The organism is Pseudomonas sp. SCPG-7 (assembly GCF_002156405.1).
Taxonomy (GTDB): Bacteria; Pseudomonadota; Gammaproteobacteria; order Pseudomonadales; family Pseudomonadaceae; genus Aquipseudomonas; species Aquipseudomonas parakoreensis.
The window spans coordinates 856,830-914,500 of sequence record NZ_MVOO01000001.1 but is presented as its reverse complement, the minus strand read 5'-3'; the positions used below and the strand labels follow the sequence as shown (position 1 = coordinate 914,500).

Below are 57,671 nucleotides of genomic sequence, written 5' to 3'. Positions count from 1 at the left end.
GGGAGAAACGCATCGATTCGAGCATCTGCGTCGCCACCACCACCGGTTTGCCGAGTTCGCGGCAGGTGCTGATGATGTTTTTCTGGATCTGCGGCACGCTTTCCGCCGGCACTTCCACGCCGAGGTCGCCGCGAGCGACCATGATCGCGTCGCTCAGTTGGGCGATTTCGCGCAGTTGCTCAACCGCTGACGGCTTCTCGATTTTCGCCATCAGAAAGGCCTTGTCGCCGATCAGTTCGCGGGCTTCGAGAATGTCTTGCGGGCGTTGCACGAACGACAGCGCCACCCAGTCCACACCCAGTTCCAGACCGAAGCTCAGGTCGCGGCGATCCTTGGCCGTCAGTGGGCTGAGGTCGAGCACCGCTTGCGGCACGTTCACCCCTTTGCGGTCCGACAGTTCGCCGCCGGCGAGCACGGTGGTGTCGATCGCGTCGGTGTATTTTGTGACCACGCGCAGGCGCAGCTTGCCGTCATCCAGCAGCAGATCCATGCCCGCTTCGAGCGCGGCGATGATCTCCGGGTGCGGCAGGTTCACGCGGCGCTCATCACCGGGTGTGGCGTCCAGATCGAGGCGGAAGGCCTGACCGCGATGCAGCTGCACCTTGCCGTCGGCGAACTTGCCGACGCGCAGTTTCGGCCCCTGCAAGTCCATCAGGATCCCCAGCGGATAGTTGAGCTGGCGCTCGACCTCGCGGATCCACTGATAGCGCTTGGCGTGGTCGGCGTGATCACCGTGGCTGAAGTTCAGGCGGAAGATGTTGACCCCGGCCTCGACCAGCTCACGGATGTCTTCGATGCCATCGACGGCAGGTCCGAGGGTGGCGAGGATTTTGACCTTTTTATCAGGCGTCATGATTTGCAGTTCTCAAGGATCAGGATGGCGCGGAAGTCGTTGACGTTAGTGCGGGTCGGCTCGGTGACGATCAGCGCATCGAGCGCCTCGAAGTAGCCGTAACCGTTGTTGTTATCCAGCTCGTCGCTGGCGCTCAAACCGAGGGCGGCGGCGCGGGCGTAGCTGTCCGGGGTCATGATTGCGCCGGCGTTGTCTTCCGAGCCGTCGATGCCGTCGGTGTCGCCGGCCAGCGCGTAGACGCCGGGCTGGCCCTTGAGGCTGTCAGTGAGGCTCAAGAGGAATTCGGCGTTGCGTCCGCCGCGACCATTGCCGCGCACGGTCACCGTGGTTTCACCGCCGGAGAGAATCACGCAAGGCGCAGCCAGTGGTTGACCATGGTTGATGATCTGCCGAGCGATGCCAGCATGGACTTTCGCCACTTCGCGGGACTCACCTTCGAGGTCGCCAAGGATCAGCGTGCTGAAACCGGCCTGACGGCATTTCACCGCCGCCGCATCCAGCGATTGCTGCGGGCGCGCGATCAGCTGGAAATGACTGCGGGCCAGGCTCGGGTCGCCGGGTTTGACGGTTTCCGATTCCGCGCTTTGCAGCCAAGTGCGCACGGACGCCGGGACTTCGATGCCGTAGCGCTTGAGGATCGCCAGCGCTTCGGCCGAGGTGCTCGGGTCGGCCACGGTCGGGCCCGAGGCGATGACCGTGGCGAGGTCGCCCGGTACATCGGAAATCGCGTAGGTATACACAGTGGCAGGCCAGCAGGCCTTACCGAGGCGGCCGCCCTTGATCGCCGAGAGGTGCTTGCGCACGCAGTTCATTTCGCCGATGGTCGCGCCGGATTTGAGCAGGGCTTTGTTGATCGACTGCTTGTCCGCCAGGGTGATGCCTTCAGCCGGCAGGGCGAGCAGGGCAGAGCCGCCACCGGACAGCAGGAAGATCACGCGGTCGTCTTCAGTCAGATTGCTGACCAGTTCCAGCACGCGTTTGGCCACGGCCAGGCCGGCAGCGTCCGGTACCGGGTGCGCGGCTTCGACCACTTCGATTTTTTCGCACGGGGCGCCGTGACCGTAACGGGTCACTACCAGGCCCGAGACTTCTCCCTGCCAGCTGCGCTCGACCACTTGTGCCATGGCAGCGGCGGCTTTGCCGGCGCCGATGACGATCACCCGACCCGTGCGATCGGCAGGCAGATGGGCTTCGAGGACCTGGTTCGGATGGGCCGCGTCGATGGCTGTGGCAAACAGCTCACGCAGCAGTTGTTGCGGATCGACCGACATGGCGGGCTCCCGGAATTCTTGTTATTGGGATGGAACGACAACGGTGCAGCGACGCGATCCTTGTGGGAGCTGGCTTGCCAGCGATTCAGGCGCCGCGGTCATTCAGGCAGACCGAGTCGATGCCATCGCGGGCAAGCCCGCTCCCACAGGGAGCGAGCCAGAAGCGCAGATTACTTCTTGTCGCGAATCGAGAAGTTGGCCATGTGTTCCAGACCCTTGATCAGCGCCGAGTGGTCCCAGTTGCTGCCACCGATCGCCGCGCAGGTGCTGAACACTTGCTGGGCGTTGGCGGTGTTCGGCAGGTTGATGTTCAGCTCCTTGGCGCCTTGCAGGGCCAGGTTCAGGTCTTTCTGGTGCAGGCTGATGCGGAAGCCTGGATCGAAAGTGCCCTTGATCATGCGCTCGCCGTGCACTTCGAGGATCTTCGACGAAGCGAAACCGCCCATCAGTGCTTCACGCACCTTGGCTGGATCGGCACCGTTTTTCGAGGCGAACAGCAGGGCTTCAGCGACAGCCTGAATGTTCAGCGCGACGATGATCTGGTTCGCCACTTTGGCGGTCTGACCGTCGCCATTGCCACCGACCAGAGTGATGTTCTTGCCCATGGCCTGAAACAGCGGCAGCGCGCGTTCAAAGGCATCGGCGTCGCCACCGACCATGATGCTCAGGGTCGCGGCCTTGGCGCCGACTTCACCGCCGGATACCGGGGCGTCGAGGTACTGCGCGCCTTTTTCGTTGATCTTCGCGGCGAAGGCCTTGGTGGCGGTCGGCGAGATCGAGCTCATGTCGATCACCACTTTGCCTTTGCCGATACCAGCCGCGACGCCGTCGGCGCGGAACAGCACGTCGTCGACCTGCGGGGTATCCGGCACCATGACGATGATGAATTCAGCTTCCTGCGCGACTTCGCGCGGGTTGGCCAGGGCGACGGCGCCAGCGGCGACCAGATCGGCCGGAGCGGCGTCGTGGTGCGCCGACAGGAACAGGCTGTGACCGGCTTTCTGCAGGTTCGAAGCCATTGGGTGGCCCATGATGCCGGTGCCGATAAATCCGATTTTAGCCATGAGAAAATCCTCTTGTTTTTGTGTAGCCAAATAATGTGCCGAACACACTTTGTGGCGAGGGAGCTTGCTCCCGCTGGGGGGCGAAGCACCCCCAAAACCAGCCACTGTGGTGTGTCAGACAAAATCGGTTTGCAGGATTTACGACTGCTTTGCAGCCGAGCGGGAGCAAGCTCCCTCGCCACAAGGGTTTTGTGGTGTTCTTAGATTGCGTTATGAGTTTTCAGCCAGCCGAGGCCCGCTTCAGTGGTGGTCAGCGGCTTGTACTCGCAACCCACCCAACCCTGATAACCAATCCGATCCAGGTGTTCGAACAGGAAGCGGTAGTTGATCTCGCCGGTGCCCGGCTCGTTGCGCCCCGGGTTGTCCGCGAGCTGCACATGGTTGATCTCGCCCAGGTGCGATTGCAGGGTACGGGCCAGATCGCCTTCCATGATTTGCATGTGATAGATGTCGTATTGCAGGAACAGATTGGCGCTGCCAACTTGCTCGCGAATCGACAGGGCTTGCGCCGTGTTGTTCAGGTAGAAACCCGGGATGTCGCGGGTGTTGATCGCTTCCATCACCAGTTTGATACCCGCCGCCTGCAGCTTGTCGGCGGCGTACTTGAGGTTGGCGACGAAGGTCTTTTCCACAGTGGCATCGTCGACGCCTTGCGGGCGGATACCGGCCAGGCAGTTGACCTGGGTGTTGCCCAGCACTTGCGCGTAGGCAATCGCCAGATCGACCCCGGCACGGAACTCTTCAACCCGATCCGGCAGGCAGGCGATACCGCGCTCGCCCTTGGCCCAGTCACCGGCCGGCAGGTTGAACAGCACTTGGGTCAGCCCGTTGGCCTCGAGCTTTGCCTTGATTTCGGCAGAGCTGAAGTCGTACGGGAACAGGTATTCCACACCACTGAAACCGGCCTTGGCGGCGGCGTCGAAACGGACAAGGAAATCCTGTTCGGTGAACAGCATGGACAGGTTGGCTGCGAAACGCGGCATGGTGGTCTCCCGTAAATCTTGTGAGGTCCCCCTTGTGGGAGCGAGCCTGTGTGGCGAGGGAGCTTGCTCCCGCTGGGGCGCGAAGCGACCCCAAAAGCTTTACGACTGCTTCGCAGCCGAGCGGGAGCAAGCTCCCTCGCCACATGGCTTGCTCCCACAGTGGGAGCGGTCAGCAGTTAGTCGAGCAGCGAAATCGCCGTTGGCGCGTCGTTGCCGACCAGCGCCAGGTCTTCGAATTCGTTGACGGCGTTGATCTCGGTCCCCATGGAGATGTTGGTCACACGCTCCAGGATGATTTCGACGATCACCGGCACCTTGAACTCTTCGATCAGCTCTTCGGCCTTGCGCAGGGCAGGGGCGATGTCCGCCGGTTCGAACACACGCAGCGCTTTACAGCCCAGGCCTTCGGCGACTGCGACGTGGTCGACACCGTAACCGTTGAGTTCCGGCGCGTTCAGGTTATCGAAGGACAGCTGCACGCAGTAGTCCATTTCGAACCCGCGCTGGGCCTGACGGATCAGGCCCAGGTACGAGTTGTTCACCACGACGTGGATGTAAGGCAGTTTGAACTGAGCGCCGACCGCCAGCTCCTCGATCATGAACTGGAAGTCATAGTCCCCCGACAGGGCCACGACTTTACGGTTCGGATCGGCCTTGACCACGCCCAGCGCTGCCGGAATGGTCCAGCCCAACGGCCCGGCCTGGCCGCAGTTGATCCAGTGACGCGGCTTGTAGACGTGCAGGAACTGCACGCCGGCAATCTGCGACAGACCAATGGTGCTGACGTAGCAGGTGTCTTTGCCGAACACCTGGTTCATTTCTTCGTAAACGCGTTGCGGCTTGACCGGCACGTTGTCGAAGTGGGTCTTGCGCTGCAGGCTGGCCTTGCGCTGCTGGCAATCCTGCAGCCAGGCACTGCGGTTTTTCAGCTTGCCGGCGGCTTGCCATTCGCGGGCGACTTCGATGAACACGGTCAGCGCCGCAGCAGCGTCGGACACGATACCCAGGTCCGGGGTGAACACACGGCCGATCTGCGTGCCTTCGATGTCAACGTGAATGAACTTGCGACCTTCGGTGTAGACGTCGACCGAACCGGTGTGACGGTTGGCCCAGCGGTTACCGATGCCCAGCACCACATCGGATTTGAGCATCGTGGCATTGCCGTAACGGTGCGACGTCTGCAGACCAACCATGCCGACCATCAGCGGGTGATCGTCAGGAATGGTGCCCCAGCCCATCAGGGTCGGGATCACCGGAATACCGGTCAGCTCGGCGAACTCCACCAGCAAATCGCTGCCGTCGGCGTTGATGATGCCGCCACCGGCTACCAGCAATGGACGCTCGGCCTGATCCAGCAGCGCCAGAGCCTTTTCGACCTGAACGCGGCTCGCGGTCGGTTTGGCCAGCGGCAGTGGCTGGTAGGCGTCGATGTCGAATTCGATTTCAGCCATCTGCACGTCGAACGGCAGGTCGATCAGCACCGGGCCTGGACGGCCGGAGCGCATTTCGTAGAAGGCTTTCTGGAACGCGTAAGGCACCTGGCCCGGCTCCAGAACGGTGGTCGCCCACTTGGTGACGGGCTTGACGATGCTGGTGATATCGACCGCCTGGAAGTCTTCCTTGTGCATACGGGCGCGGGGTGCCTGGCCGGTGATGCAGAGGATCGGGATCGAGTCGGCCGAGGCGCTGTAGAGCCCGGTGACCATGTCGGTACCGGCCGGGCCGGACGTACCGATGCACACGCCGATGTTGCCGGCCTTGGTGCGGGTGTACCCCTCGGCCATGTGCGACGCGCCTTCGACGTGGCGAGCGAGGACGTGATCGATGCCACCGACTTTTTTCAGTGCGGAGTACAGCGGGTTGATCGCTGCACCCGGAATGCCAAAAGCGGTATCAACCCCTTCACGGCGCATCACCAGAACGGCGGCTTCGATTGCTCTCATTTTGCTCATGGTTTTGTGCCTCTTTACGTTTTGTAATTGTATACAAGTGGCTTTGCGCAGAGTGTATTCACGGCGGACGGCGCAGGTCAATCCATTTTCTCAAGCGCCTGTTTCATTCGTCGGAAGCCATTTTTACTGTGGCTTTTCGTCGCATGTGGCGCTTTTCGAGAATTATTGTATACAAAAAATAACTCATTGTGTTCTATTTGTGGCATCGGGCTGCGGCACAACCGCGCAGCTCCACGACTTTCCCAATAACAAAATGAGGACGGCACCATGAGCGCTTTAACCTTGAAAGTCGCAGTCAACCTGGTCAACGAAGCCATCAGCACCGGGCGCGGGATCAACGCCGCGCCGCTGACCATCGCGGTACTCGATACCGGCGGCCACCTGATCACCCTGCAACGCGAAGACGGCGCCAGCCTGCTGCGCCCGAACATCGCCATCGGCAAAGCCTGGGGCGCCATCGCCCTGGGCAAGGGCTCACGCCTGCTGGCGCTGGACGCCCAACAACGCCCGGCCTTCATCGCCGCACTCAACAGCATGGGCCAGGGCAGCGTCGTCCCGGCCCCGGGCGGCGTGTTGATTCGTGATCAGGCGGGGAATGTGCTGGGCGCGATCGGCATCAGCGGCGATCTGTCGGATATTGATGAGCAGGTGGCGATCAAAGCGGTGGAGGCGCTGGATTTGCGGGCGGATGCGGGGGTGGCGGCTTGATCTTTAGCGGCTGATCGAAAGTCATCGCTGGCAAGCCAGCTCCCACAAGGTTTTGTATTGGGCAACGATTTGTGATCGACACAAAGCTCTGTGGGAGCTGGCTTGCCAGCGATGGCGGCCTGTCTGACACATCAAGAAAAAAGACCACACCAATCAAACAGATCATTGAGGTCTAGCCTTCTGATGAACTCATCATGAAGGGGCAATGGATTGCCTGATCTTCCCGCTTCACATCGTCTGCGAACCGGCCGCTATGCCGAGCCCAATCGCATCTATCTACTGACAACCAATACACTTGATCGCGAGCCGATCTTTGCTGACTTCGCTTTGGGCAGATTGGTCGTTCGTCGATTTCGGCGGGCACAAGAGCTTGGATTGGCAAAGTCACTGGCGTGGGTGGTCATGCCGGATCATTTTCATTGGCTCGTTGTGCTGGAAAACTGTTCGCTCAGAAGGCTGATGGGTGAAACCAAGTCGCTGATAACCAGAGAAGTGAATTTATCCATCGGCCGTAGCGGGCCGCTTTGGCAGCAGGGTTTTCATGACCGTGCATTGAGGCGGGAAGATGATCTGGTGAAGATGGCGCGCTATGTGGTGGCCAATCCATTGCGGGCAGGATTGGTCGAAAGGCTAGGTGATTATCCGCTGTGGGATGCTATCTGGGTTTGAATTGATACCGAGCTGCCGCCATCGCTGGCAAGCCAGCTCCCACAGGTTCTTGTGTTGAACACAAACTTTGCGAACGAAACAGATCCTTGTGGGAGCTGGCTTGCCAGCGATAGGGTCACCGCGGTCTATCAGTCCGGCTCGCACCCTTTCAACACCAACCGGATAATCGTCTGCGCCGCCGCCTCGTAATCCGCCTCGTCCAGCTTGTCCTTGCCGGTAACTGCAGAGATCTGCCAGTCGAAGTCGGCGTAGGTCTGGGTCGCGGCCCAGATGCTGAACATCAGGTGGTTGGGGTCGATCGGGGCGATCTGGCCACGGTCGATCCAGCTCTGGATGCAGTCGATGTTGTGCTTGGCCTGGCTGTTGAGCTGCTCGACCAGGTCGGCGCTCAGGTGCGGGGCGCCGTGCATGATTTCGCTGGCGAACACCTTGGAGGCGAAGGGCAGGTCGCGGGAGATGCGGATCTTCGAGCGGATGTAGCCGCTGAGCACTTCGCTCGGCACGCCGTCCGGGTTGAACGGGGTCGAGGCCTGCAGGATCGGCACGATGATGCTTTCCAGCACCTCGCGGTAGAGGTTTTCCTTGGACTTGAAGTAGTAGTAGACGTTGGGCTTGGGCAATCCTGCCTTGGCGGCGATGTCGCTGGTTTTGGTCGCAGCGAAGCCCTTGTCGGCGAATTCCTCACTGGCGGCACGCAGGATCAGTTCTTTGTTGCGCTCGCGGATTGTGCTCATAAACCCGGTGGTTCCTTGCCTGTTCTGGCGGTTGCGCATGGTAGCACCGGCCTCGCGCATGGCTCAAGAATGCCCCGTGTGGCCCGCAGTCGCGGTATGCTGCGCGGCATTATTCACATAAGGAAACACGATTCATGGCAGGAAGCAGTTTGCTGGTGCTGATCGACGATATTGCCACCGTTCTGGATGATGTGGCGTTGATGAGCAAAATGGCCGCGAAGAAGACCGCCGGGGTACTCGGCGATGATCTGGCGCTCAATGCCCAGCAAGTCTCCGGCGTGCGCGCCGAGCGGGAAATTCCCGTGGTCTGGGCAGTGGCCAAGGGCTCGTTCGTCAATAAACTGATTCTGGTGCCGTCGGCGCTGGCGATCAGCGCATTTGTGCCGTGGCTGGTGACGCCGCTGTTGATGGTCGGCGGCGCGTACCTGTGTTTTGAAGGTTTCGAGAAACTCGCGCACAAGTTCCTGCACAGCAAGGCCGAAGATGATGCCAACCACGCGCAACTGAGCGCGGCGGTGGCCGAGCCGACCACCGATCTGGTGGCCTACGAGAAGGACAAGATCAAAGGCGCAATCCGCACCGACTTTATCCTCTCGGCGGAAATCATCGCCATCACCCTCGGCACCGTGGCCGACGCTTCGCTGACTCAGCAAGTGATCGTGATGTCGGGCATCGCCATCGTCATGACCGTGGGCGTTTATGGTCTGGTGGCCGGCATCGTCAAGCTCGACGACCTGGGCCTGTGGCTGACCCGGAAATCGGGTGCAGCAGCAAAAAGCATTGGCAACGCGATCCTGCGCGCCGCGCCGTACATGATGAAAGGCCTGTCGGTGATCGGCACGGCGGCGATGTTCCTGGTCGGTGGCGGCATCCTCACCCACGGTATTCCGGTGGTGCATCACTGGATTGAAAGTGTCGGTGCAGCGGCTGGCAGTGCCGGGTTTGCCGTGCCTGTGTTGCTCAATGGCGTAGCGGGGATTATCGCGGGCGCGGCAGTGCTGGCGGTGGTGTCGGCGGTTGGCAAGATCTGGCGCGCGATCAAAGGCTGAACACAACAACCCTGTGGGAGCGGGCTTGCCCGCGAATGCGGTGTGCCAGTCGAAGAATATGCTGACTGATTCACCGCATTCGCGAGCAAGCTCGCTCCCACAGTTTGATCCTGGTTGTGCCATGAAAAAGGGCCATTCGACTCGCATCGAATGGCCCTTTTTTCGTTGCCGCTGAAGCTACTCGGCAATCTGCAGCTTGCGCGACTCGGTGTAGACGTAGCGCACTTTCTCGTACTCGAACGGCGAGTTCATCTGGCCGTAGCGGAAGTTGGTCTGGTAGCGCTTGTCGACTGCACGCAGGGCCCAGATTTCCGGGTGGTTTTCGCTGACTTTCGACACGTTCAGGTAGTTGATCGCCGATTCGGCGGTGTAGTCCACGGCCAGGCCGGCGGTGTCGCGGATGTTCGACGGGCCGAGAATCGGCAACACGAAGTAGGCGCCGCCCGGTACGCCGTAGAAACCCAGGGTCTGACCGAAGTCTTCGCTCTGGCGCGGCAGGCCCATGGCGGTCGCCGGGTCCCACAGGCCGGCAATGCCGATGGTGGTGTTGAGCAACAGGCGCGCGGTGGTTTCCATCGAGCGCTTGCCCTTGAACTGCAGCAGGCTGTTGACCAGGTTTGGCACGTCGCCGAGGTTGTTGAAGAAGTTGCTCACTCCGGTGCGCAGGAAGCTTGGCGTCACGTAGCGATAACCGTCGACCACCGGCAGGAACACCCATTGGTCGAAGCGGTAATTGAAGTGGTAGACGCGGCGGTTCCATGACTCAAGCGGGTCATAGACGTTGAGCGCGTTGAGTGTCGAGCGTTCGAACTCACGCTGGTCCAGCCCCGGGTTGAACTTGAGTTTGGACAGCGGCTCCTTGAAGCCGTCGCTGTCGACCACCACTGGCGCGTTGGCTTTGCTGTTGTCGGCCTGGGCCACGCCTGCACTGAGGAGCGCTGCAATCAGCAGGAGATATTTAGCCACGGAAGAACTCCAGCATGGCGTCGCTGTTGACGCGGTAGTTAAGGTTGCCGCAATGGCCGCCCAGTGGGTAAACAGTCAGGCGATCGCCGAAGGTCTTGCGCAGGAAACCCAGGTCGCCAGGGCCGAGAATCACGTCGTCAGCGTTGTGCATGACGGCGATTTTCGGGCTGTCGTGCAGGTAATCCTTGAGCGCGTACAGGCTGACCTGGTCGATCAGTTGCAACAGACTGCCGCCGTCGGTACGGGCGCGCCACATCGGGATCACCTGTTCGGTCAGGTAGCAGTCGAAGTCGCATTGCAGCGCACGCTTGAGAAACGGCGTGAGGCTGGTGCCTTCGGTGATCGGGAATTTCGGCGGGGTGATCAGGCCACGACGGTTGATCAGGTCGGAGGTGAAGGCAATGTCGGCGGCCGAGAAGCGGAACGAGGTGCCGATCAGCATCGCCATCTGCTCGTTGGTCAGGTGCTGTTTGGACTGCTGGAAGTCGTAGAGCAGGGCGTCGTTGAGGTCGATGTAGCCTTTCTGCTGGAAGTAGCGGGTCAGCTTGTTCAGCACCAGTTCATAGAAAGTGGTGCTGTTGTTGATGCCCTTCACCTCGGTCTGCACCAGCTTGTCGAGGTTGCTGATGGACGTGTAGAGGTTGACCGGCGGGTTGAGCAGCAGGACTTTCTTGAAGTTGAAACTGCGTCGGGTCTCGTCCAGGTGGGCGACGAACGCGGCATCCAGCGCGCCGAGGCTGTAGCCGCTGAGGTAGTACTCGGTGACCGGCAGTTTCGGATGTTGCGCGCGCACGGCTTGCATCACCCGGTACATGTCTTCGGCGTCTTCCTTGGTGATGCCCGGGGTGGCAAAGCGTGAAGCGGCGCTGATGAAGTCGAAGCTGGTTGGCGACGACAACTGCACGACGTTGTAGCCGGCCTTGTAATAAAGCTTTTTCAGGTATTCATTGAGCGAACTGTCATAACGCGCACCGGTGCCGGCGATCAGGAAGATCAGCGGCGCCGGTTTGTCCTGCTCGGCGATACGGTAGGTGAGTTTTTTCACCGGCCAGAAGTTGTCCGGGAGGATGAAGGCCCGTTCCGGGCGCAGGGTGATGCTGTGGTCGGACTGATTGATCTCGTCGTTCGACGGCAATTCTGGACGCAGGTCCGGTGGCGTGGTGGCGATGGTCGCCTCGAACGGGTTGGTCAGGGGATAGCCATAACTGGCGGCATCGATATCCACCGCCAGTGCGGACGCACTCAGAATAAGGCCGCTGAAGAGCGCGGCGAAGCGCAAGGAACGGAGCATGACTGGATCCCTTAAAGGAAGGTGCCGAATGAAGTTCGCAGGCTATGACCACCGGGCTTGCGCCAAAGTGCCATGCCTCGGCACCAAACAGGCAGAATTCGGAGTAATAGTAGCTGGACGATACACTCTGCAAGGCGCGGATGACCAGTTAACAGTTGTTAGTGCTTGCCAATGCGTGCGGGCAGATTAAGCTGGCCGCCGATTTCGTTGATTGGAGATATTCATGTCCCGCCGCTTGCCCGTGATTCTGCTGCTCGTGCTGTTGCCGCTGTGGCTGGCCGCCAGTTATGGCGCGCGTTATGGCTTCATGGAGGATGGGCAGTGGGTCGGCATCTGCGTCGATGAGGCGAGCCGCTGGGAATGCACGGTGCGTTCGAACCTGGGGCTGATGATTCACTTCAAGGTGTTGGGCTGGACCGCGCTGGGTGCGGCGCTGCTGGGTTTTGTGCTGCCGGGGCGGGCAGGGTGGTGGCTGGCGGTGCTGGCGCTGGTGTTCGGGTTGCCGGCGCTGGCGTTGTACAACACGACGCTGGCGGTGTTTGCGGTGGTGATTGCCGGATTGCGGCTGGTCCGGGCATCCCGCAGCGCCTGACAGAAAAAGATCGCAGCCTTCGGCAGCTCCTACAAGGGGCAGTGAACCCTGTAGGAGCTGCCGAAGGCTGCGATCTTTTGATCTTGCTGCTAATCAGCGACTGCGAACCCGCAGACAGCGCCACAACGCCGCCACCATTAACCCGCTGACCAGCGCCCAGCCCCACGCCTGCTGATTCAACAAGCCTTCTTCATACAGCTGCGGCGCAATGCCGGCGCCGATGATAAAGGTCAGCAGGGCGATTTCCCGACGCGGCACGCTGACCGGGCGGCACACATACACCAGCGCCGGCAGAATGAACGCCATGCTGGCGAAGCTGCGATAACGCGCATCGAAGACCATCTCCAGCATCATTACCGCTGCCGCAAAACCGGCCACGGCAACCAGCCATCCGGCGCGGCGTTCCAGCAGACTGAACGCGCGTTCACGCCAACCCTGGCGGGCGCTCAGGCTGAGCGCGGCATGTGCCAGCACCAACAGATTCAATGCCGTCAGCATGCCGACCCACAGCCATTCGCTGGCAAACCGCGTGGTTACTCGCGCCAGATCGCCCCAGGCGCCGATCGAGCAGGCGGCCAGCGCACCGAGCAGCGGCAGGATCAATGCCGATCGGGTGGTGCGCACCCGGCCGCCGAGCAGCAGTGTGGCGAGGAAAATCAGGCCGCCGACGCCCAGCCATGCCTTCCAGTAGGGCACATTGGTCACCGGCCCGGCGAGCACGCCCTTGTCCTGGCGATCGGCATCGAACAGGCCCCAGTAACCGCCGACTGCACCTTCGCTGCCACGCTTCCATGGCTGGTCGAAGGCTTCGATCAGGTTGTAATGCCAGCCCTCCTTCTCGGCCATCGCGACAAAACCACGAATGAACTTGGCCTCGTTGACCCGGCTTGGCAGAGCGGTTTCGCGCTGGCGACCCTCGCTGGGCCAGCCGGTCTCGCCGATCATCACGTCTTTGGGCGCGAATTTGTTGCCGAACACCTGGCGTACATCCGCCACATGTTGCAGGGCGACATCGATATTCGACGGATCATCTTCCCAGTACGGCAGCAAATGAATGGTCAAGAAATCCACCGCCGGCGCGACTTCCGGGTGCTTGAGCCAGAACTCCCAGACATCGGCATAAGTGACCGGTTGCTTGATACGGCTTTTGACCTTGTTGATCAGCTTCGCCAGTTGCGCGCCGGTGACTTCCTTGCGCAGCAACGCTTCGTTGCCGACGATCACCGCGCTGACCACATCCGGGTTGGCGTTGGCCGAAGCAATCAGCAGGTCGACTTCTTTCTCGGTGTCCGCCGGGTTGCTGTTGACCCAGGCGCCGATCATCAACTTCAGACCGTGCTTGCGCGCCAGTTGCGGCAGGGCTTCGAGGCCGGTCATCGAGTAGGTGCGGATGCATTCGAAGCGCGTCGCCAGCAGGGCGAGGTCGGCGTCCATGCGTTCCGGGCGCAGTTTGAACGGCACGTCGAACGGCGACTGATCCTTGTCGAACGGCGTGTAGGAGGCGCATTGCAATTTGTGCGTCGGGGTTGCGGCATCCGGCAGAATCACCGGTTTGCCGAGGCCGTACCAGAAGCCACCGAGGGCCAACAGGCCGAGCAGGCAAGCAAAGAGATAAGGAACAAGCGGGAAGCGGGAGGTCGCGGACATGGTCAGGCCGAGTGGCTGCAAAGCGACGCATGTTACCTGCATTTATCCGCGGGTTGGTGGCCTGCATGATTTGCACATGCAAAGTTCGGGCGGATTGTCTGGCGCCAATTATTCAGAGGTGATTAATGGCCTTCTGATGTCGTTTCTCGGTGTATTGAGGTCGCTGACAGAGCAGGTCGCGTTTGGCGTCAGGCCGATGATCGAAAGCGTCAGTACCCTTATAGAAAAGACGACTGATGTTCGGACGAGTTTGCGGTCAGGCGTGATGGGGGCGCTGTGCACCATAACAATACGTTGACGATGCCCGGCATCCGTCGGGCGCAGCATTTCGGGGAAGTAAACGATGAAGATGCGACGACTTTTAGGCGCAGGTGCCGCTCTGGTGCTTGCGATGAGTTCCACATTCGCCAGCGCTGAAAAACAGACCCTGAACATCGGTTACGTTGACGGCTGGTCCGACAGCGTCGCGACCACCCACGTGGCGGCCGAGGTGATCAAGCAAAAACTCGGCTACGACGTGAAGCTGCAAGCCGTCGCCACCGGGATCATGTGGCAGGGCGTGGCCACCGGCAAACTCGATGCGATGCTCTCGGCCTGGTTGCCGGTGACCCATGGCGAATACTGGACGAAGAACAAGGATCTGGTCGTCGATTACGGCCCGAACTTCAAGGATGCGAAAATCGGCCTGATCGTGCCGGAGTACGTCAAGGCGAAATCGATCGAAGACCTCAAGACCGATGACAGCTTCAAGAACCGCATCGTCGGCATCGACGCCGGCTCGGGCGTGATGCTCAAGACCGATCAGGCGATCAAGGATTACGGTCTGGACAAATACACCCTCAAGGCCAGTTCCGGCGCCGGCATGATTGCCGAGCTGACCCGTGCCGAGAAGAAGAACGAATCGATTGCCGTCACCGGTTGGGTGCCGCACTGGATGTTCGCCAAGTGGAAACTGCGCTTCCTTGACGACCCGAAAGGCGTGTATGGCGCGGCTGAAACCGTAAACAGCATCGGTAGCAAAGAACTGGCTACCAAGGCACCGGAAGTGGCCAAGTTCCTGAAAAACTTCCAGTGGGCGTCGAAAGACGAGATCGGCGAAGTCATGCTGGCCATCCAGGACGGCGCCAAGCCTGACGCGGCGGCCAAGGATTGGGTCGCCAAGCACCCGGACCGCGTGGCTGACTGGACCAAATAAAAGTACCAACAACGCCTGACCCCTGTGGGAGCGAGCTTGCTCGCGAAAGCGGTATAACAGTTGACAGAAATGTTGGCTGACACGACGCCTTCGCGAGCAAGCTCGCTCCCACATTTGTTTCCAGCGACAAGTCCCGTCTTGCAGGGTTTACGGCTGTCTCAAAGCCGCTTTCCAATTCTTTCGGCTAATTAGCGTCCGAAAATTGGCGAAAACGTCATGTCGTTCTAATACTAAGGTCGTCTGGAAGCCGTTCCGCAGCCGCATACAGTGGATACGTTCCAACAATAATCTGTGCTGCGAGGATAAAAACAATGAACGACAGCATTTACCTCTCGATTCAAAACAGCCCGCGCTTCAAGGAGCTGGTGAGAAAAAGAGAAAAATTCGCCTGGATACTCTCGGCGATCATGCTCGGGCTGTATTCCGGATTCATCCTGTTGATTGCTTACGGGCCGCAAGTGCTCGGAGCGAAACTCAGCCCCGGGTCTTCGATTACCTGGGGCATTCCGATCGGTGTCGGGCTGATTGTCTCGGCCTTCGTCCTGACCGGTATCTACGTGCGACGCGCCAATGGCGAGTTTGACGACCTGAACAATGCGATTCTCAAGGAGGCTCAGCAATGATCCGGCGTCTACTGGCTCTTTTGAGCATTGCAGCATTCGCTCCGGCTGTCTGGGCTGCTGACGCCTTGACCGGCGAAGTCCACAAACAACCACTCAACGTTTCCGCGATCGCCATGTTCGTGGTGTTCGTCGGTGCGACCTTGTGCATCACCTACTGGGCGTCCAAGCGCAACAAGTCGGCCGCTGACTACTATGCGGCGGGCGGCAAGATCACCGGGTTCCAGAACGGTCTGGCGATTGCCGGCGACTACATGTCGGCGGCGTCCTTCCTGGGGATTTCCGCGCTGGTGTTCACCTCTGGCTACGATGGCCTGATCTACTCGATCGGCTTCCTGGTGGGCTGGCCGATCATTCTGTTCCTGATCGCCGAGCGTCTGCGTAACCTGGGTAAATACACCTTTGCCGACGTGGCGTCCTACCGCCTCGGGCAAACCCAGATCCGCACGCTGTCTGCCTGCGGTTCGCTGGTGGTGGTGGCGTTCTACCTGATCGCGCAAATGGTCGGTGCCGGCAAGCTGATCCAGCTGCTGTTCGGCCTCGACTACTACGTGGCGGTGATTCTGGTCGGTATCCTGATGTGCCTCTACGTGCTGTTCGGCGGCATGCTGGCGACCACTTGGGTGCAGATCATCAAGGCAGTGCTGTTGCTGTCCGGTGCTTCGTTCATGGCGCTGATGGTGATGAAACACGTCAACTTCGACTTCAACATGCTGTTCTCCGAGGCGATCAAGGTTCACCCCAAAGGTGAGGCGATCATGAGCCCCGGCGGTCTGGTGAAAGACCCGATTTCGGCGTTCTCCCTGGGCCTGGCACTGATGTTTGGTACTGCTGGTCTGCCACACATCCTGATGCGCTTCTTCACCGTGAGTGACGCGAAAGAAGCGCGCAAGAGCGTGCTGTATGCCACCGGCTTCATTGGCTACTTCTACATCCTGACCTTCATCATCGGCTTCGGCGCGATCCTGCTGGTTAGCACCAACCCGGCCTTCAAGGATGCAGCGGGCGCTCTGCTCGGCGGCAACAACATGGCGGCGGTGCACCTGGCTGACGCAGTGGGTGGCAGTATCTTCCTCGGCTTCATCTCGGCGGTGGCGTTCGCGACCATTCTGGCGGTGGTGGCCGGTCTGACTCTGGCCGGTGCTTCGGCGGTGTCGCACGACCTGTATGCCAGTGTGATCAAGAAGGGCAAGGCCAACGACAAGGATGAGATTCGCGTGTCGAAGATCACCACCATCGCCCTGGGTGTGCTGGCGATTGGTCTGGGCATCCTGTTCGAAAGCCAGAACATCGCGTTCATGGTCGGCCTGGCGTTCTCGATTGCAGCGAGCTGCAACTTCCCGGTGCTGTTGCTTTCGATGTACTGGAAGAAGCTGACGACCCGCGGCGCGATGGTCGGTGGCTGGTTGGGGCTGGTGAGTGCGGTGGGTCTGATGATCCTCGGCCCGACCATCTGGGTGCAGATTCTGCATCACGAGAAGGCGATCTTCCCTTACGAGTACCCGGCGTTGTTTTCGATGATTATTGCGTTCATCGGTATCTGGTTCTTCTCGATCACCGACAAGTCGGCGGCGGCCGAGAACGAGCGGGCGCTGTTCTTCCCGCAGTTTGTGCGTTCGCAGACGGGGTTGGGGGCGAGTGGGGCGGTTTCGCACTAAGATCTGGTTACATGGTTTGAGTGGAATGCCCTGGTTGAGAGATCGGGGCATTTTCTTTTTGTGGGCGGTTATCGAGCGGGTTGTGTTTTTTTGTGGGGGATGGGGTACATATCCGTTGCTGCGGTAACGGCCTCCTAGGGTTCCGCCCTTACGGCGGGTCACTTTTGGCAAACGCCCCAAAAGTAACCAAAAGGTCTATGCCCTGACGTTCGGCCCTCGCTTAGGCTCGGGTTCCTTCGCTGCGGGATTCATCCGGGGGCAGCGCCTACGGTTTGCTTCGCTGCACCTCCTCTCGCTGTGTTTGGCTGCGCCAAACGGTCGCTGCGCTCCCACCCCCGGATAAATCCCTCCACTCAGCCTGCCGACGGGCCCTCAGATCAAAAGCGGTACTCGAGCTAACGCTCATTGTGTTGAGTGGGGCGGCTTTGCCGCATGGGGTGTGCACGAATTAAGTTGTGGGAGCTGGCTTGCCAGCGAGGCGGCCTTACAGCCGACCAAATTTTTAACTGAATACACCCAATCTCCTGTAGGAACTGCCGAAGGCTGTGATCTCTTGACCTGCTTTGGCTTTGGCTTTGGCTTTGGCTTTTGATGTGGCTTNTTGTGGGAGCTGGCTTGCCAGCGATGGCGGCCTGACAGCCGACCAAATTTCTAACTGAATACACCCAATCCCTGTAGGAACTGCCGAAGGCTGTGATCTTTTGATCTGCTTTGGCTTTGGCTTTTGATGTTGCTTTTGATCTCAAAGCCCCTTCGGCAGGCCGAGCGTAGGTGTCCATCCGGGGGTAGGCGCGCAGCGCCGTGCGGCGAAGCCGCATACATCGAGAGGAGGTGCAGCGAAGCAAACCGTAGGCGATGCCCCCGGATGGACACCGTAGCGAGGGAACACTGAGCCTCAGCGAAGTGCCGTACGCCGGGGCAAAGCCTTTTGGGTTACCTTTTCGGCGTCTGGAAAAGGTGACTCGCTGTAAGAGCGAAACCGCCAGCGGCGACACCCGCAGCAACGGATATGCCCCCAATCCAAAAAAAACCAAAGCATTGACCCATCCTCAACCCATGCGTAGCCTTGCACCTTCGAGGTTCTTCGGCCCACGCCGAAGCTAAGAAGGGAACGCGGTCAAAGCCGCGGCTGCCCCCGCAACTGTGAACGGTGAAGTTCGTTGCCACGCCACTGCCAGCTCAAACCACTGAGCCCGCGGGAAGGCGCAGCGAATGCCAGGCCCATGGCCCGAACACCGTCAGCCAGGAGACCTGCCTCGTGACAGATTTCTCACTACAACCGGGCGGGGTGATCCGGTGGCGAATTCTTCCGCGCGCACGCCCGCAGCGGATCTCGTCCCGCATGCCCGCCACCTTGCCAAAGGGCATCCGATGAAAACACTGGCCAAACTCCCCGTCACCATCGTCACCGGTTTCCTCGGCTCGGGCAAAACCACCTTGCTGCGACACATGCTCGACAACGCTCAGGGCCGCCGCATCGCGGTGATCGTCAACGAGTTCGGCGAGCTGGGCATCGACGGTGAGATCCTCAAGCAATGCACCATCGGCTGCACCGAAGAAGAAGCCACCGGCCGCGTCTACGAACTGGCCAACGGCTGCCTGTGCTGCACGGTGCAGGAAGAGTTCTTCCCGGTGATGCGCGAATTGGTCGCCCGTCGCGGCGATCTCGATCACATTCTGATCGAGACGTCCGGTCTGGCTCTGCCAAAACCATTGGTGCAAGCCTTCCAGTGGCCGGAAATCCGCAACGCCTGCACCGTGGACGCGGTGATCACCGTGGTCGACAGCCCGGCCGTGGCCGCCGGCACCTTCGCCGCGTTCCCGGATCAGGTCGATGCCCAGCGCAAACTCGATCCGAATCTGGATCACGAGTCGCCGCTGCATGAACTGTTCGCCGACCAACTGGCCAGCGCCGATCTGGTGATCCTCAACAAGGCCGATCAGACCAGCGCCGAAGATCTGGCTCGCGTTCGTGCTGAAGTCGCCGAAGAACTGCCACCTGCAGTAAAAATCATCGAAGCCAGCAACGGTCGCCTGCCGCTGGATGTGCTGATTGGCCTCGGTGCCGGTTCCGAAGAACACATCGACAGTCGTCACAGTCATCACGATCACCACCACGACGGTGATGACGACCACGATGACCACGATCACGACGCCTTCGATTCGATCTCCATTGAACTGCCGCAAGCCGACGAAAGCCTGTTGCTCGACGCGCTGACGCAATTGGTGGTCAAGCACGGCATTCTGCGCGTGAAGGGCTTCGCGGCGATTCCGAACAAGCCGATGCGCCTGTTGATTCAAGGCGTGGGCACGCGTTTCGACAAACACTTCGACCGCCAGTGGGGCGCTGATGAGGCGCGTGTCACTCGTCTGGTGCTGATCGGCCAGAAGCTCGACGCCGCGCAACTCGAAGCGCAACTGCGCGCCGCGCTCAGCGTTTAAGCCATGCACCTGCTCAGGACCCAGCCCGGCGGTTTCGTGTCGGATGACAACATTGCCGACCTTGGACAAACCCCCGCCGAGCTGGTGATCCTGTGCAGCGGCGACTCCAGCCTGGCGCTGCTCGCCGAAGCGGCGCAGCAACTGCCCGAGGATTACCCGAGCCTGCGCCTGGCCAATCCGATGCAGGTGCAGAATCACGCCTCGGTCGATCTGTATGTTGATGAGGTGCTGCGGCACGCCAAGGTCATTCTGATTTCGTTGCACGGCGGCATCGCCTATTGGCGTTACGGTGTCGAGCGTCTGGTGGAATTGTCCGAGCGCGGCGTGCAGGTGATTCTGGTACCGGGGGATGACCGTCCCGACCCGGAACTCAGCGACCTGAGCACCGTGCCCGCCGAAGATCGCGATCGTCTCTGGCAGTTTTTGCGTCAAGGCGGCATGGGCAATGCGCTGGGCTTCTTCCATTGTCTGGCCAACCGCTGGCTGGCGCGGGATTACGCCTGGGGCGAGCCGCAAGCGCTGCCGCGTACGGCGATTTACCACCCACAGAAAAACACCGCCGCACTGAGCGACTGGCAAGCCGAATGGCTGCCCGGTCAACCAGTGGCGGCGGTGCTGTTTTATCGCTCGCATTTGCAAGCGGCGAACACCGCGTTCATCGATGTGTTCTGCCAACGCTTGCAGGCGGCGGGGCTCAATCCGTTGCCGATCGCCGTCGCCAGCCTGAAAGAACCCGGCTGCCTGTCGGTGGTCGAGGACTGGCTGGATGAGGTCGAAGCTGCGGTGATCCTCAACACCACCGGCTTCGCGCAATCCAGCCCGGAAGCGCCGCACCTGCGGCCGTTCCGGCGCAATATTCCGGTGATTCAGGCGATCTGCGCCCAAGACAACGAACCGGGCTGGCGTGACAGCGAACAGGGGCTGGGGCCACGGGATCTGGCGATGCACATTGCCTTGCCGGAACTCGACGGGCGCATCATCAGCCGGCCGATCAGCTTCAAGGATCTGGCCTGGCGCAGCGAGCGCAGTCAGTCCGACGTGGTCTGCTACCGGGCGCAACCCGAACGCATGGATTTTGTCGCTGAACTGGCCCGACGCTGGAGCGATCTGGCGCGGCTGCCGAACGCTGAAAAACGTATTGCGCTGATCCTCGCCAACTACCCGACCCGCGATGGTCGGATTGGCAATGGCGTCGGTCTCGACACGCCGGCGGCGGCATTGAATATCCTGCGCGCGTTGCAGACCGAAGGCTTTCCGTTGACGGCTGAGTTGCCGGACAGCGGCACCGCGTTGATCCAGCAATTACTCGGCGGCGTCAGCAACGACCTCGACAGCATCGACCTGCGTCCGTGTCAGCAAAGTCTGGCGATGGACGCCTACCTGGCGATGTTCAATGCGCTGCCCGAGGCCAATCGCGCGGCAGTGCTGGAACGCTGGGGCGCGCCGCAAAACGACCCGATGTGCCGCGACGGGCGAATGATGATCGCCGGGCTGCGTTTTGGCCTGACCTTCGTCGGCATTCAGCCGGCGCGCGGTTATCAGGTCGATCCGAGTGCGGTGTATCACGACCCGGATCTGGTGCCGCCGCACGGCTATCTGGCGTTCTATTTCTGGCTGCGCAACACCTACGGTGCGCACGCGGTGATTCACGTCGGCAAGCACGGCAACCTCGAATGGCTGCCGGGCAAGGGTGTCGGCCTTTCGGAAAGTTGCTGGCCGGACGCGCTGCTCGGGCCGCTGCCGAACATCTATCCGTTTATCGTCAACGACCCGGGCGAGGGCGCGCAAGCCAAACGGCGCACGCAAGCGGTGATCATCGACCACCTGATGCCACCGCTGACCCGTGCCGAAACCTACGGCCCGCTGCGCAATCTGGAACTGTTGGCCGACGAATATTACGAGGCGCAACTGCTCGATCCGCGTCGTGCGCGAGAGCTGCAACGCGACATTCTGCAACTGGTGCGCGAGACGCAGATCGACCGCGAACTGCAACTCGACGCCGGTCTGGACAGTGATGCCGACGCCGCGATCTGGCTGCCGCGGCTGGACACCTACCTGTGTGATCTGAAGGAATCGCAGATTCGCGATGGTCTGCACATCTTTGGCGAATCGCCGACCGGACGTTTGCGCATCGATACCTTGCTGGCTTTGCTGCGCATTCCGCGTGGTGACGGCAAAGGCGCGCAGTCGAGTCTGCTGCGGGCGTTGGCCAAGGCGTTTGAATTGAGCTTTGATCCGCTGGATTGCGCCCTTGCCGACCCGTGGAACGGCCCGCGCCCGCCGGAGCTGCAAAGCGTCAGCGACGAAGTCTGGCGCACTGCCGGCGATACCCGCGAACGCCTGGAGCTATTCGCCACTCAACTGATCTCCCAGGCACTACAAATCCCCTGTGGGAGCGAGCTTGCTCGCGAAAGCGGTGGGTCAGGTACATCAATGTCGACTGACACGACGCTTTCGCGAGCAAGCTCGCTCCCACAGGGGGCAGGATGGGCTGAAGTGAGCGCGATCATTGACAACCTGCGCGAAGTCATCGCCCCACGCCTCGACGCCTGCGGCCCCGCCGAAATGCGCGGTCTGCTCGACGCCCTCAACGGTCGCTTCGTCCCCGCCGGCCCAAGTGGCGCCCCCAGCCGTGGCCGTCTCGACGTGCTGCCCACCGGGCGCAACTTCTACTCGGTGGACGTGCGCAACCTGCCGACCACCACCGCGTGGCGCATCGGCTTCCAGTCCGCCACGTTGATTCTCGAGCGGCATTTGCAGGATCACGGCGATCACCTGCGTCAGCTCGGCCTGTCCGTGTGGGGCACCGCGACCATGCGCACTGGCGGCGACGACATCGCTCAGGCCATGGCGCTGATGGGCGTGCGCCCGGTGTGGGCCACCGGCAGTCAGCGCGTCGATGATTTCGAGATTCTGCCGCTGAGCCTGCTCGACCGGCCACGGGTCGACGTCACGCTGCGGGTCTCGGGTTTTTTCCGCGATGCTTTTGCCAACCTGATTCGTCTGTTCGACGCTGCCGTGCAAGCGGTGGCGGCGCTGGACGAACCGGATGACCTCAACCCGCTGGCAGCGAAGGTGCGTGCCGAGCGCGAGGCGCTGTTGCAATCGGGGCTGGATGCCGACGCGGCGCGGCGTCAGGCCGGCTGGCGGATCTTCGGCGCCAAACCCGGTGCCTATGGCGCAGGCGTGCAGGGAGCCATCGACGGTCGCTTGTGGCAGAGTCGTGAGGATCTGGCCGAGGTCTACCTGAACTGGGGCGCTTACGCTTATGGTGGGGCGGATGAGGGCACCGCTGCGCGCGAACAGTTCGTCCAGCGCCTGAGCCAGGTGCAGGCGGTGTTGCAGAACCAGGACAATCGCGAGCACGACTTGCTCGATTCCAACGACTATTACCAGTTTCAGGGCGGCATGCTCGCGGCGGTGGAAACCCTGCGCGGGGAAGCGGCGGCGAGTTATCACGGCGATCACAGCCAGCCGGATCTGCCGAAAGTCCGCACCCTGAAAGAAGAACTCAATCGGGTGATCCGCTCGCGGGCGGCCAATCCGAAGTGGATCGACGGGGTCAAACGTCACGGCTATAAAGGCGCGTTTGAACTGGCGGCGACGGTCGATAACCTGTTCGCCTTCGACGCCACCACGCAACTGATTGACGATCATCAGTATGCGTTGCTGGCCGATGCCTATTTGCTCGACCCGACGACCCGCGATTTTGTTCGTGAACACAATCCGCATGCCCTGCGCGACATGACCGAACGCATGCTGGAAGCGCAACAACGTGGAATGTGGCAGGAACCCGGCGTGTATAAAGAAGCACTGGAAAACCTGCTGCTGGATATAGAAGAAGACACCTGACATACCGCCTCACTCTGTGGGAGCGAGCCTGCTCGCGAAGACGTCGTGTCAGACAGTATTTTTTTAGCTGGCACACCGCTTTCGCGAGCAGGCTCGCTCCCACAGGGATCAACGTGGCTCCCAGCGATTTTCGAAAGATCACTGACCATGACCGAGTATTGAAGATGACCGACACCCCGCATTTCCCGCTCTCCGCCGTGGTCGGCGCCGATGACTTGAAACTTGCGCTGTACCTCACTGCCATCGACCCGAAAATCGGTGGCGTGCTGATCGAAGGCCCACGCGGAATGGCTAAATCGACTCTGGCCCGTGGCCTCGCCGATCTGCTGGCCAGTGGTCAGTTTGTCACGTTGCCACTGGGCGCCACTGAAGAGCGTCTGGTTGGCACCCTTGATCTCGACGCGGCACTGAGTGAAGGGCGGGCGCAGTTTTCTCCCGGCGTGCTGGCCAAGGCCGACGGCGGTGTGCTGTATGTCGATGAAGTGAACCTGCTGCCCGATCATCTGGTGGATCTGCTGTTGGATGTGGCGGCCAGCGGCACCAACCTGGTCGAGCGTGATGGCATCTCGCATCGGCATTCGGCACGGTTTGTGTTGATCGGCACAATGAACCCGGAAGAGGGCGAGTTGCGCCCGCAGCTGTTGGACCGTTTTGGCCTGAACGTCGCCCTCAGCGGTCACACCGCGCCGACCGAGCGCGGGCAGATCATCCGCCGCCGACTGGATTTCGACAACGACCCGCAGGCGTTCTGCGCGCAGTGGGAAGCCGGGCAGCAAGCGCTGCGCGAACGCTGCGAACAGGCGCGCTGCGCCTTGACGCGCATTGCGCTGGATGACGAGGCTTTGGCAAGCATCACCGAGCGCTGCTTTGCCGCCGGCGTCGATGGCTTGCGGGCCGATCTGGTCTGGCTGCGTGCGGCCCGAGCCCACGCGGCATGGCGCGGAGCCGAAGCCATTGCCGAGCAAGACATCGATGCGGTAGCGGAATTCGCCCTGCGTCATCGCCGTCGTGAGTCCACTTCGCCCAGCCTTCAAACACCTGCGCAGAACCAGACCAGCACCCAGGCTGAACCAAGCGAGGGGCAGGGGCAGTGGGGCGACATGCCTGCTCCGGCGCTGACGACTGGCGCACGCCGCGAAGTGCCGAGCTGGCCAAAAAAGTAACCGGCATTCGTCCCCGATCCGACGCGGGGGCGAATGCCAGACCCCGCGCCGGACGACTCGACCGCGGACGCCAGGGCAAGCGCCACGCTGCGCGCGGCGGTCTGGTGAACTGGCCGGGGACGCTGCTCAACGGCCGGCCGCAAACCCGTGAGGACTTGCAGTTCCAGCTGCGCACTCGTGCTCCCCATGAGTTATGGCTGGTGATCGTCGATGCGTCGGCTTCGACGCGTCGGCATCAGGCACTGAGCGATGCCAAGGGTTTGCTCGCGCAATTGTTTGATGACGCTTACAGACAACGGGCACGACTGGCACTGCTGACCGCCAGTGGCAGCGCGCCGCAATGGCAGGTGCAAGGATTGAAGGCCTCAAGTGGCTTGCGCACCTGGCTGGAGACACTGGGCGCGGGCGGCGGCACGCCATTGGTGGCGGCGTTGACGCAGGCGCAGCAATGGCTGATGCAGCGACAAAAGCGTTTTCCGGCCGAGCAGCAACGCTTGTTGCTGGTCACGGACGGACGTTTGAAAACCTTGCCACCGCTGTTGCCGCTGGAGTGTCCGGGGTTGCTGATCGACATCGAGCGGGGACCGATCCGTCTGGCGCGGGCGCGGGAATTGGCGGCGGTGCTGAATGCGGAATATCGGCATATCGATGATCTGTGAAGTCTGAGCGGGCCTCTTCGCGAGCAAGCTCGCTCCCACAGGATTGGTGAACACCGCTTGCTCTGTGGGAGCGAGCCTGCTCGCGAAGGCATCGCCTCGGATCGTGCGGGATCACCAAAAACCGCAGGGCTGCTCTATGCTCCACCCCAGCCCAATCACAAGGAGTGAATCATGCGGGTACTGGTCGCCAATCCTCAGGACGATTTTCGCGTCAAAGCCTACGCCGGCACCAACGGCGTGCTGCTCGCCATGGACCTGTCCGAACCCCGACGCAAAGGCTTGCTCGGGTTTGCCATCGAAAAGCAACAGGGCGACAAACCGTGGTTGTTCCTGTTCAACAGCCTGACGTTTCCCGGCAAGGCTCACACTTTTCCCCAATATCACGCCACGCCCAGCGATAAGGCACCGCTGCAAAAATTCCGCTGGGCCGATTACGCCGTCAACCCGGGCACGACCCTGCACTATCGCGTGCATCTGGCCTACGGCACAGCGGACGCGCCGCTACTGGGCGAATCGCTGGAGCTGAGCATCACCAGTGACGACGGCCACCCGGCCAATCAGAGCGTGATCTTCAATCGCGCCGTGGCTGCCAGTCAGGCGTTTCAGCGCAAATTTCCCGACCTCGACGCACAGATCAGCGCCAACAAGAACCTGCCCATCGAAGCCTGGCCCGGCGCGGCGCGCCTGTGGCTGGAGAACGGACTGCTGGAGCGATTGCTGGGCTTCATCGAGCGGGCTGTGGACACGCAGTGGGCGTTGGACATTGCAATCTACGAGTATCAGTTGCAGGCGATCATCGATGCCGTAAACGCGGCGTTCGCGCGAGGGGTGCAAGTGCGCGTGCTGTACCACGCCCAGCCTGATGATCCCGATACGACCCTGAACGAAGCGAACCTTACCCAATTACCAGCGGCGAACAAGCGGGGCCGGGTCACTCACAACATTTTCCACGACAAATTCATCGTCCTCAGCCGGGTCGATGGCGTCGGTCAGCGTCAACCGCAAGCGGTGCTGTGCGGCAGCACCAATTTCACCGCCAATGGCGTGTATCGCCAGGCCAATGTGGTGCATACGCTTGATGACGTGACCATTGCCACGCGCTATTTGCAAACGTTCGAAGAGGTCTGGGCCAACCCCGCCGATGTCGCTGCGACGCGCAACTGGATCACCGAGCACAACCCGATGGACCCGACGCAGCCGCTGTTCGCCGGGTTCTCGCCACGCAGCGGTGGGGGCGATTTGCGTGAGTTTGTCGAGATCATCGAGGCGGCCAGCAAGGACGTGCTGTTTGTCACGGCGTTCACCTTGCCGGACGCGATCCTCAATGCGCTGCTCGGCAAATCCCATGACGACACCTTGCGTTACGGTCTGCAAAACACCGCGAGCCGCATCACCGGGTTTCATGCCGACCGCACCGCCGAATTCGCCGCCACCGCCTTGCTCAACACCGGGCTGGAAGGCTGGCTGAAAGAAAACATGAAAGGTCAGAAGGGCAACCTGCTGGTGCACACCAAAGCGGTGGTCGTCGACTTCACCAGCGACAGGCCGACGATTATCAGCGGCAGCCACAACCTCAGCACTTCGGCCAGTAACGGCAATGATGAAAACTACCTGATCATTCGCGGCGACACCGATCTGGCTGATCGCTATGGTCTGGAATTGCTGCGGTTTTATGAGCATTACCGCTTCCGCTATTTCGCGAAAAAACTCGAGCTGAAGCAGGTGAGTCCGTTGGAGCTGGATGACAGCTGGACCAACGATTACTACGTGGAGGGGGATTTGCGGCAGTTGTCGCGGTTGCGCTTTGCCGGACGATGACAGCCAACTGTAGGAGCTGCCGAAGGCTGCGATCTTTTGACTTTGTTCTTCAAGATCAAAAGATCGCAGCCTTCAGCAGCTCCTACAGGGGGGCAGTGGTCGTTGATACAGATTTTGAAATGATTTCGCTCTGTAGGAATTGTCGTCAGAGCCTGTACGCTCCAAAGCCATTTTTCATTCAGGATTTGCATGAACACCCTCTTGGAGCCTCCCAGTCGTACCTTTTCCTCGCGCCATGGCGCGGTCTTGACGCACTCGCAGCATCCGGTTTTCCGACTCCCGACTATCGTTGACAACGCGGCCTCAGAGCCTTCGCGTTGCACTTTGCCGTGCCCGGCAGCCTGAATTCACTGAAGAGAGATCGAGACATTTTATGGAATGGTTAGCGGATCCCACGGCCTGGTTAGGCTTGTTGACTCTGATCGTGCTGGAACTGGTGCTGGGTATCGACAACCTGGTATTCATCGCGATTCTGGCGGACAAACTGCCGCCACATCAGCGCGATCGTGCGCGGATCATCGGCCTTTCGCTGGCACTGATCATGCGCCTGGGCCTGTTGGCGAGCATTTCCTGGCTGGTCACCCTCACGCAGCCGTTGTTCGAGGTGTTCGACAAGAGCTTCTCCGGCCGTGACCTGATCATGCTGTTCGGTGGTGTGTTCCTGCTGTTCAAGGCGACGATGGAGCTGCACGAACGGCTCGAAGGGCATGTCGGCCAGCGCTCGTCCAACGCGGCTTACGCAATGTTCTGGCCGATCGTGGCGCAGATCGTGGTGCTCGATGCGGTGTTCTCGCTGGACGCGGTCATTACCGCCGTCGGCATGGTCGATGAACTGGCGGTGATGATGATCGCGGTGATCATTTCCATTGGTTTGATGATCGTTGCGAGCAAGCCGCTGACCCGCTTCGTCAATGCGCACCCGACGGTGATCATGCTGTGTCTGGGCTTTCTGATGATGATCGGTTTCGCCCTGACGGCGGAAGGCCTGGGCTTCCACATCCCGAAAGGCTATCTATACGCGGCCATCGGCTTCTCGATCCTGATCGAGGTGTTCAACCAGATCGCCCGGGCCCGCCGCAAACGCTCGATGCAAGGCCTGCGCCCCCTACGTGAGCGCACGGCCCATGCGGTGATGCGCTTGCTGGGCGGGCGCAAGCTGGAAGTGGAGGAGGTCGGCGAGGAAATTTCCGACCTGCTGGATGACGGCGAAGCCCCGAGTGCAGAACTGTTCGACCGTCGCGAGCGGGTGATGATCAGTGGTGTGCTGCAACTGGCCGAACGCCCGATTCGCAACCTGATGACCGTGCGTGCCGACGTCGACACCATCGACCTGGCTGACGACGCCGAAACGATCCGGACAAAACTGATGCATTCGTCCTATTCGCGTCTGCCGCTGATCCGCAACGGTGCCGTGGATGAACCGTTGGGCTTCGTGCACAAGAAGGAATTGCTCAAGGAGTACCTGAACGGCACTGAGCCGAACCTTGAGCATCTGGCGCGCAAGACCATCAATCTGCTCGACAGCTATTCGATCCTCAATGCGCTGGAGCAGATGCGCGCAGCGTCGACCCACATTGCTTTTGTGGTCAACGAGTTCGGCGACTTCGTCGGCGTGTTGACCATGACCGACATCCTCGAATCGATTGCCGGCGAACTGCCCGATGCCAGCGAAATAGAAGGCCCGGACGTGATCGAAGAGCAGGGCGGGTTTGTGGTCAGTGGCGCGTTGAACCTGACTCGCGTTCGCCAGCACACCGGGTTTGGCGCCGAACCGACCGAGGACTATCAGACCTTGGCCGGACTGGTGATGAGTCTGCTGGATCGTTTGCCGATGATTGGTGATCGGCTGCAGTACGCAGGCTGGCAAATGACCGTCAAAGCCGTTGAGGAACGACGGGTGACGCAGGTGTTGCTGGTGCGCGATTCTGCGTAAGGCAGCAGCCTTGCGCTGACGGTGCCGGTTCCTTCGCGGGCAAGCCCGCTCCCACAGTGCACGCGTCGTACACGAAATGTGTGAACAACGTTGACCCCTGTGGGAGCGGGCTTGCCCGCGAAAGCGATGTGTCAGACGCCGTAACGATTACGGGAAATGCACTGCCTCAAATCACCCGCCGATGCGCACGCGTGATTGTGCAGAGCCTGCTCAATGTGCGGCGCAACCACGGCAGGTCATGTCGTGGTTTCTGCTGCACCACCGGTGCCCTGGTCATGCCAATATGCCGGGCAAAGTCCGCCGCCAGTGTTTCCTCTGTGCCGATGCCCTTGAGCTTCTTCAGCAACTTGCCGTTCTTGTAGAACAGCACCGTCGGCGTGCCGGTGACCAACGGATGGCGCGGCGACTCACGGGTGTTAAGCATGTAGATATTGGCGCGATGCCGGTACGGCTCGGCAATCTGACGAAAAATCGGCCCGGCGAACTCGCAGGCAGGACAGTGTTCATTGGCGAAGTACAGGATCACCGGGCGCCAGGTTTTCAGGGCTTTGCGGTAGGTAGCAGGCAGGTCTGGAAAGCGAGTCGTCGAACTCATGGGAACCTCCTTGAAGACGCATTCTCAACGTTGCTGACGCTAATCCCATGGGCAGCTTTCCTCTACTGTCAGAGTTGACAGTAGACCGTGCGCGTTTTCGGTGAGTGCGCACTCAAATGTGGCCCGAGTACCCGAGCGATGTGGCCCACGGTAGCGCCTGAGAAATCCACAGCGAGTAACACCTTCCTGATGCTATTCGCATCCCTTTGATTCCAAAAACATTTCAATCCACTACAGATTCCCCGCCATTCCTATGGCACACTTTCTGCTGTCTATTCCGTAGTAACAAACCGTATTCCGGTATAGCGGAATAAACATCATCCTGGAGTGCTTGCCATGCATCGCCGTCCTTCGTTGTTCAAAGCGTGTGTTTTTGTTCTTGCGGCTTCGTCCGCTGCCATGGGCATGGCCCAGGCAGCCGACAGCAAACTCGACAGTGTTCTGGCCCGGGGCAAGCTGATTGTCGGCACCGGCAGCACCAATGCGCCGTGGCACTTTCAGGGTGCGGACGGCAAGTTGCAGGGCTTTGATATCGACATCGCCAGGATGGTGGCCAAGGGTTTGTTCAATGACCCGAACAAGGTCGAGTTCGTCGTGCAGTCGTCCGATGCGCGGATTCCCAATCTGCTGACCGACAAGGTCGACATGAGCTGCCAGTTCATCACCGTTACCGCCAGCCGTGCGCAGCAAGTGGCGTTCACTTTGCCGTACTACCGCGAAGGCGTCGGCCTGCTGCTGCCGGCCAACAGCAAGTACAAGGAAATCGAAGACCTGCAGGCTGCCGGTGACAGCGTCACGGTGGCCGTGCTGCAAAACGTCTACGCCGAAGAACTGGTGCACCAGGCGCTGCCCAAGGCCAAGGTCGATCAGTACGACAGTGTCGATCTGATGTATCAGGCGGTGAATTCCGGTCGCGCCGATGCCGCTGCTACCGATCAGTCGTCGGTCAAGTACCTGATGGTGCAGAACCCTGGCCGCTACCGCAGCCCGACCTACGCGTGGAGCCCGCAGACCTACGCCTGCGCAGTCAAACGCGGCGATCAGGATTGGCTGAACTTCGTCAACACCGCTCTGCATGAAGCCATGACCGGCGTTGAGTTCCCGACTTACGCGGCATCCTTCAAGCAATGGTTCGGTGTCGACCTGCCGTCGCCGGCGATCGGTTTCCCTGTCGAATTCAAATGATCCCGTGAGAGTGGGGCGATACAAATCGCCCCGCTCAAGGTACTGCTGACCATGAACTATCAGTTGAACTTTGCTGCCGTGTGGCGCGATTTCGACACCTTGCTGGCGGGGCTCGGTCTGGGTCTTGAACTGGCGTTGGTGTCGATTGCCATCGGCTGCGTGATCGGCCTGCTGATGGCGTTTGCCTTGCTCTCGAAGCATCGCGCCTTGCGGGTGCTGGCCTCGGTGTACGTCACGGTGGTGCGTAATACACCGATTCTGGTGTTGATTCTGTTGATCTACTTTGCCTTGCCGAGCCTGGGGATCCGTCTGGACAAGATCCCGTCGTTCATCATCACGTTGTCGCTGTATGCCGGTGCCTATCTGACCGAGGTGTTCCGTGGCGGTTTGCTGAGCATCCCCAAAGGCCAGCGCGAAGCGGGGCTGGCAATCGGTCTCGGTGAGTGGCAGGTCAAGGCTTACGTGACCGTGCCGGTCATGCTGCGCAACGTGTTGCCGGCGCTGTCGAACAACTTCATTTCGCTGTTCAAGGACACCTCGCTGGCCGCCGCGATTGCAGTGCCGGAGCTGACCTACTACGCGCGCAAGATCAACGTCGAAAGCTACCGGGTGATCGAAACCTGGCTGGTGACCACGGCGTTGTATGTCGCGGCCTGTTACCTCATTGCCATGCTGCTGCGTTACCTCGAGCAGCGTCTGGCAATCCGCCGATAGGAGGCTGCGATGTACGAATCCCCCAGTTGGTTGCATGAGTTGTGGGTCGCTCGCGAGACCTTGTTGCAAGGGTTTCTGACCAGTGTGCAGGTGTCGGCGCTGGCGATTCTGTTCGGCACGCTGCTCGGCGTCGTCGCCGGTCTGGTGCTGACTTACGGCAAGTTCTGGATGCGCGCGCCGTTTCGTTTTTACGTTGACCTGATTCGCGGTACGCCGGTGTTTGTGTTGGTACTGGCCTGCTTCTACATGGCGCCGGCGCTCGGTTGGCAGATCAGCGCGTTTCAGGCCGGTGCGCTGGGCCTCACGCTGTTTTGCGGCTCGCACGTTGCTGAGATCGTGCGCGGTGCCTTGCAGGCCTTGCCGCGTGGGCAGATGGAAGCGAGCAAAGCGATTGGCCTGACGTTCTATCAGTCCCTCGGTTATGTGTTGCTGCCACAAGCGCTGCGGCAGATCCTGCCTACCTGGGTCAACTCGTCCACCGAAATCGTCAAGGCTTCGACCTTGCTCTCGGTGATCGGCGTCGCCGAACTGCTGCTCAGCACCCAACAGATCATCGCCCGGACCTTCATGACTCTGGAGTTCTACCTGTTCGCCGGTTTTCTGTTCTTCGTCATCAACTACGGCATCGAATTACTCGGCCGGCACATTGAAAAGCGGGTGGCCCTGCCATGACTCAAGCTCAAGTTTCCAACGTTTCAAATGGCCAGCCGCTGCTGGACATCCGTGGCCTGCACAAGCAGTACGGTGCGGTCGAAGTGCTCAAAGGCGTCGACCTGAGCATGCAGCGCGGCAACGTCGTGACCCTGATCGGCTCCAGCGGTTCGGGCAAGACCACCTTGCTGCGCTGCGTGAACATGCTCGAAGAGTTCCAGGGCGGGCAGATCCTGCTCGACGGCGAATCCATTGGCTATGACGAGGTCGGCGGTAAACGTGTGCGTCACGCCGAAAAAGTTATCGCCCGTCATCGCGCCATGACCGGCATGGCCTTCCAGCAATTCAATCTGTTCCCGCATCTGACCGCCTTGCAGAACGTTACCCTCGGTCTGCTCAAGGTGAAGAAGATGCACAAGGACCAAGCCGTCGCGCTGGCCGAGAAATGGCTGGAGCGGGTCGGCCTGCTGGAGCGGCGCAATCACTTTCCCGGGCAGTTGTCCGGCGGTCAGCAACAGCGCGTGGCGATTGCCCGGGCGATTGCGATGAACCCGAGCCTGATGCTGTTCGACGAAGTCACCTCGGCCCTTGACCCGGAGCTGGTCGGTGAAGTGCTGAACGTGATCAAGGGGCTGGCCGAAGACGGCATGACCATGCTGCTGGTGACCCACGAAATGCGTTTCGCCTTCGAGGTCTCGGACAAGATCGTTTTCATGAATCAGGGGCGGATCGAAGAGCAGGGGCCTCCCAAGGAGCTGTTCGAACGCCCGCAATCACCGCGTCTGGCTGAGTTTCTCAAGAGCACGCGGTTCTAATTTTTGCTTTGTAATCAGGAGAAGTACCCATGAGCATTACTCGATACGGCACCGGCAGCACGGCCGCTGGCGGTCAGCCACGTCCTTTCGCGCGCGCCGTTGAAGCGGACGGCTGGCTGCACGTGTCCGGCCAAGTGCCAGCAGTGGATGGCGAGATCATCGTTGGGGGCATCGTCGAGCAGACCCACCAGACCATGAAGAACCTGATCGCGATTCTCGAAGAGGCCGGTTATGGCCTGGAGGATGTGGTGCGGGCCGGGGTGTGGCTGGACGATCCCCGGGATTTCAGCAGTTTCAACAAGGTTTTCGGCGAGTACTTCAAGCCTGAACATGCCCCGGCGCGGGCCTGTGTGCAGGCGAGCATGATGGTCGATTGCAAGGTCGAGATCGATTGCATCGCGTACAAGAAAAAGGCCTGAACCGAGTCGCACCCATCGCGGGCAAGCCACGCTCCCACAGGGTTCTGTGTTTTGCCAAAAATGCATGCACGCCATCAGTCCTGTGGGAGCGTGGCTTGCCCGCGATGGCGGCCTAACGGTCGCCGCCGTACTCTCGGTAAACTCCCGGCACTTTCATTGGGAACCACTGACATGACCGAAGACACGATCAAACGCCGGGCCCGTGGTCTGGACCGGGCGTTCGATATCCTCGATTTCCTCAAGGAGATCGGCCAGCCGCTGCGTCCGAATGACATCGCCAACGGTATCGGCAGCCCGAAATCCACGGTTTACGAACTGGTGGCGTCGCTGCTGGAACGACGGATTCTGGAGCCGGTGGGCAAGGACGGGCACGTCTATCTCGGTCGCCAGTTGTACTTCCTCGGGCAGGCGCACCTGCGCCATTTCGACCTCAGCCGCGAGGCCGATCATGCCTTGCAGGATATCGTCAGCCAGACCCGGGAAACCGCGCAGATGTGCCTGCTCAACGGGCGCAAATACACGGTGGCGTTGATGAAGGAGGGCGAGCGGCATTTCCGCATTTCGTCCGACATCGGCGAAAACGCGCCGATCCCGTGGACTGCATCCGGACGCCTGCTGCTGGCGCATTTGAGCGACCAGCAGATCATCGACCTGATCGACGAGGACGACTACATCCTGCCCGACGGCGAACGCCTGCCGCTGGAGCGCTTTCTGGCGGAAATTCGGCAGGCCGGGATCGACGGTTTCTTCTCCTTCGACAGCGTGGCCGACACCTTCACCCATTGCTTCGCCGCGCCGGTCAAAGACCCCAATGGTGTGGCCATCTGCACCCTGTGCATCGTCGCCCCACGGGCCGATGCGAAAAACAATTACGACGACTATCGCCGGGTGCTGATCGAGAGCGCCAACAGCCTCGCCCGGCGTATCAACGAATAACCGCGGCTGCCTGCGGCCGCGACTGAATGCGAGGAGTTTGACCATGACGACTGCCATCAATACCGCTGTGGAAAAGGGCGCCGCTGCCATTGGCGCGCACCTTGTGCGTGACGTCAGCCTGCCGGCGCTGGTGCTGCACCGCGAGGCGCTGGAGCACAACATTCGCTGGATGCAGAAGTTCGTCAGCGACAGCGGCGCCGAGCTCGCGCCCCACGGCAAAACCAGCATGACCCCGGCGCTGTTCCAGCGTCAGCTCGACGCCGGCGCGTGGGGTATCACCCTCGCCAGCGCGACCCAAACCCGCGCCGCGTATGCCCACGGCGTGCGGCGGGTGTTGATGGCCAACCAACTGGTCGGCACGCCGAACATGGCGCTGATTGCCGATCTGCTGGCAGACCCGGATTTCGATTTCTACTGCATGGTCGATCACCCGGACAACGTCGCCGATCTGGGCGCCTACTTCGCTTCGCGCGGCGTGAAGTTGAACGTGATGATCGAGTACGGCGTGGTCGGTGGCCGCTGCGGTTGCCGCAGCGAACAGGAAGTCATCGAACTGGCCCAGGCGATCAACGCGCAACCGGCGCTGGCCCTGACCGGCATCGAAGGTTACGAAGGGGTGATCCACGGCGATCACGCGGTCAGCGGCATTCGCGAATTTGCTGCGTCGCTGGTGCGGCTGGCGGTGCAGTTGCAGGACAGCGGCGCGTTTGCCATTGCCAAGCCGATCATCACCGCCTCGGGTTCGGCGTGGTACGACCTGATCGCCGAGTCGTTCGAAGCGCAGAATGCGGGCGGCCGCTTCCTCAGCGTGCTGCGCCCGGGCAGTTATGTCGCCCACGACCATGGTATCTACAAGGAAGCGCAGTGCTGCGTGCTGGATCGTCGTAGCGATCTGCACGAAGGATTGCGTCCGGCGCTGGAAGTCTGGGCCCACGTGCAATCGGTGCCGGAACCGGGTTTTGCGGTGATCGCCCTCGGCAAGCGCGACGTGGCATTCGATGCCGGTTTGCCGGTGCCGTTGCTGCGTTACAAGGCCGGCGTTGTGCCGGCGGTCGGCGACGATGTCGGCGCGTGCAAGGTGACGGCGGTGATGGACCAGCATGCGTTCATGAGCGTGGCGCCGGGGGTTGAGTTGCGGGTCGGCGATATCATTTCCTTCGGCACCTCGCACCCGTGCCTGACCTTCGACAAGTGGCGGGTGGGGTTGTTGGTGGATGAGCAGTTGGCGGTGGTCGAGAACATGGAGACTTGTTTCTAAGGCTTGAGACCGCGTTGCGGCGATTCGCTGGCAAGCCAGCTCCCACAGGGATCTCATGAGCTGTGAAGATTGTGTGGGAGCTGGCTTGCCAGCGATGAGGCCGGATCAAACACCACCGAATCAGCAGAGACGCCACCCGATGACCACCCTCAGCCCCCTGGGCCCGAACACCCCGCGCATCGCCCTGATCGGCGAATGCATGATTGAACTCCAGCACCGCGCCGACGGCAGCCTGCAGCAAAGCTTCGGCGGCGATACCTTGAACACGGCGGTGTATCTGTCCCGCGCCCTCGGCGACAAAGCCCAGGTCGATTACGTCACCGCGCTCGGCGATGACAGCTTCAGCGATGCCATGTGCCAAAGCTGGGCTGACGAAGGCATTGGCCTGGATCTCGTGCAGCGTCTGCCCGGTCGTTTGCCGGGCCTGTACTGCATTCAGACCGACGCCAACGGCGAGCGGCGTTTCCTCTACTGGCGCAATGAGGCGGCGGTGCGCGATTGCTTCACCACCCCGGCGGCGGAGCCGATTCTGGCGGCGCTGCCGGACTACGACGTGCTGTATTTCAGCGGCATCACCCTCGCAGTGTTAGGTGCGAAGGGCCGCGAACGCTTGATCCAGACCCTGATCGAAGCCCGCCAGCGCGATGCGCGGATCGTCTTCGACAACAACTATCGGCCACGTTTGTGGGCGTCACAGGAAGAGGCGCGGGCGGCCTATCGCAGTGTGTTGCCGCATGTCGATCTGGCATTGCTGACCGTCGATGACGAGCAGGCACTGTTCCATTTTTCCGACTGCGATGCGGTGTTCGAGGCGTACGCGCAGATCGGCACTTCGGAAGTGGTGCTCAAGCGCGGCGCCGAGGCATGTCTGATTCGTTGTGATGGCGAGGCGTTCGAAGTGCCGGCGCAGCAGGTCGATAAGGTTGTGGACACGACAGCGGCGGGGGATTCGTTCAGTGCGGTGTATCTGGCCAGGCGGTTGTCGGGTGGCAGTCCGGTGGAAGCGGCGCAGGCTGGGCATTTACTGGCGAGTCGGGTCATCCAGTTCCCGGGAGCGTTAATCTCTAAGGACTGACAACTATCCCTGTAGGAGCTGCCGAAGGCGGCGATCTTTTGATTTTGCTTTTTTAAGATCAAAAGATCGCAGCCTTCGGCAGCTCCTACAGGGAAACAGGGCAATCAGGTCAATCGCGGAAAAACACCTGCACCAGGTGATAGCCAAACTTGCTCTTGATCGGTCCGTGCACCGTGCGCAACGGTTTCTTGAAGATCACCGCATCAATCGCGCCGACCATCTGCCCCGGCCGCACTTCACCCAGATCGCCGCCGCGCTTGCCGGACGGGCAGGTCGAGTATTTCTTCGCCAGCACATCAAACGCTTCGCCCTTGGCAATGCGTTGTTTGAGCTGTTCGGCCTCTTCGGCGGTTTTCACCAGAATGTGGCGGGCTTGGGCTTTCATCGTGCGATACCTGTAACGGGGTGACGGCGGGGCGCGGGATTATGCCTCAAGTGACGGCGTTTGGTTGATCATCTCGCGGATCTTGTTCGCCAGCACTTCAATCGAAAACGGCTTGGCCACCATGTCCATGCCGTCCTCGAGAAAACCCTGACGCTCCGCAGCTTTCTGCGCATAACCGGTCATGAACAGCACCTTCAGTCCCGGGCGATGCTGGCGGGCGATTTCCGCCAGTTGCCGGCCATTCATCCCCGGCAGGCCGACGTCGGTCACCAGCAGATCCACACGCAACTCCGATTCCAGCAGCGGCAGGGCAGCGCTGGCGTCGGCAGCTTCGTGGGCGAGGTAACCCAGCTCCTTGAGCAGGTCGAGCACCAGCATGCGCACCGCCGGGTCATCTTCGACCACGACCACGGTTTCGCCGCAAGTGGCCGTCGGCGCTGCACTGAGGGTTTCCACGACTGGCCGTTCGGGCTCCAGCAGGTTCAGGCGCGGCAAGTACAGGCGCACACAGGTGCCCTGGTTCGGCAGGCTGTCGAGGCTGACATGGCCGCCCGACTGCTGGGCGAAACCATAAATCATCGACAGTCCGAGCCCGGTGCCCTGACCAATCGGTTTGGTGGTGAAGAACGGATCGAAGGCCTTGGCGCGCACTGATGGCGTCATGCCGGTGCCGTTGTCGCTGACCGCCAGCATCAGGTAGTCGCCGGCCTTGACCGGTTCGAGGGTGGTGATGTCGTTGCCGTCGAGATAGACGTTGGCGGTTTCGATCAGTAACTCGCCACCGTCGGGCATGGCGTCGCGGGCGTTGATCACCAGGTTGAGCAGGGCGTTTTCCAGTTGGCTGACGTCGGTGCTGATCGGCCACACATCGTCGGCCAGGCGCAGCGTGAGTTCGATCGGGTCGCCCTTGGTGCGGCGGATCAAATCTTCCAGCGAATGAATCAGTTCGTTGACGTTGAGGGTCTTGCGGTCCAGCGACTGCCGACGAGAGAACGCCAGCAGGCGATGAGTCAGCGCCGCTGCACGGTTGGCCGACGACACCGCCGCTTCGGTGAAGCGCCCGATTTCATCGGCGCGACCGTCGGCGATGTAGCGTTGCATCAGGTCGAGGCTGCCGATGATCCCGGTGAGCATGTTGTTGAAGTCATGGGCGATACCGCCGGTGAGCTGGCCGACCGCTTCCATTTTCTGCGCATGGCGCAACGCATCTTCGGCGCGCTCGCGTTCGAACATCTCGTTCTGCAGGCGCTGATTGGCCTGGGCCAGTTGTTCGGTACGGGCGCTGACCCGTTCCTCAAGGGTTTCATTGAGGTTGCGCAGCGCTTCTTCGGTCTTTTTCCGTTCACTCTCGTCGATCACGAAAATATAGAAACCGTTGACTGAGCCATCGGCGCCGTGGCGCGGCAGGTAATTCATCAACGCATGACGGCTGCTGCCGTCGCGGTGCGGGGTGTACAGGCTGAACGAGCAGGGACGCCCGGCCAGCGCCTCGGCGATGTACGGCGCGCGCAGGAAGTAGGCTTCTTCGCCGATCACTTCGCGAATGGTGCGGCCATACAATTCCTGAGGCGTGAGGCCGTACCAGTCCAGATACGCGGCGTTGTTCAAGCGGAAGCGCTCTTCGTGGTCGACGTAACTGATGAGGATCGGCATCGCGTTGATGATCAGCTGCAATTCGGTCTGGCTCTGACGCAGCGCCTGCTCGGTGTGCTTGCGCTCGGTCAGGTCCAGCGCGGCGCCGAGGAAACGCACGGGTCGCCCGTGGTGATCCTTGTAACAGCGGCCACGGGCAAACACCCAGCGCAGTTCGCCGTCGGCTTTGAGCAGCCTGTATTCCTCGGCGTATTCGGTACCGTGGGTGATGCAATGCTTGATGCTGCGGGCGATCAACGCGCGGTCTTCGGGGTGCACCCCTTGCAGGTAATCGCTGATCGGCAGCTGACTGGCCAGCGCCGGATCGATGCCATGCAGTTGGGCGAAGTGGGCATCGGCGATGAAGCGGTCTTCACCGATGTCCCAGTCCCAGGTGCCGACTGCATCGGTAGCGGCCAGCGCCAGTTGCAGGCGCTCCTCGGTGTCGCGCTGGGCCTTGAGGCTTTCTTCGGAACGACGTTGCAGTTCAAGGGCAATGCGCCGGCGCTCGTTGGTTTCGATGGCCGTGACCAGAATTCCGGCCACTTGCGCATCTTCATCGCGGATGGGGCTGTAAGTCAGGTCCAGCCAGAAGTCGGACTCCTTGCCTTCGCGTTGCAGGGTAAATCGCCGTTCGCTGTAGGTGCGCACCTGGCCTTGTAGGACGGCTCGATAAATCGGGTCGGTAAAGTCCTGAAGTTCTGGCCATATCAGGTGCGCCGGCTGTCCGAAAGCGTGCGGATGCTTGCTGCCGGCGAGCATCGCGAAGCCATTGTTGTAGATCTGCGTGAGCTGCGGCCCCCACAACAGCAGCATCGGCATCGGCGAGTGAATCACTATATCCACCGCGGTGCGCAGGCTTTGCGGCCAGGTGCCGGCGGCGCCCAGCGGAGTGCGGCTCCAGTCGATCCGGGCGATCAGGGCTTGGGCGTCATCGGGGGTGGGTGCTGCGTTCATCACATCTATCCTGAGCGTCGGTCAGTGCGTTGGCATCTACTATTCTTGCACTTGCGGTAGACGCTGTATGACCCGTTACGTCACGACAGCGGGTCATTTCTGTTCATTGAATGCTTCGCGGGTGCTTATTGCCATGGAAATCGATGCACTGTTGCTCCGTCTGTCGAGCCAGCACGGCTCGGATCTGTTTCTGTCCACGGGAGCGCCACCCAGTGCGCGTATCGATGGCGTGCTGACGCCGTTCAGCGAGCGGCCATTCAAACCCGGTGAGGTCGAGGCCATCGCCAACTCCCTGATGGACGCCGAGCAGCGGCGTGAGTTCGATCGGGAACTGGAAATGAACCTGGCAATTTCCCGCACCGGTGTCGGACGTTTTCGCCTGAACATCTTCAAGCAACGCAACGATGTGTCAATCGTGATCCGCAACGTCAAACTCGATATCCCGCGCTTCGAAGACCTCAAACTGCCGCCGGTGCTGCTGGATGCAGTGATGCTCAAACAAGGGCTGATCCTGTTCATTGGCGCCACCGACTCCGGCAAGTCGACCTCGCTGGCCGCACTGATCGACCATCGCAATCGCCATAGCAGCGGGCACATCATCACCATTGAAGACCCGGTGGAGTATATCCATCGACACAAGCGCTCGATCATCAATCAACGCGAAGTCGGCGTCGATACCCGCAGTTTCCATGCGGCGCTGAAAAACACCCTGCGCCAGGCCCCGGACGTGGTGCTGATCGGTGAAATCCGTGACCGCGAAACCATGGAACATGCGCTGACGTTCGCCGATACCGGGCATCTGGTGCTGTCGACGCTGCATGCGCACAACGCCAATCAGGCGCTGGACCGCATCGTCAATCTGTTCCCCGAAGAGCGCCGCCCTCAGTTGCTGCATGCGCTGGGCAACAATCTCAAGGCGTTCGTCTCGCAACGGCTGGTGCGTACGCTGGACGGTCAGCGGCGGGCGGCGGTCGAGGTGATGCTCGGCACCCCGACCATCGCCGACCTGATCCGCCGCAACGAGTTGGGCGAACTCAAAGGCATCATGGAGAAGTCCGGCGAGGTCGGCATGCAGACCTTCGACGCGGCGCTGTATGCGCTGGTGGTGGAGGGCGTGATCAGTGAAGACGAAGCGCTCAAGCATGCCGATTCACAAAACAATCTGCGCCTGCGTTTGAAACTGCATGCCGAAGCGGGCCCGGCGCCCGCGCCTTCATCATCAGGCGATTGGGGCTTGATGGATTAACACCTCACCCCTGTGGGAGCGTTTAGTCCGACAGCTCCGGGCGATTGCGAAACTGCTCCAGCGCTTCAGGATTGGCCAGCGCATCAGTGTTCTTCACCGGTTCGCCATGCACCACATTGCGTACGGCAAGCTCGACCACTTTGCCACTGATGGTGCGCGGAATATCGCTCACAGCAACGATCTTCGCCGGCACGTGGCGCGGCGTGGTGTTGGCGCGGATCACCTGGCGGATCTGCTGTTGCAGATGGTCATCCAGCGTCACTCCGTCCTGCAGGCGCACGAACAGCACCACGCGCACGTCGTCCTGCCATTGCTGCCCGATCGCCACGCTGTCCAGCACCTGCGGGACCTTCTCGACCTGACGATAGATTTCCGCCGTGCCGATGCGCACGCCGCCGGGGTTGAGCACGGCGTCGGAGCGGCCATGGATCAGCATCCCGCCGTGGGGCAATTGTTCGGCGTAATCGCCCTGGGCCCAGACGCCGGGGAACAGGCTGAAATAGGATTTGCGCAGCTTTTCGCCGTCTGGGTCGTGCCACAGGCCGACGGGCATCGCCGGGAAGTGCCGAGTGCAGACCAGCTCGCCTTTTTCGCCGATCACGGCAACGCCGGCGTCGTTCCACACTTCAACCGCCATGCCCAGGCTCTTGCCCATGATTTCGCCGCGGCGCACGGGCGACAGCGGGTTGCCGTTGACGAAGCACGAGACCACATCGGTGCCGCCGGACATCGATGCCAGGCACACGTCGCGCTTGAAGTCGCGGTAGACGAAATCGTAGCTTTGCGGCGACAGCGCGGAGCCGGTGCAGAGCAGCGTTTTGAGACTGCTCAGATCATGGCTGTGCGCAGGCTTGATGCCGCTGCTTTCCAGTGTCGCGAGAAACTTGGGGCTGGTGCCGAACACGCTGATGCGCTCATCGTCGATCAGATCCAGCAGTCGCTCATGGCCGGGGTGAAACGGCGAGCCGTCATACAGCACCACCGCGCTGCCGACCGCGAGGGCCGAGACCAGCCAGTTCCACATCATCCAGCCGCAAGTGGTGTAGTAGAACAAGCGGTCACCGGGGCCGAGATCGACGTGCAGCCCATGCTCCTTGGCATGTTGTAGCAGCACGCCGCCGGTGCTGTGCACGATGCATTTGGGGACGCCGGTGGTGCCGCTGGAATACAGCACGTACAACGGATGATTGAACGGCACCGGGACAAACCGCGGGTCGCCGCCGGGTTGGTAGAAATCGTTCCACAACGTCACGTTGGCACGGGTGTGGAAATCCTCGGCACGGGCCTGCGCGCGAGCGTAGGGCACGATGATCAATTGCTGCAGCGATGGCAGTTGCGCGAGGATTTCGTTGACCTTGGTGGTTTGATCAATGTTTTTGCCGGCGTAACGGTAGCCTGCGCATGTGATCAACACTTTGGGTTCGATCTGGCCGAAACGGTCGATCACGCCGTGGGTGCCGAAGTCTGGCGACGAGCACGACCAGATCGCCCCGAGGCTGGTGGTCGCGAGCATCGCTACCAGGGTCTGCCAGGTGTTGGGCATGCACGCGGCCACCCGGTCGCCGAGGCCAACACCGGCGGCTTGCAGGCTGGCCTGAAAACCGGCGACGTGTTCGGCCAGTTCGGCCCAGGTCAATTGCTCGCGCTGACCGTTTTCCGCCACGGCGATCACCGCGACCGCATCGTCACGACGGCGCAGCAAGTGTTCGGCAAAGTTCAGGGTCGCGCCGGGAAACCATTCGGCACTGGGCATTTGCGCGCCTTCACGCAGGACGGCGTCGGGTTGGGTGTGAAAGCGAATATCGAAGAAGTCGACGATCGCCTGCCAGAACGCTTCGCGCTGATCCACGCTCCAGCGGTGCAGGTCGGTGTAGCTGCTCAGTGCCAGGCCATGACGCTGATTGATATCGCGGCGGAACTGATCCATGCGCGATTGGGCGATACGCTCGGCATCGGGTTGCCAGAGGAGGTCGGACATTGGTTTGCCTCTTGTTTTGTTGTTCAAGCACACAGGTCAGCGTGCAGCACTTAATTCTGTGGCGAGGGAGCTTGCTCCCGATCGGCTGCGCAGCAGTCGTAAATTCTCGGGGGCGGCTTCGCCACCCAGCGGGAGCAAGCTCCCTCGCCACAGGCGGCTTGCGTCGTTTACTGCGCCAACCACCCCCCATCAATATTCCACGCAGCTCCCCGCACCTGGCTGCCAGCCTCGCTGCACAGAAACAACACCAGTTCCCCCAGATGCTGCGGTGTGACGAACTCCAGCGACGGCTGTTTCTCCGCCAGCAAATCATGCTGCGCCTGCTGCGGATCGACCCCTTTGGCAGCGCGATCATCGATCTGCTTCTGCACCAGCGGCGTCAACACCCAGCCGGGGCAGATCGCGTTGCAGGTGACGTTGCTGGTGGCTGTCTCGAGGCCAACCACTTTGGTCAAACCAATCACCCCATGCTTGGCCGCCACATACGCAGCCTTGCCGGTCGAGCCGACCTGACCGTGTACCGAGGCAATGTTGACGATCCGCCCCCAACCCTTGGTGCGCATGCTCGGCAGGCTGAGGCGGGTGCTGTGAAACACCGAGGACAAGTTGATCGCGATGATTGAATCCCAGCGCTCCACCGGAAACTCCTCCACGGCCGCCACGTGCTGAATCCCGGCGTTGTTGACCAGAATGTCGACGCCGCCGAATTCGCGTTCGGCGTAAGCGATCATGTCGGCAATCTGCGCCGGATCGCTGACGTCCGCCGGGTGGTGACCGACCTTGCCGCCGAACTGGCCGACCTCGGCGATCACGCTCGACGCATCACCGAAACCGTTGAGAATCAGGTTGGCGCCGGCCTTGGCCAGGCTCAGGGCGATGCCCAGACCGATGCCGCTGGTGGAACCGGTAACCAGTGCAGTCTTGCCCGAAAGAGTCGTCATGAATACCTCACACAATGCCAGTGGCGTAGAAAGTACCGATCACTACGAAGACCGCCAGGGTCTTGATCAGCGTAATACAGAAAATGTCTTTGTAGGCTTCGCGGTGGGTCAGGCCAGTGACCGCCAGCAAGGTGATCACCGCGCCGTTGTGCGGCAGGGTGTCCATGCCGCCGCTGGCCATCGCGGCCACGCGGTGCAGCACTTCCAGCGGAATGTTCGCCGCGTGCGCCGCGGCGATGAACTGCTCGGACATCGCCGCCAGCGCGATACTCATGCCACCCGACGCCGACCCGGTGATGCCCGCCAACAGGGTCACGGTGATCGCTTCGTTGACCAGTGGATTGGGGATTTGCTTGAGCCAGTCGGCCAGCACCAGAAAGCCCGGCAACGAGGCGATTACCGCACCGAAACCGTATTCCGAGGCGGTGTTCATCGCTGCCAGCAACGCGCCGCTGACCGCACTTTTGCTGCCTTCGGCGAGTTTGCTGCGGATCGCCTTGAAGCCGAACACCAGCACCATCAGGATGCCGATCAGCAATGCCGCCTGCACCGCCCAGATTGCGGTGAGCTTGGCGATTTCCGTGGTTACCGGTGTGGCCATGCCGGGCAGCGCGAGGCTGTGGGTCTTGCCGTACCACTGCGGAATCCACTGGGTGAACAGCAGGTTCATGATGCCCACCGCCAGCAGCGGTGAGAGGGCGATCCAAGGGTTCGGCAGTTTCAGGTCTTCGGCGGTTTCCGGTTCGTTACGCAGTTCGGTGCCATAGCCTTCACCGGCGCGCTGGGCCTTGTTGCGTTGGCGCTGCAGGAACAGCATGCCGGCGCAGAACACGAAAATCGTGCCGATCACTCCCAGCCACGGCGCGGCCCATGCGGTGGTGTTGAAGAACGTGCTGGGAATGATGTTCTGAATCTGCGGCGTACCGGGCAGGGCGTCCATGGTGAACGAGAACGCGCCAAGGGCGATGGTCGCCGGGATCAGGCGCTTGGGGATGTTGCTCTGACGGAACATCTCGGCGGCAAACGGATACACCGCAAACACCACCACGAACAACGACACGCCGCCGTAGGTGAGCAGGGCGCAGACCAGCACGATCACCAGCATCGCCTGACGGGTGCCGAGCAAGCGAATCGCTGCGGCCACGATCGAACGCGAGAACCCCGACAACTCGATCAACTTGCCGAACACGGCGCCGAGCAGGAATACCGGGAAATACAGTTTGATGAAACCGACCATTTTCTCCATGAATACCCCGGTGAAGGCAGGGGCGACGGCGGAGGGGTCGGTGAGCAGGACAGCGCCGAGGGCGGCAATCGGGGCGAAGAGGATGACGCTGTAGCCACGGTACGCGGCGAGCATCAGCAGCGCGAGGGCTGCCAAGGCAATGATCACACTCATGGAGTGTCTCCAGGGATTGTTATTTTTGTGGGTGTTGCGGGTGCAGGAGAGGCTTTAGCGAGATCTGTGCCAGATATTCAACTTGTTGAAATATAAGGGTTTTATCGGGTTTTGCGATCAGCTGTTAGAGACGAAGTCTCGATAGTGAGACTTTTTAGAGGCGAAAAGATCGCAGCCTTCGGCAGCTCCTACATGGGATTTCCGTATCAACCCTGTAGGAGCTGCCGAAGGCTGCGATCTTTTGATCTTGAAGTAAATGTCTCGCTAGCGAGACTAAATCTCTTTATTGAGACTCGGCGATGCCCAAGGCCAGCATCTTCTTATACAGCGTCGACCGCCCCAACCCCAGCCGAGCCGCCGCCTCCGGCACCTTGCCCGCACATTGCGCGAGTGCCGACTGGATCAACTGCCGGTCAAACCGCTGCCGCGCCTGGGCAAAAGTCTCTTCCGCCAACGGCTCCAACGTCGGCACCGATGGGCGCTCAACCGGAGTAAAGGCGCCAATGGCCGCGCGAATATCCTGTTCGGTGAGGATCAGGTCATCGCTGAGCAGCGCCGCGCGTTCCAGCACGTTGCGCAACTCGCGGATGTTGCCCGGCCACGCATGTTGCCCGAGCAGATCCAGCGCTGTACGGCTTAGCTCGTGCTGGCTGCGCAACTCTTCAAGGATCGCTTCGCTGAGCGCCGGCAAGTCATCGAGACGCTCGCGCAGCGGCGGAACCTGGATCGGCAGCACGTTGAGGCGGTAATACAGGTCGGCGCGGAACTCACCGCGCTTGATCGCCGCTTGCAGATCGGTCGACGTCGCCGCGATCACCCGTACATCGCTCTGGATCACGTCGTTGGAGCCAACCGGTTCGAATTCCTTTTCCTGCAACACCCGCAGCAGTTTGCTTTGCAGCGGCAACGGCATGTCGCCAATCTCGTCGAGAAACAGCGTCCCGCCCTGAGCAATCTGCAACTTGCCGGTACGCCCCTTGCGATCAGCGCCGGTAAACGCGCCAGGCGCAGTGCCGAAGAACTCGGCTTCCAGCAGCGCTTCGGGAATCGCCGCGCTGTTGATGCTGACGAACGCCTTGTGCGCCCGGGGCGAAGCGCTGTGAATCGCTTGAGCCAGCAACTCCTTGCCGGTGCCGGTCTCACCGAGCAGCAACACCGGGGATTCGGTGCTGGCACTGCGGCGGGCGCGGCGTTTGACGTCGAGGCTGGCGCTGCTGGTGCCGATGAAATGGGCGAAGTTGTATTTGGTCTGCCGGGCCCGCAGCAGCGAGCGGGTCGAGGCCAGCTCTTCCTGCATGCTCAGGTAGCGCTTGAGCATCGGCGACAGCGTGCGCAACTCATCGAACAGGGCAAAACCGATAGCGCCAATCACCGCGCCGGCGTCGTCGTGGATCGGCAGGCGCATCACCACCAACGGCTCTTTTGGCGTGTCCTGCATGTCCAGCAGAATGGGGCGGCCGGTACGCACCACTTCACGCAGCAGGCTGCCGGGGATCACGCTTTCGCAGGGTTTGCCGATGGCTTTTTTTGCCGACTCCAGCCCAAAACGCCGGGCATAGCGCTCGTTCATCCAGACGATGTTGGCATCGCGATCGACAATCACCGTGCCCTCGCTGGACTGCTCGATGATCTCGAACAGCGAGCGGATCGCCAGCGTGCGCACGCGTTGGTAGTCCTTGAGGCTTTCGGTGGTGTTCATGGGTTGGCGGATCCGGAATTTGGGTTGTCTGTTCGGGCCTCTTCGCTGGCAAGCCAGCTCCCACAGGTTTCTCTGGGGTACCCCATATTTGGGTACAACCCGAATCCCTGTGGGAGCTGGCTTGCCAGCGAATGTTGCGACCCGGTATCAAGGCAAGCGCCGATTATGCCTACCCCGGATGCGCCGCTGCCAACAGCTCTTTGGTGTAAGGATGCTGCGGCGAGTCGAACAATTCATGGCTGGCGCCGCGCTCAACCACTTTGCCGTCCTTGATCACGATCATGTCATGCGCCAGCGCCCGCACCACCGCCAGGTCGTGGCTGATGAACAGGTAGGTCAAACCGTGTTTTTCCTGAAGGTCGCGGAGCAGGGCGACCACTTGTTTCTGCACGGTACGATCAAGGGCCGAGGTCGGTTCGTCGAGCAGGATCAGTGCCGGTTTCAGCACCAGCGCCCGGGCGATGGCGATGCGCTGGCGCTGACCGCCGGAAAACTCGTGCGGATAGCGATGACGGCTTTCCGGATCGAGACCTACTTCCTTGAGCACGCGGATCACCTGGGTATCGCACTCTTCAGCGCTGGACTGGCAATGCACCTCCAGCCCTTCGCTGATGATTTGCGCCACCGACATCCGTGGGCTGAGGCTGCCGAACGGGTCCTGGAACACCACCTGCATTTGCCGGCGCCACGGCCGCAACTGCTTCTGATCGAGGCCATCAAGGGCGGTGCCCTGAAAGCGAATGCTGCCCTCGGAATCGAGCAGCCGCAGAATCGCCTGGCCCAGGGTCGATTTCCCTGACCCGGATTCGCCGACAATGCCCAGGGTCTTGCCGCGCTGGATATTCAGGCTGATGCCGTCCACTGCACGCAGGTATTGCTTACGCTGGAACAGCCCGCCACCGACGATGAACTCAACCCGCAGATCATCGACTTCCAGCACGTTCTCGCGCTCGTCCCGGGGCAGGGCTTCGCCTTCCGGTTCGGCGTTGAGCAACACACAGCTATAAGGATGCTTTGGCTCGGTAAACAGGGTTTCGCACGGGGCTTGCTCTACGATTTCGCCAGCCTTCATCACACACACCCGTTGCGCGATGCTGCGCACCAGATTCAGGTCGTGACTGATCAACAGCAGCGACATGCCCAGACGTTGTTGCAAGGATTTGAGCAGCAGCAGGATCTTGCGCTGCACCGTCACATCCAGCGCGGTGGTTGGCTCGTCGGCAATCAGCAGTTCCGGCTCGCAGGCCAGGGCCATGGCGATCATCACCCGTTGCCGCTGGCCGCCGGACAGTTGATGCGGATAGGCCTTGAGGCGCTCTTTGGGCTTTTGAATGCCCACCAGTTCCAGCAGTTCAAGGATGCGCTGTTGCGCCGCTTTACCGCCCAGACCGCGATGCACCAGCAGCGTTTCGCCGATCTGCTTTTCAATGGTGTGCAGCGGGTTGAGCGAGGTCATCGGTTCCTGGAAGATCATTGCGATGCGGTTGCCGCGCAGTTCCCGCAGCACCTTCGGATCGGCACCGAGCAGTTCCTGGCCGCGATAGCGAATGCTGCCTGTGGTTTGCGCATCACTTTCGGGGAGCAATTGCAGAATCGAATGTGCGGTCACCGACTTGCCAGAACCCGACTCCCCGACCAGCGCCAGACATTCACCGGGACGGATGTCCAGGCACAGGTTGCGCACCGCCGGCTGGCCATGGAAGGCGACATTGAGGTCACGGATTTCGATCAGGTTATCAGTCATGGTCACACTTCAGGATCGAGGGTCGAACGCGTCACGTAACGCTTCGCCGATGAACACCAGTAAAGAAAGAATCAGCGCCAGCGTGAAAAACGCGGTCAGCCCGAGCCACGGTGCTTGCAGGTTCTGTTTGCCCTGACCGATCAGTTCGCCCAGCGAAGCGCTGCCGGCGGGCATGCCGAAACCGAGGAAGTCGAGGGCGGTGAGGGTGGAAATCGCTCCGGTCAGAATGAACGGCAGGTAACTCAGCGTTGCGTTCATCGCATTGGGCAGGATGTGCCGGACAATCACCTTGCGGTCGCTCAGGCCCAGGGCACGAGCGGCTTTGACGTATTCCAGGTTGCGCCCGCGAAGGAACTCGGCGCGCACCACATCCACCAGCGCCAGCCAGGAAAACAACGCCATGATCCCCAGCAGCCACCAGAAATTCGGCTCGACGAAACCCGACAGGATAATCAGCAGGTACAACACCGGTAACCCGGTCCAGACTTCCAGCAGGCGTTGCCCGAGCAAATCGACCCAGCCGCCGTAATAGCCTTGCAGGGCGCCGGCGGCAATCCCGATGAGTGCACTGATGGCGGTCAGCATCAAGGCAAACAGGATCGATACCCGGGCACCGAAAATCACCCGCGCCAACACATCGCGCGCCTGATCGTCAGTGCCCAGCCAGTTGACCTTCGAGGGTGGGCTCGGTGCCGGTTGGTTGAGGTCGTAATTGGGCGTGTCGTCGCTGAACGGAATCGGCGGAAACAGCAGCCAGCCACCGTCCTTGCGGATCAGGTTCTGCACATAGTCACTGCGATAATCGGCCTGGAACGGCAGCTGGCCGCCAAATTCCTGCTCGGTGTAACGCTTGAACACCGGGAAGTAGAGCAGGCCCTGATAGCTGACCACCAACGGTTTGTCGTTGGCGATCAGTTCACCGCCCAGCGTTACCACGAACAGTCCGATGAACAGCCACAGCGACCACCAGCCTCGGCGGTTTTTCTTGAAACGTGCGAAACGGCGTCGGCCCAGGGGCGAGAGCTTGAACATCAAGCGTTCCTCGCGGCGAAGTCGATACGCGGATCGACCAGGGTGTAGCACAGGTCGCCGATCAGTTTTATCAAGAGTCCGAACAGGGTGAAGATGAACAGCGAACCGAATACGACCGGGTAGTCCCGGGAAACCGCCGCTTCGTAACTCATGCGGCCGAGGCCGTCGAGGGAAAAGATCACTTCGATCAGCAGCGAGCCGGCAAAGAACACACTGATGAATGCCTGCGGGATCCCCGAGACCACCAGCAGCATCGCGTTGCGAAACACGTGACCGTAGAGCACGCGGCGCTCGCTCAGGCCTTTGGCGCGGGCGGTGACCACATACTGGCGGGTGATTTCATTGAGGAACGAGTTCTTGGTGAGGATCGTCAGCGTGGCGAAGCCGCCGATCACCAGCGCCGTCACCGGCAACACCAGGTGCCAGAAGTAATCGGCAATCTTGCCCAGGGTCGACAGCGATTCGAAGTTGTCCGAGACCAGTCCGCGCACCGGAAACCAGTTCAGCGAGGTGCCGCCGGCAAACACCACGATCAGAAACATCGCAAACAGAAACGCCGGCATCGCATAGCCGATGATGATCGCGGTGCTGCTCCAGATATCGAAGTGGCTGCCGTGATGCACGGCCTTGCGAATGCCCAGCGGGATCGACACCAGATAGGTGATCAGCGTCGCCCACAGGCCGAGGGAAATGGTCACCGGCATTTTTTCCAGAATCAGATCGGTGACGGTGGCGCCGCGGAAAAAGCTTTTGCCGAAGTCCAGCTGCGCGTAATTTTTGAGCATCAGCCACAGACGTTCATGCGCCGGCTTGTCGAAACCGTACTGTTTTTCGATGTCCTTGATCAGTTGCGGGTCGAGGCCACGGCTGGCACGCGAAGTGCTGCTCATGGTTTCGCTGGAACTGCCACCGACACTCGCTCCGCCGATGCCTTGCAGATGGGCGATGGCTTGTTCGACCGGGCCGCCGGGTGCCGCCTGGATGATCACGAAATTCACCAGCAGGATGATCACCAAGGTCGGAATGATCAGCAGCAGACGCCGCAGAATGTAAGCCCACATCAGTGCGGTCCTCCGGGTCTGCCACGACCGATTTTTTCGGCGGTCATCTGCTGGTTGGTCAGCGGCGTGCTGCTGATTTCCCACCAGCTCTCGATGGCTTCGTCATTGCTGGCTTGTGTTGCCGGCATGCCGAACCGATTCCACCAGACGGTGGAGGTGCCCGGCGGGTAATAGTTGGGAATCCAGTAGTAGTTCCATTGCAACACCCGATCCAGCGCGTGGGCGTAGTGCAGCATGTCACTCTGGGTCGAGGCGCGGATCAGGCCGTTGATCAAGGTGTCGACCGCGGGATTCTTCAGCACCATGTAGTTGTTGGCGCCGGGGTCGTTGGCCGAAATCGAGCCGAAGTAGTTGAGCAACTCGCCACCCGGAGATGTGCTGACCGGGTAGCCGGTGACGATCATGTCGTAGTCGCGGCTCATCAGGCGATTGACGTATTGCGAGGAATCGATGCGGCGGATATTCAGCTCGATGCCGATCTGTTTCAGCGTGCGTTTGTAAGGCAAGAGCAGGCGGTCCATGCCGTTCTGGCTGACCAGAAAGGTGAAACTCAGCGGTTCGCCCTCGGTGTTGACCAGTTGGTCGCCATCGGGTTTCCAACCTGCCTGTTCGAGCAGTTGCAGGGCTTGCAGTTGCTTGTCGCGGATCAGTCCGCTGCCATCGGTTTTCGGCGCCTCGAAGACCTGAGTGAAGACCTCGTCGGGAACCTGCCCGCGCAACGGTTCAAGGATTTTCAGTTCGGCGGCATCCGGCAGCTCGCGGGCGGCCAGGGCGGTGTTGGAGAAATAGCTCTGCTGGCGGATGTACATGTTGCGCATCATCTGCCGGTTGCTCCACTCGAAATCCCAGAGCATCGCCAGTGCCTGACGCACCCGACGATCCTGGAACATCGGTTTCTGCAGGTTGAACACGAAGCCCTGTGCCGATTGCGGGGCCTCGGTGGCCAGGTGGGCTTTCTGCAGGCGGCCGTCACTCAGCGCCGGGCTGTCGTAACCGATCGAATAGCCGGTGGCGGAAAACTCGCGGTTGTAATCATAGGCGCCGCCGCGCAGCACCTGACGTGCGACATCGGTGTCGCCGAAATACTCGATGCTGAAGTGATCGAAGTTGTACAGGCCGCGACTGACCGGCAGGTCCTTGCCCCACCAGTCGGGGTTGCGCTCGAATGTGATGCTGCGCCCGGAGTCGACCTTGCCCACCCGATACGGGCCGCTGCCCAGCGGCGGTTCATAGCCGCCGCCACCGGCGAAGTCGTGGGTTTTCCACCAATGCTCGGGAAACACCGGCAGGGTGGCGATGTCCAGCGGCAAGGTGCGATTCTCGTTGCTCTTGAAGTCGAAGCGCACGGTCAGCGGCGCTTCCACTTCGATACCTTTGACATCGGCGAACTGCGTGCGATAGCGCAGGCTGCCCTGGGTCATCAGCAAGTCATAGGTGTAGCGCACGTCTTCGGCTGTGATCTGCTTCCCGTCGGCGAAACGCGCCTGGGGGTTGATGAAGAAACGCAGGGACAGGCCGTCCTCCGCGCGTTCCATTTTTTGTGCCACCAGGCCATAGACGGTGTAAGGCTCGTCCATCGAACGCTGGGCCAGCGGCGAATAGAGCATGCCGTCAATCTGGGTGACGCCGATGCCCTTATCGATATAAGGCAGGATGTGATCGAAATGCCCGATCTCTATCGCCGAGCGGCGCATGGTGCCGCCCTTGGGCGCCTGCGGGTTGGTGTAGTCGAAGTGGCTGAAGCCGGCCGGGTATTTGGCCGGTTCGCCATAGACGGTCAACGCGTGTTGCGGGGTGGCGTCCACACCGGCGGCGCCTAAAAGCAAGGCCACGGCAGTGAACAGCAGATAAGGGAAAGCCAGTCGCATTGTCAGCCTTAAAGCCGGGTGATCGATAAGCGCAATTTGTACGCGAGCGGCGCGTCAGTCGCCAGCCGCATCCTGTAACCAAAACACAACGGCCCACCAGAAGGCGGGCCGTTGGGGCAGCAATCAGGCGACGGATCAGTCCTGGCGGCTGGTGACTTCGAGCAAGTGATAACCGAACTGGGTCTTCACCGGGCCTTGCACGACGTTGATCGGCGCGCTGAAGACCACAGTGTCGAATTCCTTGACCATCTGGCCAGGACCGAACGAACCCAGGTCGCCGCCCTGACGGCTGGACGGGCAGGTGGAGTTGGCCTTGGCGACTTCGGCGAAATCAGCACCGCCTTCGATCTGGGCCTTGAGTTCGTTGCACTTGTCTTCGCTGGAAACCAGGATGTGGCGGGCAGTGGCTTTAGCCATGGGGAAATTCTCCAATCTATTTCAGTAAAGTGTGGAGCCTACCGGAATCAGTAAGCGATTTCTCGGCAAAGTTCCGCTCGGCGCATTGGCGCACGTTTACAGGTGCGCAGCCCGCAAGCGTGCAGCGTGCTCGACATAGAGAGCGACGGGATCCTGGCCGGTTTTTTTCACTCCGTCAGGGCGACGCAGACTGCCCAGGTGGCTGAAAGGATAATCGGAACGGATGACCCGGCCCAGATGGGAACTGAAGCGTCCCACGAAACCATCGTTTTGTCCGGTCTCTGCGACAAAATGCTCTGATAATCCCCGGCAGACGATATGCACCGGATCAAGTGCCTGCAATAAGTTGTCCTGCAGCGTGCCGCTCCAGGAATAGTAGTGAACGTTATTGACCCGCTCCGCACCCTGGCCGCCCCAGCTGGAAGGCAGACCTTGCGGGTACTTTCTGTTGAATTGCCCAACACCTGCGGTCGTCAGGGCACTGAGTGCGGCGACAGCATTCTGCGGCAGTCCCGGTTGCCCGCTGAGCAGCGAGAGGAGGCGGGCAAACTGTGTTGCAGCGTGCTCCGCCACGTGCTCCGGCAGGCCACCCGGTATCAGGGCCAGGCGTAAGGCGTCAGCCAGTTCCGAACCGTGATTGGGGCCACTTACCGACGTGACCGAGGCGACTTTCTCTGGCGCCAGCGCAGCGGCGTAACGGCACGCCAGCGCGCCCTGGCTATGCCCGATCAGGTTGACCTTGCCGGCTCCGGTTCCTCGCAGAACGCTTTCGATCTGAAACATCAATTGCTGGCCGCGTACTTCGTTGTCATGGGTCGCAGACAGCTGCGGCACAAACACTTGGCCGCCTGCTTCCCTCAGCGCTTGCTTGACATCATGAAAAAGCTCGAAATGGCCGATACGGTCAAACCCGAACAGGCCATGGACCAATAGGATGGGGTAGCGGGTTGTCGCATTCCGTTGCATGTTTCTGCCTCTTTCTGCAGATGCTTGTCAGTGGTTGGTGCGTGCCACTGTAAAACAGGCCTGCGGGTCGGCGATGTCTGAAAGCTCCTCGGTACTGAAAGGAAACTGGAATAAAAGCGGTACGAATATTCGCTTCTGCTTGAGGGGGTAGTCGGAACATCTGGCAATCTTTTGAGCGGTATCGCTTGATTCTGCTTCGTATGCCTACGTCATGCGGTGCACTTACCCCGCCGATGGAAGGCATTGTGCTGACTTCTGGCGATGGCTGGATGGTGTTCAATGGAGTTCGTTCGACGTTGTCTTCATGGCGGCGTTTTATCCAAGGAATGGAGCTACTGAATGTCTATATACGAAGTCAATGGCGACACCTCTGTGGCGACCGGGTCAATTACGTCTCCTGTAGCGGATGACTCCGGTGGACGCGGTTTTCTGAGTTTGAAGGTGGACGGCGAGAACTTCGAGTTCTGCTATCGACCTGCGTCTGCACCGGTACCCGCTCCAGTCTCGTCGCTGCCTGCACCGATGCTTGAGGTTATGGAGGGCGGAATGCTTGATCCCTCACTGAACCAGGCATTCGTCAGGGTTGCGCCTTACCCGAACATGGTGTGCGGCGACAAACTTGTGCTGCACTGGCAAGGGCTGGATGACGAAGGTTTGTCCTACATCCACGAAATCACTCGCACGGTCAGTGAAGGCCAGGTGGGGCAGGAACTTGTCTTTGTCGTGAAGGGATTGCACATAGCAGCGCTGGAGCGTGGCTCACTGGAGGTTTTCTGGACGCTGTACAGCGTCGCGCTGCCGGAGCCGCTGTCATCCAGGCGCTTGCAACTGGATGTGGGCGATCCGGAACCCGATCTGCTGGCGCCAATCCTTGAAGAGACGGTGGGTGGGACGCTTGACCCGGACCGTGTTCCGCAAGGGACTGGCGTGATCGTGCGACCTTACGCCCGGATGGCTGTCGGGGACCGGGTCATCCTGTCCTGGCAAGGTGATGACGGACTGCCGGTCATCAATGATGTATTGCACGTGGAACAGTTTGCTGTGGGCGAAGCGCTGTCTTTCTGGATACCCGCGCATTGCATCGCCCCACATCGCATGCACGAGGTGAGCGTCAGCTACCGGGTGGAGTCAGGCTCGGCTCAGGTAAGGCAGTCTGCAAACCTGCGCGTTCTGATCGCACCATTGATGCGAGGTGATCTTGCAGCTCCGCAGGTACTGGAGGCGCAAGACGGCGAGCTGGAGGTAGTGGATTCCGAGGATGGCATTACCGTAGTGATCGACAATGCCCAGGCTGAGGAGGGGGAGCTGGTTTACTTGAAATGTGATGGTGAGTATTTCAGTCATCGCGATGATCGGGATATCACCCGGGAAACCGCAGGTCAGCCCGTGGTATTCACTGTGCCTCACCGTTTCTGGCGAGAGCATCGGGAAACTGTGGTGCAGGTGTCGTATTCGGTGGAACGGCTGGATGATGTCAGCCAGGCCTCTGAGGTGACCCGTATTCGGGTGCGGGCATAACCTGTGGTGAAAGCTGAACGACGATCCAGCCTTTGCGGGATTTTGACAATTCCGCAAAGGCTGTTCCGATCAACAGGCTCGAAGACGTTCGGCTGCGCTCGACAGCAACAGCTCTGTCGCATTGAACCCAAGGCAACCATCGGTCACCGACACGCCGTAACGCAGGGCGGGGCCTAAAGGCTGGCAGCCTTCGAACAGGTGGGACTCAATCATCATCCCGATCAAGGAACGATCCCCCAGCAGTCGTTGTTCGAGCACTGCATTGAACACCTCGGGCTGGCGCAGAGGATCCTTGCCGCTGTTGGCGTGACTGCAGTCAACCATGATCCGCGCCGGAATCTTCAGGCGTTTCAAGTCGGCACGGACCCGGGCAATGCTTTCGTGATCGTAGTTCGGGCCGTGATGGCCACCACGCAGCACCATATGCGTGTCGGGGTTGCCCGGGGTCTGAATGATCGCCGGGTGCCCCTGGCTGTCGACACCAAAGTGTCGATGCGGGTGGGCTGCTGAGCGCATGGCATCGACGGCTACAGAGACGCCGCCGTCAGTGCCGTTCTTGAAGCCGACGGGCATGTTCAGACCGCTGGCCATTTCCCGGTGGATCTGCGATTCGGTGGTGCGTGCACCGATGGCAACCCAACTGAGCAGATCGTCGAAGTAACCGGCAGCCATGGGCTGCAGGAGTTCGGTCGCGACAGGCAAGCCCAGGCGGATCATCTCGATCATCAATTCGCGCGACAGGGTCAGGCCGGCAGCCATGTCGTCGCTGCCATCCAGGTGCGGGTCGTAGGCCAGACCTTTCCAGCCGACGGTGGTGCGTGGTTTTTCGACGTAGGCGCGCATCACCAGCAGCATCTCGTCGCTGACTTGATGTGCGAGGCGGGAAAGCTTTTCGGCGTATTCGAGTGCGGAACGCGGGTCATGAATCGAGCAAGGGCCGACGACGACCAGCAGGCGATGGTCTTCGCCATTGAGAATCGCGCGGACCGCCTGGCGGTGGGCTGCGACTTGCTGGGCGAGGGCATTGCTCAGGGGCAATTGCTGTTTGAGTTGCAACGAGCTGGGCAGACGCAGGGTCAGCGCTTCGTTGGCAGAATCGAGGGTGGACAGTGGCAGAGCAGAAACAGACGAGTTCATATTCAGGATTCCTGGGCTGGTGGCGGGTGCTTCCCGCTCACTCGGCCCTACTGGGGTGTTCGACAATTGGCCGTATTGGCTGCGTGTGTGTGCTTGCCACCTGTGGGTGACCGATCGGAGGCGGCAGGCTGTCCCGAGCGGAGGCTGCTAAATCGCCAGGCGCTAAAAGTGTCGTAACGGTAATAAGTGGCGTAGTTCATGTCGTGATTCCTCAAAGTGTCTGGTGTGTTGCTGAAAAAGTTGGGGCCTGAAAAAACAAAACCCCCGGTCGGGAGGCCGACCGGGGGTGAGAATTCTCTGGTAGGCGACCCGTTTTCATGGGCGCCGTTTGGGTATCAGGCGCGCCAGTGGCTAAACCAATACCCAAAATAAAAGCTGGCAGGAGCACAAGCGTCATTCGCCCGGGCAGCCGCAACCGAGCGCAAGGCGCTGGCGGAACGAAGCTGTGAGAGGGCGTTGAACATGGTTTGTCTCCAATAAGTGCGCCGAGCTTACTAGAGGCCCATGCGCCTGAGCAATCAGAAATTGCTATCGCGCTTACATGACATTTCCTATTGCTTGAGTGCCGCAGGCGTTGTGACACACTGCGTATTTGGCAAAATCCCAAGGATGAATAATGTCAACGTTCACCATCGCTGCAGCTCAATCGTTCTCCGTTGCCGGTGATCTGGCGGCGAACATCGCCCGTCATTTGCGCTTCATGGCCGTGGCGGCGGAGCAGGGCGTCGAACTGCTGGTGTTTCCGGAGCTGTCGCTGACTGGTTATGAAGGCCAGATGGCTGCAGACATGGCAATCGATCCGCAGGATTCGGTGCTGCAACCCTTGCGTGATTGCGCGCGCGAGCTGGGTCTCATTGCGGTGGTCGGGATGCCGATTCGCCATAAGGACAGTTCGAAGGTATTGATCGGCGCGCTGACGTTAGG

At 60.8% G+C, this 57,671-nt stretch carries 47 protein-coding genes and 1 riboswitch (2 of these 48 cut by a window edge); of the genes, 24 read left to right on the top strand and 23 right to left on the bottom strand.

What is annotated here, in order from left to right; all coding sequences use genetic code 11:
• From pyk to gcl, 5 genes are all read right to left on the bottom strand, one after another.
• A protein-coding gene (pyk, locus tag B1722_RS04150; protein ID WP_086791476.1) for a pyruvate kinase crosses the window boundary here: on the bottom strand, nt 1-853 show its 5' portion. The gene continues 563 nt to the left of window position 1, outside the view; the window shows 853 of its 1,416 coding nt (coding positions 1-853); the start codon lies at nt 851-853; its stop codon lies beyond the left edge, outside the window.
• Nucleotides 850-2,124, bottom strand: a complete 1,275-nt coding sequence (locus tag B1722_RS04145) for a glycerate kinase (RefSeq protein WP_086791474.1) — start codon at nt 2,122-2,124, stop codon at nt 850-852. The genes pyk and B1722_RS04145 overlap by 4 nt, the downstream gene beginning before the upstream one ends.
• A 170-nt stretch (nt 2,125-2,294) precedes the next feature.
• Nucleotides 2,295-3,188, bottom strand: coding sequence for a 2-hydroxy-3-oxopropionate reductase (locus B1722_RS04140; protein ID WP_047292610.1), 894 nt, complete (start codon nt 3,186-3,188; stop codon nt 2,295-2,297).
• A gap of 200 nt (nt 3,189-3,388) precedes the next feature.
• Complete coding sequence (hyi, locus tag B1722_RS04135) at nt 3,389-4,171, bottom strand: hydroxypyruvate isomerase (RefSeq protein ID WP_086791472.1); 783 nt, start codon at nt 4,169-4,171, stop codon at nt 3,389-3,391.
• Nucleotides 4,172-4,347: 176 nt separating this feature from the next.
• The gene (gene gcl, locus B1722_RS04130; protein WP_086791470.1) at nt 4,348-6,123 is read right to left on the bottom strand and encodes a glyoxylate carboligase; all 1,776 of its coding nucleotides are present in this window, start codon (nt 6,121-6,123) and stop codon (nt 4,348-4,350) included.
• A 267-nt stretch (nt 6,124-6,390) separates the two neighbouring features.
• Here gcl and B1722_RS04125 point away from each other — a divergent pair, with 267 nt between their 5' ends.
• On the top strand, nt 6,391-6,831 hold the full coding sequence (locus B1722_RS04125) for a heme-binding protein (RefSeq protein WP_027613943.1): 441 nt from the start codon (nt 6,391-6,393) through the stop codon (nt 6,829-6,831).
• A gap of 210 nt (nt 6,832-7,041) precedes the next feature.
• A complete protein-coding gene (locus B1722_RS04120) occupies nt 7,042-7,500 on the top strand; it encodes a transposase (protein WP_041072899.1) in 459 nt (152 codons plus the stop codon).
• Between the two features lie 128 nt (nt 7,501-7,628).
• Here the strand turns inward: B1722_RS04120 and B1722_RS04115 are convergent, their stop codons facing one another.
• A complete protein-coding gene (locus B1722_RS04115; RefSeq protein WP_007969638.1) occupies nt 7,629-8,234 on the bottom strand; it encodes a TetR/AcrR family transcriptional regulator in 606 nt (201 codons plus the stop codon).
• Nucleotides 8,235-8,368: 134 nt separating this feature from the next.
• Here B1722_RS04115 and B1722_RS04110 point away from each other — a divergent pair, with 134 nt between their 5' ends.
• On the top strand, nt 8,369-9,283 hold the full coding sequence (locus B1722_RS04110) for a DUF808 domain-containing protein (protein WP_086791468.1): 915 nt from the start codon (nt 8,369-8,371) through the stop codon (nt 9,281-9,283).
• Nucleotides 9,284-9,460: 177 nt separating this feature from the next.
• Here B1722_RS04110 and B1722_RS04105 read toward each other — a convergent pair whose 3' ends face one another.
• Nucleotides 9,461-10,249 carry a VacJ family lipoprotein gene (locus B1722_RS04105; protein ID WP_041072896.1) on the bottom strand — a complete coding sequence of 263 codons (789 nt, stop codon included), beginning with the start codon at nt 10,247-10,249 and terminating at the stop codon, nt 9,461-9,463.
• Entirely contained in the window at nt 10,242-11,540 is a 1,299-nt protein-coding gene (locus B1722_RS04100) for a serine/threonine protein kinase (RefSeq protein WP_041072894.1), read from the bottom strand. The genes B1722_RS04105 and B1722_RS04100 overlap by 8 nt, the downstream gene beginning before the upstream one ends.
• A gap of 223 nt (nt 11,541-11,763) precedes the next feature.
• On the opposite strand from B1722_RS04100, the gene B1722_RS04095 reads away from it, so the two are divergent.
• Entirely contained in the window at nt 11,764-12,132 is a 369-nt protein-coding gene (locus B1722_RS04095; RefSeq protein WP_041072892.1) for a hypothetical protein, read from the top strand.
• A 93-nt stretch (nt 12,133-12,225) separates the two neighbouring features.
• Here the strand turns inward: B1722_RS04095 and B1722_RS04090 are convergent, their stop codons facing one another.
• Nucleotides 12,226-13,821, bottom strand: a complete 1,596-nt coding sequence (locus B1722_RS04090) for a beta-1,6-glucan synthase (protein WP_041072891.1) — start codon at nt 13,819-13,821, stop codon at nt 12,226-12,228.
• Between the two features lie 301 nt (nt 13,822-14,122).
• Between B1722_RS04090 and B1722_RS04080 the strand changes: the two genes are divergently transcribed.
• The 9 genes from B1722_RS04080 to B1722_RS04040 all read left to right on the top strand — a co-directional run bounded on the left by B1722_RS04080 (nt 14,123) and on the right by B1722_RS04040 (nt 29,119).
• Nucleotides 14,123-14,974: a glycine betaine ABC transporter substrate-binding protein gene (locus B1722_RS04080; RefSeq protein ID WP_041072889.1), complete on the top strand. Its 852-nt coding sequence runs from the start codon at nt 14,123-14,125 to the stop codon at nt 14,972-14,974.
• Between the two features lie 311 nt (nt 14,975-15,285).
• Complete coding sequence (locus B1722_RS04075; RefSeq protein WP_041072887.1) at nt 15,286-15,597, top strand: DUF485 domain-containing protein; 312 nt, start codon at nt 15,286-15,288, stop codon at nt 15,595-15,597.
• Complete coding sequence (locus B1722_RS04070; protein ID WP_041072885.1) at nt 15,594-17,252, top strand: cation acetate symporter; 1,659 nt, start codon at nt 15,594-15,596, stop codon at nt 17,250-17,252. Before B1722_RS04075 ends, B1722_RS04070 begins: the two co-directional genes overlap by 4 nt.
• Before the next feature lie 1,060 nt (nt 17,253-18,312).
• Nucleotides 18,313-18,526: riboswitch (cobalamin riboswitch) on the top strand.
• 97 nt (nt 18,527-18,623) lie between these two features.
• Nucleotides 18,624-19,694, top strand: coding sequence for a cobalamin biosynthesis protein CobW (cobW, locus tag B1722_RS04065; protein WP_041064617.1), 1,071 nt, complete (start codon nt 18,624-18,626; stop codon nt 19,692-19,694).
• A gap of 3 nt (nt 19,695-19,697) precedes the next feature.
• Nucleotides 19,698-23,546, top strand: a complete 3,849-nt coding sequence (gene cobN, locus B1722_RS04060; protein WP_086791467.1) for a cobaltochelatase subunit CobN — start codon at nt 19,698-19,700, stop codon at nt 23,544-23,546.
• Between the two features lie 164 nt (nt 23,547-23,710).
• On the top strand, nt 23,711-24,709 hold the full coding sequence (locus B1722_RS04055; protein ID WP_086791466.1) for an ATP-binding protein: 999 nt from the start codon (nt 23,711-23,713) through the stop codon (nt 24,707-24,709).
• Nucleotides 24,637-25,368 carry a VWA domain-containing protein gene (locus B1722_RS04050; protein WP_256578837.1) on the top strand — a complete coding sequence of 244 codons (732 nt, stop codon included), beginning with the start codon at nt 24,637-24,639 and terminating at the stop codon, nt 25,366-25,368. The genes B1722_RS04055 and B1722_RS04050 overlap by 73 nt, the downstream gene beginning before the upstream one ends.
• A 171-nt stretch (nt 25,369-25,539) precedes the next feature.
• The gene (locus B1722_RS04045) at nt 25,540-27,186 is read left to right on the top strand and encodes a phospholipase D-like domain-containing protein (RefSeq protein ID WP_086791464.1); all 1,647 of its coding nucleotides are present in this window, start codon (nt 25,540-25,542) and stop codon (nt 27,184-27,186) included.
• Between the two features lie 373 nt (nt 27,187-27,559).
• Nucleotides 27,560-29,119, top strand: a complete 1,560-nt coding sequence (locus B1722_RS04040) for a TerC family protein (RefSeq protein WP_086791463.1) — start codon at nt 27,560-27,562, stop codon at nt 29,117-29,119.
• A 166-nt stretch (nt 29,120-29,285) separates the two neighbouring features.
• Here the strand turns inward: B1722_RS04040 and B1722_RS04035 are convergent, their stop codons facing one another.
• Nucleotides 29,286-29,714, bottom strand: a complete 429-nt coding sequence (locus B1722_RS04035) for a co-chaperone YbbN (protein WP_041064602.1) — start codon at nt 29,712-29,714, stop codon at nt 29,286-29,288.
• 336 nt (nt 29,715-30,050) lie between these two features.
• Between B1722_RS04035 and B1722_RS04030 the strand changes: the two genes are divergently transcribed.
• From B1722_RS04030 to B1722_RS03995, 8 genes are all read left to right on the top strand, one after another.
• Complete coding sequence (locus tag B1722_RS04030; RefSeq protein ID WP_086791461.1) at nt 30,051-30,899, top strand: transporter substrate-binding domain-containing protein; 849 nt, start codon at nt 30,051-30,053, stop codon at nt 30,897-30,899.
• A gap of 51 nt (nt 30,900-30,950) precedes the next feature.
• The gene (locus B1722_RS04025; protein WP_003225455.1) at nt 30,951-31,613 is read left to right on the top strand and encodes an amino acid ABC transporter permease; all 663 of its coding nucleotides are present in this window, start codon (nt 30,951-30,953) and stop codon (nt 31,611-31,613) included.
• A gap of 9 nt (nt 31,614-31,622) precedes the next feature.
• Nucleotides 31,623-32,285, top strand: a complete 663-nt coding sequence (locus B1722_RS04020; RefSeq protein ID WP_041064595.1) for an amino acid ABC transporter permease — start codon at nt 31,623-31,625, stop codon at nt 32,283-32,285.
• Nucleotides 32,282-33,079, top strand: a complete 798-nt coding sequence (locus B1722_RS04015) for an amino acid ABC transporter ATP-binding protein (RefSeq protein ID WP_041064592.1) — start codon at nt 32,282-32,284, stop codon at nt 33,077-33,079. Before B1722_RS04020 ends, B1722_RS04015 begins: the two co-directional genes overlap by 4 nt.
• A 29-nt stretch (nt 33,080-33,108) precedes the next feature.
• Nucleotides 33,109-33,498 (top strand): RidA family protein, encoded by a 390-nt coding sequence (locus B1722_RS04010; protein ID WP_007912330.1) that lies wholly within the window; start codon nt 33,109-33,111, stop codon nt 33,496-33,498.
• A gap of 171 nt (nt 33,499-33,669) precedes the next feature.
• Nucleotides 33,670-34,434, top strand: a complete 765-nt coding sequence (locus tag B1722_RS04005) for an IclR family transcriptional regulator (RefSeq protein ID WP_041064579.1) — start codon at nt 33,670-33,672, stop codon at nt 34,432-34,434.
• 43 nt (nt 34,435-34,477) lie between these two features.
• Nucleotides 34,478-35,692, top strand: coding sequence for an amino acid deaminase (locus B1722_RS04000; protein ID WP_086791459.1), 1,215 nt, complete (start codon nt 34,478-34,480; stop codon nt 35,690-35,692).
• Nucleotides 35,693-35,831: 139 nt separating this feature from the next.
• Nucleotides 35,832-36,767: a sugar kinase gene (locus tag B1722_RS03995; protein WP_086791457.1), complete on the top strand. Its 936-nt coding sequence runs from the start codon at nt 35,832-35,834 to the stop codon at nt 36,765-36,767.
• A 109-nt stretch (nt 36,768-36,876) separates the two neighbouring features.
• Here the strand turns inward: B1722_RS03995 and B1722_RS03990 are convergent, their stop codons facing one another.
• Entirely contained in the window at nt 36,877-37,152 is a 276-nt protein-coding gene (locus B1722_RS03990) for a peptidylprolyl isomerase (protein WP_003225447.1), read from the bottom strand.
• Nucleotides 37,153-37,191: 39 nt separating this feature from the next.
• Entirely contained in the window at nt 37,192-39,741 is a 2,550-nt protein-coding gene (locus B1722_RS03985) for a PAS domain-containing sensor histidine kinase (protein WP_086791455.1), read from the bottom strand.
• 133 nt (nt 39,742-39,874) lie between these two features.
• Between B1722_RS03985 and B1722_RS03980 the strand changes: the two genes are divergently transcribed.
• Nucleotides 39,875-40,987 carry a PilT/PilU family type 4a pilus ATPase gene (locus B1722_RS03980; RefSeq protein ID WP_086791453.1) on the top strand — a complete coding sequence of 371 codons (1,113 nt, stop codon included), beginning with the start codon at nt 39,875-39,877 and terminating at the stop codon, nt 40,985-40,987.
• A 22-nt stretch (nt 40,988-41,009) separates the two neighbouring features.
• Here the strand turns inward: B1722_RS03980 and B1722_RS03975 are convergent, their stop codons facing one another.
• The 10 genes from B1722_RS03975 to B1722_RS03930 all read right to left on the bottom strand — a co-directional run bounded on the left by B1722_RS03975 (nt 41,010) and on the right by B1722_RS03930 (nt 54,092).
• The gene (locus B1722_RS03975) at nt 41,010-42,965 is read right to left on the bottom strand and encodes an acetoacetate--CoA ligase (protein ID WP_086791451.1); all 1,956 of its coding nucleotides are present in this window, start codon (nt 42,963-42,965) and stop codon (nt 41,010-41,012) included.
• 167 nt (nt 42,966-43,132) lie between these two features.
• Nucleotides 43,133-43,906, bottom strand: a complete 774-nt coding sequence (hbdH, locus tag B1722_RS03970) for a 3-hydroxybutyrate dehydrogenase (RefSeq protein WP_086791449.1) — start codon at nt 43,904-43,906, stop codon at nt 43,133-43,135.
• 7 nt (nt 43,907-43,913) lie between these two features.
• Nucleotides 43,914-45,305, bottom strand: a complete 1,392-nt coding sequence (locus tag B1722_RS03965; RefSeq protein WP_027612663.1) for a GntP family permease — start codon at nt 45,303-45,305, stop codon at nt 43,914-43,916.
• A gap of 283 nt (nt 45,306-45,588) precedes the next feature.
• Nucleotides 45,589-47,004: a sigma-54-dependent Fis family transcriptional regulator gene (locus tag B1722_RS03960; protein WP_041064559.1), complete on the bottom strand. Its 1,416-nt coding sequence runs from the start codon at nt 47,002-47,004 to the stop codon at nt 45,589-45,591.
• 169 nt (nt 47,005-47,173) lie between these two features.
• Entirely contained in the window at nt 47,174-48,748 is a 1,575-nt protein-coding gene (locus B1722_RS03955; RefSeq protein WP_086791447.1) for an ABC transporter ATP-binding protein, read from the bottom strand.
• Between the two features lie 9 nt (nt 48,749-48,757).
• Nucleotides 48,758-49,780 carry an ABC transporter permease gene (locus B1722_RS03950; protein WP_086791445.1) on the bottom strand — a complete coding sequence of 341 codons (1,023 nt, stop codon included), beginning with the start codon at nt 49,778-49,780 and terminating at the stop codon, nt 48,758-48,760.
• On the bottom strand, nt 49,780-50,841 hold the full coding sequence (locus tag B1722_RS03945) for a microcin C ABC transporter permease YejB (RefSeq protein ID WP_003225430.1): 1,062 nt from the start codon (nt 50,839-50,841) through the stop codon (nt 49,780-49,782). The genes B1722_RS03950 and B1722_RS03945 overlap by 1 nt, the downstream gene beginning before the upstream one ends.
• Nucleotides 50,841-52,709, bottom strand: a complete 1,869-nt coding sequence (locus B1722_RS03940; protein WP_086791443.1) for an extracellular solute-binding protein — start codon at nt 52,707-52,709, stop codon at nt 50,841-50,843. Before B1722_RS03940 ends, B1722_RS03945 begins: the two co-directional genes overlap by 1 nt.
• Nucleotides 52,710-52,844: 135 nt before the next feature.
• Nucleotides 52,845-53,126 (bottom strand): peptidylprolyl isomerase, encoded by a 282-nt coding sequence (locus B1722_RS03935; protein WP_007912303.1) that lies wholly within the window; start codon nt 53,124-53,126, stop codon nt 52,845-52,847.
• Nucleotides 53,127-53,222: 96 nt separating this feature from the next.
• Nucleotides 53,223-54,092 (bottom strand): triacylglycerol lipase, encoded by an 870-nt coding sequence (locus tag B1722_RS03930; protein WP_041064542.1) that lies wholly within the window; start codon nt 54,090-54,092, stop codon nt 53,223-53,225.
• Between the two features lie 339 nt (nt 54,093-54,431).
• Between B1722_RS03930 and B1722_RS03925 the strand changes: the two genes are divergently transcribed.
• Nucleotides 54,432-55,610, top strand: coding sequence for a hypothetical protein (locus B1722_RS03925; RefSeq protein ID WP_086791441.1), 1,179 nt, complete (start codon nt 54,432-54,434; stop codon nt 55,608-55,610).
• A 69-nt stretch (nt 55,611-55,679) separates the two neighbouring features.
• Here the strand turns inward: B1722_RS03925 and B1722_RS03920 are convergent, their stop codons facing one another.
• On the bottom strand, nt 55,680-56,747 hold the full coding sequence (locus B1722_RS03920) for a 3-deoxy-7-phosphoheptulonate synthase (protein ID WP_041064536.1): 1,068 nt from the start codon (nt 56,745-56,747) through the stop codon (nt 55,680-55,682).
• A 616-nt stretch (nt 56,748-57,363) separates the two neighbouring features.
• On the opposite strand from B1722_RS03920, the gene B1722_RS03915 reads away from it, so the two are divergent.
• Nucleotides 57,364-57,671: the start of a carbon-nitrogen hydrolase family protein gene (locus B1722_RS03915; protein WP_086791439.1), read on the top strand. Its footprint extends 454 nt past the window's final position; only the first 308 of its 762 coding nucleotides appear in the window; its start codon is at nt 57,364-57,366; the stop codon falls past the right edge of the window.

What these genes read in the sequence shown, in the direction of transcription:
- B1722_RS04145 (WP_086791474.1), bottom strand. Translation starts at nt 2,124, where the DNA reads ATGTCGGTCGATCCGCAACAACTGCTGCGTGAGCTGTTTGCCACAGCC.
- B1722_RS04140 (WP_047292610.1), bottom strand. Translation starts at nt 3,188, where the DNA reads ATGGCTAAAATCGGATTTATCGGCACCGGCATCATGGGCCACCCAATG.
- hyi (WP_086791472.1), bottom strand. Translation starts at nt 4,171, where the DNA reads ATGCCGCGTTTCGCAGCCAACCTGTCCATGCTGTTCACCGAACAGGAT.
- gcl (WP_086791470.1), bottom strand. Translation starts at nt 6,123, where the DNA reads ATGAGCAAAATGAGAGCAATCGAAGCCGCCGTTCTGGTGATGCGCCGT.
- B1722_RS04125 (WP_027613943.1), top strand. Translation starts at nt 6,391, where the DNA reads ATGAGCGCTTTAACCTTGAAAGTCGCAGTCAACCTGGTCAACGAAGCC.
- B1722_RS04115 (WP_007969638.1), bottom strand. Translation starts at nt 8,234, where the DNA reads ATGAGCACAATCCGCGAGCGCAACAAAGAACTGATCCTGCGTGCCGCC.
- B1722_RS04110 (WP_086791468.1), top strand. Translation starts at nt 8,369, where the DNA reads ATGGCAGGAAGCAGTTTGCTGGTGCTGATCGACGATATTGCCACCGTT.
- B1722_RS04100 (WP_041072894.1), bottom strand. Translation starts at nt 11,540, where the DNA reads ATGCTCCGTTCCTTGCGCTTCGCCGCGCTCTTCAGCGGCCTTATTCTG.
- B1722_RS04095 (WP_041072892.1), top strand. Translation starts at nt 11,764, where the DNA reads ATGTCCCGCCGCTTGCCCGTGATTCTGCTGCTCGTGCTGTTGCCGCTG.
- B1722_RS04090 (WP_041072891.1), bottom strand. Translation starts at nt 13,821, where the DNA reads ATGCAGGTAACATGCGTCGCTTTGCAGCCACTCGGCCTGACCATGTCC.
- B1722_RS04080 (WP_041072889.1), top strand. Translation starts at nt 14,123, where the DNA reads ATGAAGATGCGACGACTTTTAGGCGCAGGTGCCGCTCTGGTGCTTGCG.
- B1722_RS04075 (WP_041072887.1), top strand. Translation starts at nt 15,286, where the DNA reads ATGAACGACAGCATTTACCTCTCGATTCAAAACAGCCCGCGCTTCAAG.
- B1722_RS04070 (WP_041072885.1), top strand. Translation starts at nt 15,594, where the DNA reads ATGATCCGGCGTCTACTGGCTCTTTTGAGCATTGCAGCATTCGCTCCG.
- cobW (WP_041064617.1), top strand. Translation starts at nt 18,624, where the DNA reads ATGAAAACACTGGCCAAACTCCCCGTCACCATCGTCACCGGTTTCCTC.
- cobN (WP_086791467.1), top strand. Translation starts at nt 19,698, where the DNA reads ATGCACCTGCTCAGGACCCAGCCCGGCGGTTTCGTGTCGGATGACAAC.
- B1722_RS04055 (WP_086791466.1), top strand. Translation starts at nt 23,711, where the DNA reads ATGACCGACACCCCGCATTTCCCGCTCTCCGCCGTGGTCGGCGCCGAT.
- B1722_RS04045 (WP_086791464.1), top strand. Translation starts at nt 25,540, where the DNA reads ATGCGGGTACTGGTCGCCAATCCTCAGGACGATTTTCGCGTCAAAGCC.
- B1722_RS04040 (WP_086791463.1), top strand. Translation starts at nt 27,560, where the DNA reads ATGGAATGGTTAGCGGATCCCACGGCCTGGTTAGGCTTGTTGACTCTG.
- B1722_RS04035 (WP_041064602.1), bottom strand. Translation starts at nt 29,714, where the DNA reads ATGAGTTCGACGACTCGCTTTCCAGACCTGCCTGCTACCTACCGCAAA.
- B1722_RS04030 (WP_086791461.1), top strand. Translation starts at nt 30,051, where the DNA reads ATGCATCGCCGTCCTTCGTTGTTCAAAGCGTGTGTTTTTGTTCTTGCG.
- B1722_RS04025 (WP_003225455.1), top strand. Translation starts at nt 30,951, where the DNA reads ATGAACTATCAGTTGAACTTTGCTGCCGTGTGGCGCGATTTCGACACC.
- B1722_RS04020 (WP_041064595.1), top strand. Translation starts at nt 31,623, where the DNA reads ATGTACGAATCCCCCAGTTGGTTGCATGAGTTGTGGGTCGCTCGCGAG.
- B1722_RS04015 (WP_041064592.1), top strand. Translation starts at nt 32,282, where the DNA reads ATGACTCAAGCTCAAGTTTCCAACGTTTCAAATGGCCAGCCGCTGCTG.
- B1722_RS04010 (WP_007912330.1), top strand. Translation starts at nt 33,109, where the DNA reads ATGAGCATTACTCGATACGGCACCGGCAGCACGGCCGCTGGCGGTCAG.
- B1722_RS04005 (WP_041064579.1), top strand. Translation starts at nt 33,670, where the DNA reads ATGACCGAAGACACGATCAAACGCCGGGCCCGTGGTCTGGACCGGGCG.
- B1722_RS04000 (WP_086791459.1), top strand. Translation starts at nt 34,478, where the DNA reads ATGACGACTGCCATCAATACCGCTGTGGAAAAGGGCGCCGCTGCCATT.
- B1722_RS03995 (WP_086791457.1), top strand. Translation starts at nt 35,832, where the DNA reads ATGACCACCCTCAGCCCCCTGGGCCCGAACACCCCGCGCATCGCCCTG.
- B1722_RS03990 (WP_003225447.1), bottom strand. Translation starts at nt 37,152, where the DNA reads ATGAAAGCCCAAGCCCGCCACATTCTGGTGAAAACCGCCGAAGAGGCC.
- B1722_RS03985 (WP_086791455.1), bottom strand. Translation starts at nt 39,741, where the DNA reads ATGAACGCAGCACCCACCCCCGATGACGCCCAAGCCCTGATCGCCCGG.
- B1722_RS03980 (WP_086791453.1), top strand. Translation starts at nt 39,875, where the DNA reads ATGGAAATCGATGCACTGTTGCTCCGTCTGTCGAGCCAGCACGGCTCG.
- B1722_RS03975 (WP_086791451.1), bottom strand. Translation starts at nt 42,965, where the DNA reads ATGTCCGACCTCCTCTGGCAACCCGATGCCGAGCGTATCGCCCAATCG.
- hbdH (WP_086791449.1), bottom strand. Translation starts at nt 43,906, where the DNA reads ATGACGACTCTTTCGGGCAAGACTGCACTGGTTACCGGTTCCACCAGC.
- B1722_RS03965 (WP_027612663.1), bottom strand. Translation starts at nt 45,305, where the DNA reads ATGAGTGTGATCATTGCCTTGGCAGCCCTCGCGCTGCTGATGCTCGCC.
- B1722_RS03960 (WP_041064559.1), bottom strand. Translation starts at nt 47,004, where the DNA reads ATGAACACCACCGAAAGCCTCAAGGACTACCAACGCGTGCGCACGCTG.
- B1722_RS03955 (WP_086791447.1), bottom strand. Translation starts at nt 48,748, where the DNA reads ATGACTGATAACCTGATCGAAATCCGTGACCTCAATGTCGCCTTCCAT.
- B1722_RS03950 (WP_086791445.1), bottom strand. Translation starts at nt 49,780, where the DNA reads ATGTTCAAGCTCTCGCCCCTGGGCCGACGCCGTTTCGCACGTTTCAAG.
- B1722_RS03945 (WP_003225430.1), bottom strand. Translation starts at nt 50,841, where the DNA reads ATGTGGGCTTACATTCTGCGGCGTCTGCTGCTGATCATTCCGACCTTG.
- B1722_RS03940 (WP_086791443.1), bottom strand. Translation starts at nt 52,709, where the DNA reads ATGCGACTGGCTTTCCCTTATCTGCTGTTCACTGCCGTGGCCTTGCTT.
- B1722_RS03935 (WP_007912303.1), bottom strand. Translation starts at nt 53,126, where the DNA reads ATGGCTAAAGCCACTGCCCGCCACATCCTGGTTTCCAGCGAAGACAAG.
- B1722_RS03930 (WP_041064542.1), bottom strand. Translation starts at nt 54,092, where the DNA reads ATGCAACGGAATGCGACAACCCGCTACCCCATCCTATTGGTCCATGGC.
- B1722_RS03925 (WP_086791441.1), top strand. Translation starts at nt 54,432, where the DNA reads ATGTCTATATACGAAGTCAATGGCGACACCTCTGTGGCGACCGGGTCA.
- B1722_RS03920 (WP_041064536.1), bottom strand. Translation starts at nt 56,747, where the DNA reads ATGAACTCGTCTGTTTCTGCTCTGCCACTGTCCACCCTCGATTCTGCC.